This window comes from Furfurilactobacillus milii (assembly GCF_009863985.1).
GTDB classification, from domain to species: Bacteria; Bacillota; Bacilli; order Lactobacillales; family Lactobacillaceae; genus Furfurilactobacillus; species Furfurilactobacillus milii_A.
In genome coordinates this window covers 97648-155318 of the sequence record NZ_WEZT01000004.1, presented here as the reverse complement: position 1 = coordinate 155318, position 57671 = coordinate 97648, and the positions used below count along the sequence as shown (strand labels likewise).

40 protein-coding genes are annotated in these 57671 nt (G+C 43.9%); 12 read left to right on the top strand and 28 right to left on the bottom strand.

Translation table 11 applies throughout. The features are described from left to right. The first annotated feature begins 11 nt into the window (after window positions 1-11). The 3 genes from gntK to GB992_RS02680 all read left to right on the top strand — a co-directional run bounded on the left by gntK (window position 12) and on the right by GB992_RS02680 (window position 5311). Window positions 12-1565: a gluconokinase gene (gene gntK / locus GB992_RS02690; protein ID WP_161001095.1), complete on the top strand. Its 1554-nt coding sequence runs from the start codon at window positions 12-14 to the stop codon at window positions 1563-1565. A gap of 272 nt (window positions 1566-1837) precedes the next feature. Further along, complete coding sequence (locus GB992_RS02685; protein ID WP_161001094.1) at window positions 1838-3205, top strand: gluconate:H+ symporter; 1368 nt, start codon at window positions 1838-1840, stop codon at window positions 3203-3205. Window positions 3206-3952: 747 nt separating this feature from the next. Then, entirely contained in the window at window positions 3953-5311 is a 1359-nt protein-coding gene (locus GB992_RS02680) for a gluconate:H+ symporter (protein ID WP_017262722.1), read from the top strand. A gap of 129 nt (window positions 5312-5440) precedes the next feature. On the opposite strand, the gene GB992_RS02675 is transcribed toward GB992_RS02680, so the two are convergent. After that, on the bottom strand, window positions 5441-7246 hold the full coding sequence (locus tag GB992_RS02675; protein WP_161001093.1) for a DUF2207 domain-containing protein: 1806 nt from the start codon (window positions 7244-7246) through the stop codon (window positions 5441-5443). Window positions 7247-7576: 330 nt separating this feature from the next. Between GB992_RS02675 and GB992_RS02670 the strand changes: the two genes are divergently transcribed. Together GB992_RS02670 and GB992_RS02665 are read left to right on the top strand one after the other, a co-directional pair. Further along, the gene (locus tag GB992_RS02670; protein ID WP_161001122.1) at window positions 7577-7825 is read left to right on the top strand and encodes a helix-turn-helix transcriptional regulator; all 249 of its coding nucleotides are present in this window, start codon (window positions 7577-7579) and stop codon (window positions 7823-7825) included. A 1-nt stretch (window position 7826) separates the two neighbouring features. Then, on the top strand, window positions 7827-8180 hold the full coding sequence (locus GB992_RS02665) for a DUF2178 domain-containing protein (protein ID WP_161001092.1): 354 nt from the start codon (window positions 7827-7829) through the stop codon (window positions 8178-8180). A gap of 102 nt (window positions 8181-8282) precedes the next feature. On the opposite strand, the gene GB992_RS02660 is transcribed toward GB992_RS02665, so the two are convergent. The 15 genes from GB992_RS02660 to GB992_RS02590 form a co-directional block, all read right to left on the bottom strand. Next, window positions 8283-9272 (bottom strand): methylenetetrahydrofolate reductase, encoded by a 990-nt coding sequence (locus GB992_RS02660; protein WP_161001091.1) that lies wholly within the window; start codon window positions 9270-9272, stop codon window positions 8283-8285. A 14-nt stretch (window positions 9273-9286) separates the two neighbouring features. Next, window positions 9287-11593 carry a 5-methyltetrahydropteroyltriglutamate--homocysteine S-methyltransferase gene (gene metE / locus GB992_RS02655; protein ID WP_161001090.1) on the bottom strand — a complete coding sequence of 769 codons (2307 nt, stop codon included), beginning with the start codon at window positions 11591-11593 and terminating at the stop codon, window positions 9287-9289. Between the two features lie 522 nt (window positions 11594-12115). Further along, complete coding sequence (rlmD, locus tag GB992_RS02650; protein WP_161001089.1) at window positions 12116-13483, bottom strand: 23S rRNA (uracil(1939)-C(5))-methyltransferase RlmD; 1368 nt, start codon at window positions 13481-13483, stop codon at window positions 12116-12118. Between the two features lie 171 nt (window positions 13484-13654). After that, complete coding sequence (locus GB992_RS02645; protein ID WP_161001088.1) at window positions 13655-14674, bottom strand: diacylglycerol kinase; 1020 nt, start codon at window positions 14672-14674, stop codon at window positions 13655-13657. Between the two features lie 128 nt (window positions 14675-14802). Beyond that, window positions 14803-16230, bottom strand: a complete 1428-nt coding sequence (gene gatB / locus GB992_RS02640) for an Asp-tRNA(Asn)/Glu-tRNA(Gln) amidotransferase subunit GatB (protein ID WP_161001087.1) — start codon at window positions 16228-16230, stop codon at window positions 14803-14805. Continuing rightward, window positions 16230-17699: an Asp-tRNA(Asn)/Glu-tRNA(Gln) amidotransferase subunit GatA gene (gene gatA / locus GB992_RS02635; protein ID WP_161001086.1), complete on the bottom strand. Its 1470-nt coding sequence runs from the start codon at window positions 17697-17699 to the stop codon at window positions 16230-16232. Before gatA ends, gatB begins: the two co-directional genes overlap by 1 nt. After that, window positions 17699-18010, bottom strand: coding sequence for an Asp-tRNA(Asn)/Glu-tRNA(Gln) amidotransferase subunit GatC (gatC, locus tag GB992_RS02630; protein WP_161001085.1), 312 nt, complete (start codon window positions 18008-18010; stop codon window positions 17699-17701). The genes gatA and gatC overlap by 1 nt, the downstream gene beginning before the upstream one ends. 161 nt (window positions 18011-18171) lie before the next feature. After that, on the bottom strand, window positions 18172-20199 hold the full coding sequence (locus tag GB992_RS02625; RefSeq protein ID WP_161001084.1) for a KUP/HAK/KT family potassium transporter: 2028 nt from the start codon (window positions 20197-20199) through the stop codon (window positions 18172-18174). 376 nt (window positions 20200-20575) lie between these two features. Further along, entirely contained in the window at window positions 20576-21718 is a 1143-nt protein-coding gene (locus GB992_RS02620) for a CamS family sex pheromone protein (protein ID WP_161001083.1), read from the bottom strand. A 58-nt stretch (window positions 21719-21776) separates the two neighbouring features. Next, on the bottom strand, window positions 21777-23813 hold the full coding sequence (ligA, locus tag GB992_RS02615) for an NAD-dependent DNA ligase LigA (RefSeq protein WP_161001082.1): 2037 nt from the start codon (window positions 23811-23813) through the stop codon (window positions 21777-21779). Window positions 23814-23905: 92 nt separating this feature from the next. Further along, entirely contained in the window at window positions 23906-26209 is a 2304-nt protein-coding gene (pcrA, locus tag GB992_RS02610; RefSeq protein ID WP_161001081.1) for a DNA helicase PcrA, read from the bottom strand. Window positions 26210-26715: 506 nt separating this feature from the next. Next, window positions 26716-28248 carry a glutamate--tRNA ligase gene (gltX, locus tag GB992_RS02605; protein ID WP_161001080.1) on the bottom strand — a complete coding sequence of 511 codons (1533 nt, stop codon included), beginning with the start codon at window positions 28246-28248 and terminating at the stop codon, window positions 26716-26718. A 68-nt stretch (window positions 28249-28316) separates the two neighbouring features. Then, on the bottom strand, window positions 28317-29732 hold the full coding sequence (gene gad / locus GB992_RS02600) for a glutamate decarboxylase (protein WP_161001079.1): 1416 nt from the start codon (window positions 29730-29732) through the stop codon (window positions 28317-28319). 54 nt (window positions 29733-29786) lie between these two features. Beyond that, the gene (locus tag GB992_RS02595; protein ID WP_161001078.1) at window positions 29787-31310 is read right to left on the bottom strand and encodes an amino acid permease; all 1524 of its coding nucleotides are present in this window, start codon (window positions 31308-31310) and stop codon (window positions 29787-29789) included. A 164-nt stretch (window positions 31311-31474) separates the two neighbouring features. Continuing rightward, window positions 31475-31615 carry a hypothetical protein gene (locus GB992_RS02590; protein ID WP_161001077.1) on the bottom strand — a complete coding sequence of 47 codons (141 nt, stop codon included), beginning with the start codon at window positions 31613-31615 and terminating at the stop codon, window positions 31475-31477. Window positions 31616-32135: 520 nt separating this feature from the next. Between GB992_RS02590 and GB992_RS11705 the strand changes: the two genes are divergently transcribed. Both GB992_RS11705 and GB992_RS02585 read left to right on the top strand, forming a co-directional pair. Continuing rightward, window positions 32136-33017 (top strand): sulfatase-like hydrolase/transferase, encoded by an 882-nt coding sequence (locus GB992_RS11705; RefSeq protein ID WP_238331026.1) that lies wholly within the window; start codon window positions 32136-32138, stop codon window positions 33015-33017. Beyond that, window positions 32915-33745: a sulfatase-like hydrolase/transferase gene (locus tag GB992_RS02585; protein ID WP_347877365.1), complete on the top strand. Its 831-nt coding sequence runs from the start codon at window positions 32915-32917 to the stop codon at window positions 33743-33745. Before GB992_RS11705 ends, GB992_RS02585 begins: the two co-directional genes overlap by 103 nt. Before the next feature lie 150 nt (window positions 33746-33895). Here the strand turns inward: GB992_RS02585 and GB992_RS02580 are convergent, their stop codons facing one another. From GB992_RS02580 to GB992_RS02570, 3 genes are all read right to left on the bottom strand, one after another. After that, on the bottom strand, window positions 33896-35086 hold the full coding sequence (locus GB992_RS02580) for an ATP-grasp domain-containing protein (RefSeq protein ID WP_161001076.1): 1191 nt from the start codon (window positions 35084-35086) through the stop codon (window positions 33896-33898). Between the two features lie 103 nt (window positions 35087-35189). Next, the gene (locus tag GB992_RS02575; RefSeq protein ID WP_161001075.1) at window positions 35190-35834 is read right to left on the bottom strand and encodes a glycoside hydrolase family 73 protein; all 645 of its coding nucleotides are present in this window, start codon (window positions 35832-35834) and stop codon (window positions 35190-35192) included. Window positions 35835-36049: 215 nt separating this feature from the next. Further along, entirely contained in the window at window positions 36050-36970 is a 921-nt protein-coding gene (locus GB992_RS02570) for a UbiA family prenyltransferase (RefSeq protein WP_161001074.1), read from the bottom strand. A gap of 206 nt (window positions 36971-37176) precedes the next feature. Between GB992_RS02570 and GB992_RS02565 the strand changes: the two genes are divergently transcribed. Both GB992_RS02565 and GB992_RS02560 read left to right on the top strand, forming a co-directional pair. Further along, window positions 37177-38151, top strand: coding sequence for a polyprenyl synthetase family protein (locus GB992_RS02565; RefSeq protein WP_161001073.1), 975 nt, complete (start codon window positions 37177-37179; stop codon window positions 38149-38151). Window positions 38152-38336: 185 nt separating this feature from the next. Then, window positions 38337-40427, top strand: a complete 2091-nt coding sequence (locus GB992_RS02560) for a glycosyltransferase family 39 protein (RefSeq protein WP_161001072.1) — start codon at window positions 38337-38339, stop codon at window positions 40425-40427. A gap of 85 nt (window positions 40428-40512) precedes the next feature. Here GB992_RS02560 and GB992_RS02555 read toward each other — a convergent pair whose 3' ends face one another. The 7 genes from GB992_RS02555 to GB992_RS02525 form a co-directional block, all read right to left on the bottom strand. Then, window positions 40513-40812 (bottom strand): hypothetical protein, encoded by a 300-nt coding sequence (locus tag GB992_RS02555; protein ID WP_161001071.1) that lies wholly within the window; start codon window positions 40810-40812, stop codon window positions 40513-40515. Window positions 40813-40825: 13 nt separating this feature from the next. After that, window positions 40826-42217, bottom strand: coding sequence for a vWA domain-containing protein (locus tag GB992_RS02550; RefSeq protein ID WP_161001070.1), 1392 nt, complete (start codon window positions 42215-42217; stop codon window positions 40826-40828). Continuing rightward, a complete protein-coding gene (locus tag GB992_RS02545) occupies window positions 42214-43386 on the bottom strand; it encodes an ATP-binding protein (RefSeq protein ID WP_161001069.1) in 1173 nt (390 codons plus the stop codon). Before GB992_RS02545 ends, GB992_RS02550 begins: the two co-directional genes overlap by 4 nt. A 282-nt stretch (window positions 43387-43668) precedes the next feature. Beyond that, a complete protein-coding gene (gene cydC / locus GB992_RS02540; RefSeq protein ID WP_161001068.1) occupies window positions 43669-45411 on the bottom strand; it encodes a thiol reductant ABC exporter subunit CydC in 1743 nt (580 codons plus the stop codon). After that, window positions 45408-47150 carry a thiol reductant ABC exporter subunit CydD gene (gene cydD, locus GB992_RS02535; RefSeq protein WP_161001067.1) on the bottom strand — a complete coding sequence of 581 codons (1743 nt, stop codon included), beginning with the start codon at window positions 47148-47150 and terminating at the stop codon, window positions 45408-45410. The genes cydC and cydD overlap by 4 nt, the downstream gene beginning before the upstream one ends. Before the next feature lie 365 nt (window positions 47151-47515). Further along, complete coding sequence (cydB, locus tag GB992_RS02530; protein WP_161001066.1) at window positions 47516-48514, bottom strand: cytochrome d ubiquinol oxidase subunit II; 999 nt, start codon at window positions 48512-48514, stop codon at window positions 47516-47518. Continuing rightward, window positions 48507-49985, bottom strand: coding sequence for a cytochrome ubiquinol oxidase subunit I (locus tag GB992_RS02525; protein ID WP_161001065.1), 1479 nt, complete (start codon window positions 49983-49985; stop codon window positions 48507-48509). The genes cydB and GB992_RS02525 overlap by 8 nt, the downstream gene beginning before the upstream one ends. A gap of 358 nt (window positions 49986-50343) precedes the next feature. Here GB992_RS02525 and GB992_RS02520 point away from each other — a divergent pair, with 358 nt between their 5' ends. Continuing rightward, on the top strand, window positions 50344-51297 hold the full coding sequence (locus GB992_RS02520; RefSeq protein WP_161001064.1) for an NAD(P)-dependent oxidoreductase: 954 nt from the start codon (window positions 50344-50346) through the stop codon (window positions 51295-51297). A gap of 81 nt (window positions 51298-51378) precedes the next feature. Here the strand turns inward: GB992_RS02520 and GB992_RS02515 are convergent, their stop codons facing one another. Beyond that, window positions 51379-52791 (bottom strand): amino acid permease, encoded by a 1413-nt coding sequence (locus GB992_RS02515; RefSeq protein ID WP_162855592.1) that lies wholly within the window; start codon window positions 52789-52791, stop codon window positions 51379-51381. A gap of 153 nt (window positions 52792-52944) precedes the next feature. Between GB992_RS02515 and GB992_RS02510 the strand changes: the two genes are divergently transcribed. Further along, complete coding sequence (locus tag GB992_RS02510; RefSeq protein ID WP_161001063.1) at window positions 52945-53646, top strand: ABC transporter ATP-binding protein; 702 nt, start codon at window positions 52945-52947, stop codon at window positions 53644-53646. Between the two features lie 6 nt (window positions 53647-53652). Then, window positions 53653-56265 (top strand): ABC transporter permease, encoded by a 2613-nt coding sequence (locus GB992_RS02505; RefSeq protein WP_161001062.1) that lies wholly within the window; start codon window positions 53653-53655, stop codon window positions 56263-56265. Between the two features lie 219 nt (window positions 56266-56484). Here GB992_RS02505 and GB992_RS02500 read toward each other — a convergent pair whose 3' ends face one another. Continuing rightward, window positions 56485-57402 (bottom strand): hypothetical protein, encoded by a 918-nt coding sequence (locus GB992_RS02500; RefSeq protein ID WP_161001061.1) that lies wholly within the window; start codon window positions 57400-57402, stop codon window positions 56485-56487. Window positions 57403-57671: the final 269 nt, after the last annotated feature.

The following is a 57671-nucleotide window of genomic DNA, read 5'->3' as shown; positions in this document are numbered from 1 at the left end:
AGTTTATTCATATGGACTATATGGTCGGAATGGACATTGGTACCACGAGTACCAAAGCCGTATTATACGACTTAGACGGTAACGTCTTAGCTTACACGAACAAGCTTTACCCGTTATATCGTGACGCAACGGGGATGGCTGAAGAAGATCCAGAAGAAATTCTTGAAGCTGTTGTGAATGGTTTACAAGAAATTCTACGCAAGGCCGACCTTAAGAATGGCAAGCTTCATAGTGTTTCTTTCTCAAGTGCCAACCAAAGTTTGATTGCACTAGATAAAAACCATAAGCCACTGACGCGTGTCATCACTTGGGCTGATACCCGGGCAACAAAATACGCTGATCAGTTGAAGGCAGACGGCACCGGTAAAACCCTGTATGAGCACACAGGAACACCGATCCACCCAATGTCATTATTATGTAAATTGTTGTGGTTGAAGAATGATCACGCTGACATTTACAAGAAGGCAGCCTATTACTGTGGGATTAAGGAATACATTTTCTATCGTTTATTAAACGTTTGGCAGATGGATATTTCCGTTGCCAGTGGGACTGGGATTTTCAACATTTTCGATCTCGACTGGGATAAAGATGCTTTGGCATTAACTGGTGTTACCACTGATCAATTGCCTAAGATCGTCGACGGCTATGCCCAATCAACGGGCATGCGTGACGAATATGCAAAAGTCATTGGCTATCCAAAGGATGTTCCATTCATCCAAGGTGCATTTGACGGTGCATTATCCAACTTAGGTGTTAACGCAATTGACGAAGGTGTCGTTGCGGTTACGATTGGTACTTCCGGTGCCGTTCGTGTCGTTACTGACCACCCTGTTATTGATCCTAAGGGACGTGTCTTCTGTTACGCTTTGACCAAAGACCTATGGGTTGTCGGCGGACCAGTTAACAATGGTGGTGTTGTCTTCCGTTGGGCCCGGGACAATCTGTTTGACGCTGAAAAGAGTACTGCTGCCCTATTGCAAGAAGACTCTTATGACTTGTTAACAGAAATTGCCAAACGTGTACCAGCTGGCTCAGATGGTCTGTTGTTCCACCCATTCCTTGGTGGCGAACGTGCACCAATCTGGGATGCTGACGCCCGTGGTTCCTTCTTCGGTTTGACACAAATGCACACTCGGGCTCACATGATTCGCGCCGTTTTGGAAGGTATCGTTTACAACTTGTACACGGTGCTGTTGGCCCTTGAAGAAGTTGTCGGTGAACCTAAGTCCATCATGGCCACTGGTGGTTTCGCCCGTTCTGAACTGTGGCGTCAAATGTTGTCCGATATCTTCGAACAGCCCGTCACCATTCCAGAATCATTTGAATCTTCATGTTTAGGTGCTGCCGTCATCGGCATGAAGTCACTAGGCTTAATTGATAACTTAAGCGACGTTAAGAAATTCGTTGGTGAAACTAACACTTACCAACCAAACCCAGAAAACTTCGACGTTTACCGTGAATTAGTACCAATTTACATTCGCCTTAGCCGTCAGCTCCAAACTGAATACACCAACATTGCCAACTTCCAAAAGAAGCATGCGCAACATGGTGAAACACAAGAATAATTGTGTCTACAGAGCAACCTCATTTTGGGGTTGTTTTTTTTGATAGCTTTTTGCTTTTGCACAATTAAGCTTGAAAGCATGAAAAAAATTATCGTTCAATTAATATATTAATATCACCGTGTGCATTAACTTTTTTCAATTAATTTAAAGTGACTTTTTACCGATATTGTAAAAAAATTACAGAAATCAAATGTAATCGCTTTCCTATTTGGCAATTATCTGGTATTGTTTCTTCAGTTCTTATTTTTTCACTTTGAAAGGAGACATTAATCATGTCTGCAGCTTTACCTTTTATAGTGTTGTTCTTGGGAATTGCCCTTTTATTAGTTCTCTTTATTCGCTTTAAGATCAACACTTTCTTAGCCCTAGTTATCACTGCTGTATTGGTTGCACTTGGTCTTGGGATGCCAATGGATAAAATTGCCACATCCATCCAAACCGGTATCGGCAGTCAGTTAGGTGAACTCTCCATCGTCTTCGGTTTTGGGGCCATGCTTGGTCGCCTAGTTGCCGATGCCGGTGGTGCTTACCGAATCGCAACGACTTTAATCAAACGCTTTGGTAAAAAACGTTTGCAACTTGCCGTTGTGTTGGCTTCCTTTATTATCGGGATTGCCCTCTTCTTCGAAGTTGGTTTGGTCCTCTTGATTCCTATCGTCTTCGCCATCGCGGTTGAAGCCGAAGTGCCAATTCTTTACTTAGGAATCTCCATGGCAACAGCATTGTCTGTTACCCACGGATTCTTGCCACCTCACCCAGCCCCAGTTGCCATTTCGGCAGCATTGCATGCCAACGTTGGCCGAGTTCTGTTATTCGGAATTATCTTAGCGATTCCAACGGTTTACATTGCTGGTCCATTATTCACTAAGTTAGCACAACGTTACGCACCCTCTGCGTTTGAACAAAAAGGTAACCTTTCCTCACTTGGTGAAATCAAAGAATTCAAGTTGGAAGATACCCCTAGCTTTGGTTTAGCCGTATTGACCTCCCTGTTCCCAGTTATCTTCATGGCCATTACCACGCTGTACCAGTTGATCTTCACTGGTGGTGAATTACCAAAGAACCCAAGTGCAATGGATCAGTTCATTGCATTCATCGGTAGCCCAAGTATCGCCATGATTTTGTCACTATGTTTCGCCATGTGGTCCATGGGTTGGCACCGTAACCGTGCTACCAAAGACATCATGACTTCCATGGAAAACGCTGTTAAGTCCATCGCTATGTTGCTGTTAGTTATCGGTGGTGGTGGTGCCTTCAAGCAAGTGCTGATCGACGGTGGTGTTGGTAAAGCCGTTGCCACAATGTTCCTTCACACAAACTTCAGTCCACTGTTACTTGGTTGGTTAGTTGCCGTTATCTTGCGGATCGCTTTAGGTTCAGCCACGGTTGCTGCTTTAACAGCCGCAGGGATTGTTGCCCCATTGATGGCACAATCTGGTGTGGACCCTGCCCTGATGGTTATCGCCATTGGTTCTGGTTCATTAGCTGCATCTCATGTTAACGATGCTGGTTTCTGGATGTTCCGTGAATACTTCGACTTAACTGTTAAGCAAACGTTGAGTATATGGACGGTACTGGAGTCGATCATTGCTGTCTGTGGGATTATCGGAGTTATGATTCTAAACGTCATTTTCCACTAAACACTCGTTTTAAAATTTATTAGTCATTATTTCAAACGACACTCATCAAATTTGAGTGTCGTTTTTTTGCGTGAAAATACAGCAGGCCTTGCGTTACACCAGTCAGGAACGCCGTTTCATGGGACCAACTCAAGCCCCAGGACCGGTCTTGAGTTTCGATTCTGAGCCCAAGTTCGGTCTCAGAAGTCGTCCTGCATGACTAAGTGGCCCAACACCGCCCACTAAGTCATGCCTTCACGAAACTCTGTTCCTGACTGGCTTCGCTAACTGTTGATATCTAGCAAAATGACGATTAATTCAAATTGAATACTTGCGATTGAAGAATCGCTCTAAAATTCTTTACTAATTTCTCGTCTATTAGATACTTCAATGTAGCTGAAGGGCGTCATTATAGAAACCGAGTCGTGAAAATGTTGTAAATCAGGCGTTGTCTGTCGGATTTACAACATGGACGGTCGACAAGACTCGAGTTCTCACGAGGCTTGTTGGCGAGGTGAAAGACTCCTGGGGCTTTAGGAGGCTTGAACCGGTCCCACGATGAGCGTTTCTATGCTGACAACCGTAAGCGACAGACAGCTATAAACCACCAGTTAAATTTCACAATGAAATAATCGTTTGATAACTCTGAAAACTATTTACATTTTTTGTCATTATCCTGTTTAAGAATGAGTTTCGGACGAGTACAATGGTTGGAGTTGGTTTTTTTAGTTACCAAAAGTCTTTACATTTGAGAGGAAAGTTTTGATTATGACGCCATTTATTGTTCTAATTCTTGGTATCGCCTTGTTACTGGTATTGATTATCCAGTTCAAGCTCAACACGTTCGTTTCCTTGATTGTGACGTCGATTTTGGTGGCCCTGGGTCTTGGCATGAACCCAGCAGCCATCGCGACGTCCATCAAGAACGGGATTGGTAGCTCACTTGGTGAGTTAGCCATCGTGTTCGGGTTTGGGGCGATGATTGGTCGGCTTGTGTCCGACTCTGGTGGTTCTTACCGAATCGCCAAAACGTTGATTAACGCGTTTGGTAAAAAACGGTTGCAGCTTGCAATCGTGGTTGCTTCCTTCATTATTGGGATGTCCTTATTCTTTGAAGTTGGCCTTGTCCTACTAACACCAATCGTGTTCGCCGTTGCGCTAGAAGCCGAAGTCCCATTCGTTTACTTGGGTATTTCAATGGCTGCTGCTTTGTCAGCAACGCAAGGTTTCTTGCCGCCACAACCCGCTCCAACGGCTGTCTCAACAGCTTTGGGTGCTAATACTGGTAACGTGCTGTTACTCGGTATTATCGTGGCAATTCCCTGTGTGATCATTGCCGGTCCTGTATTTACGCGGATCATGCAACGTTTGGAACCAGGCGTATTCGTTATTAAAAAAGAATTGCCAGCCTTTGGTGAGGTTAAGGAATACAACTTGGATGAAACACCTAGTTTCGGCTTGGCTGCCCTTACCTCATTGTTCCCCGTTATTTTCATGGCTATTTCGACCATTTATACGATGACGGCTTTGCATGGGATTAAACCCGCTCATCCACATGGTCTTGCTTCGATCATGATTATGCTCGGTGACCCCGTCATTGCGATGGTCATCTCGCTATTATTCGCAATCTGGTCAATGGGTTTCTCCCGTGGTCGGACAATGAAGCAGATTAGTGGCACGATTGAAGATGCCATCAAGTCGATTGCCATGTTGTTAATGGTTATTGGTGGTGGTGCCGCCTTCAAGCAAGTTTTGATTGATGGTGGTGTTGGTAAAGCCGTTCAACAAATGATGTCACATTCTAGCCTATCACCGCTAATTCTTGGTTGGCTGATTGCGGTCATTCTGCGTGTTGCCCTTGGGTCTGCCACAGTTGCGGGTATGACCGCAGCCGGTTTAGTTGTTCCGTTGATGCATGCATCTGGTGCTAACCCCGCATTAATGGCATTAGCTATTGGTGCTGGTTCACTAGCTGCCTCACACGTCAACGATGCTGGCTTTTGGATGTTCTCTGAATACTTCGATCTGACGGTTAAGCAAACGTTGAGTATTTGGACCGTGTTGGAAACCATCATCTCTGTGGTCGGTTTACTGATGGTGCTCTTGCTCAGTGTGTTCGTTCACTAAATTAATTTCATTTTGTTAATACCAAAAGATCCACAATATTATGGTCATGTGACCGCGATATTGTGGATCTTTTTGCTTCCAGCTATTTAAAATGTCATCTATCCAAACGTAAATTCACCAGCAGATGCTTTAGAAGGCACCACCACCGGAGCCGCCACCAAAGCCGCCTGAACTCCCACCAGAGAATCCGCCCGAACCACCAGACAGGCTGGAAGATTGAGTATTGCTGGCCGAAATTGATGACGACAAACTGTTACTAAAACCAGTATCAAAACTGCTGTCAAAGCCGCCGAAACCGTAATACAGTGGGAAAATCATCCCCGTCTTCATCAGCACATCACTGCCGAACTCAACAGCTAAGGCCTGCGTCACTTTTTCAGCTAAGCCAAGTGCTGCCGCATATGGTAATATCTGTTCCCAAATCACAATGTCCCCAACCTTAGCCGTGTCAAAGTGGCCAATATCGTTTAACATTCGTTTGAAACCCAGCAATTCATTGTGCAGTTGGTCACCTTCAAGCGTGTAACGACTGATGACGCGTCGTTGCCACAGCGCACAGCCCCAGACCAAAACACTTAAACCAACTGCCGCAATCCACACGCCTAACCGAATTGTCGGCAGGTTTGTCGCAATGAGCGCCGCTAACGCGGATAATGCGCTCGTCACAATAGCGACAGTCAGCCACCATCTTCTTAATGCGACATTATGATCGTCGTAATACTTTCTTGCCTCATCTTCTACCCGATCCTGCCACGAAATAAACCGACCATTCAAACGCCCGCTTTGATCGCGTTGACCAAAAGTTTTTAAATCCTTCAATGAGACAAATTTACCATCGCCTACTTCTGTGATCAGAAAATCGGTCAGTTGCTCAGAAATGTCCTTTTGTTTTGTAATGATGTAGGTCTTGTCTTCCGGTTTAATAGTAATTTCACCGTTGCCAGCTTCGGTCATTAAGGTTCCCGTATACGCCTTAGTCGTCGGCGCTTTGTCTGTAATTAACCGGGCCGCCACGGCTGGCGATACCGTTGGCACTTCATACCAATGATTAACTGGAATTGGAACGGGATGACGATTTACCGGCCGGCGAGTGAAGTAAATCAACGAACCACCGAACAATACAACTAGCATCGCTCCCACAGCACTCAACATTCCGACATTCACTCTTTGCGACTGTTGTCGTTTGCGATTGGTTGCCGCAGCCAGATCACGCTCATGCTTGCGAGCTTGTTCTTTCATTGGTTGATTGACAGTGTTGCTATTTGTGGCCGTCACTGAGGTCGGGAATAATAGGTCCGTTTCAACGAATTGATTGGCTGGAATACTAGGCACTGTGATGTTCACTCTACCAGCCGCCTTCTTAACCGTGGTTTTACCATTTAATGGTCCATGAACCCAAGCTTGTAAGCCGTTCACAGGTTGTGCTGGTAACTTAATTGTAATGTGCACGTTATTCAGTGCCACGTCCCATCCCTGACCAATAACTTTCCAATTTAAGCGGGCGGTGTCCGCATAATTTGTAACTACGCCATGTAAACGATAACGATATGTAAACGTGGCGCTTTTATCACTGATTTTGTGAAAGACCTTAAGTTGCAAATCATCGGAATTCTGGGTCCGCTGAAACGAATTATCGCGTCCATCTGTCTGCTCACTCAACGTTTGATCAGAACCACCCTGGTTTTGAACCGTCACTTGAGGTGCATCAACGCCCTTCAATCCCTTTAGATCCTGTTTTACAAATACGCCATTGAAATGGCCGTCAAAATTGTAAGTAATTCGTTGTGTAAAATCAGCATCCCCGTTCTCTAAAACATTAACGTTTGCAACGTACTTATCGATTGTATATGATCCATCAGCCATACCAGTAATTGGCAATAAAAGAACCCAACCAATTACAATCACCAAACTAAGCCACCAGTGCTTTGCTGTCATGATGCACCCTCCCGCTTTGCTATTAAGCCTAGTTTACCATGAAGCCATTATTGAACGCCGATGAACTGCTTAAATTCATGTCCGCGGTTGCTCTCGTTTATCGGTCAGTTTAATCGTGATCAGGTATATTGACTCAGGAATCAAAATAATGGTTCTCGGTAACTTTACATCGAAATCAATTTCTAAAGCAGACATATTGTATTGCACATTTTCAACAGTTGTAGATAGCATAATGCTGGTTTAAAGGCATTTATAGTTAAAACTCCGATTGGTAATTAAATGTCAATTTTCTCAAAACAATACTTTACTTTTGGTAAAGTATTGTTTACCATGATTATTGAGGTGATCACTATCGCTAGCAAACAAAATTCAGGTCTCACCATCACCAACAAGGTTTACGAATACCGCGTATTAAATCATCTATCTCAAACCGCTTTGGCCAAAGCAGTCGGTGTTAGTAAACAAACAATCTTGGTAATGGAAAAAGGTAATTACTCACCGACATTGAAATTAGCCTTTGAAATTGCAATTTTTTTCAATGTGGATATTACTGATATTTTTGGTTATAAGGAGAACTAATATGCAAATTAAATCATTGTCTGATATTCCAGATGCCTTGTTTTGGCCGTTAAAACAGTGGGCCGAACAAAGTAACTTGGATTTTAACATCTTGGTTGGTACCGGCACACTTCTGTTAATCTTTCTTATGATTGCCGGTTATTTTATGATGCGCAAAATTGGTAAAATTCAAGATGAACGTACAGCAACCATCTATCTGGCAGCTGCTTCAATCATGCTTTCAACAAACCTCATTTGCGACATTATTTTTCCAAGTGACTATCTCATTAATCAATTTCGCATGATTAAATACATTGTTATGATGTTGTCAGGGCTCATCTATCTTGTTGTGACCTATAGAAAAGAAATGCGGTAACACATCAATTAAATAATTCTAGCTTCTGTCCATACTAAAAGAGCTCCCTACCAAAGTGATTCGTTCGCAACCACTTTGGTAAGGAGTTCTTTATTATTCTACTTACCCGTTAACAGCCACATTCTCGCGCTGTCTAATATGTGTTACCAGTTTTGCCGCCATCTTATACCGATTAAACGGTGTAACCACATGAACGCCATCAAATCGATCACAGATTGCATCCGCAATTTCTTCAGCAATTTGCAAGCCAACTTCATGTTCATTGCCGTCGATCTCGGCTTGAGCCATTCGATCTAGTACAGATTGAGGCAAACTCATCCCCGACACGTGCTCGTTTAAGAACTCAGCATTCCGTTTGGACATTAGCGGCTGAACGCCAACAAACACGGGAATCTGTAACCCACATTGTGAGAAAGCATCCGCCAATTCATTAACCCTGGCGATATCAAACACTGGCTGTGTAATGAGATAATCAGCCCCACAGTCGATTTTCCGTTTGATCCCGCGAGTTGCTAAAACACCATTGGTAATTTTAGGACTAAAGGCTGCCGCTACACAGAAATTAGGGCGGTCATCTAAGTCCTTCCCGCTTGGACTAACACCAGTGTTATATTGCTTAATCAGTTTAATGAGGCCTAACGCATTAACGTCCCTGACTGAAGTAGCACCCGGAAAGTCGCCTGCCTTAGCAGGATTGCCAGCAATCGCTAGAATATCGTCAATCCCCAAACTGTGTAACCCCATAATTTCAGACTGAATGCCAATTAGATTATGATCACGGGTCGTAAGGTGCACGATGGGATGAATGCCATATTCCAATTTCAACTTAGCAGCAACGGCCACATTACTCACTCGAACGGCTGCCAACGAATTATCCGCCAGCGTAATTGCGTCCACTCCTGCATCACGTAAACGCTCCGCACCACGATAAAAGCTTGCCGTTTTAAATGTCGTCGGTGGATCCATTTCCACAAGAACGCTCTTATGACCTACGGACGGATGGAGGAAAGGATGTTCCGTTTGTGCTTCACCTGTATGTGTCAATCGCTGCCCATCATCCGTTAACTTTTGGTGCTCTGCGTCAGCCACCATGGCAACGCCCCCTATTACTTTGTCGGTTCCGCTAAACTAGCGCGAACATTATCACGTGCAGCAATCATGTTCTTTAAGGCTGCCAGCGTTTCCGGTTCCTGACGCGTCTTCAAACCACAGTCGGGGTTGATCCAGAATTGATGAACGTCGATAACACGTAACGCCCGCTCAATGTTTGCCTGAATTTCTTCAACAGAAGGTACCCGTGGACTGTGAATGTCGTAAACACCAAGTCCGATTTCTTTATCATAGTGTGTCTTTTCAAATGAACTAATGATTTCACCGTGACTCCGGGATGTTTCAATCGAAATCACATCCGCATCAAGTGCACTAATCGTGTCGATGATGTCTTCAAAGTCTGAATAACACATATGCGTGTGAATCTGGGTGTCATCACGAACACCAGTCGTCGTAATCTTGAATGAGTAAACTGCTTCGTCCAAGTATGGCTTCCAGTTACGTTTCTTTAGTGGCAGACCTTCACGCAACGCAGGTTCGTCAACTTGAATAATCTTGATGCCAGCCTTTTCCAAGTTAATCACTTCTTGACGCAGCGCTAATGCGATTTGGTTTTGAACCTGGGCCTTACTAATGTCATCACGGACAAAGCTCCAGTTAATAATCGTTAATGGTGCCGTGAGCATCCCTTTAACAGGTTTGTCCGTCAAACTTTGTGCGTAGACACTTTCCTTAACTGTAATTGGTTTCGTGTAAGCGACATCACCGAAAATTACTGGTGGCCGTACCCCACGTGAACCGTACGATTGAACCCAGCCATTTTGCGTCGCATAAAAGCCCGTTAATTTCTGACCAAAGTATTCAACCATGTCGGTCCGTTCAAACTCGCCGTGGACCAATACGTCCAGTCCGAGGTCCTCTTGAATACCAATCCAACGCTTAATTTCAGACTTGATGAAGTCTTCATATTCGGCATCCGTAATGTTGCCCTTCCGCCAGGCAGCCCGTTTGGAGCGAACCAATTTGCTTTGCGGAAAACTGCCAATACTTGTCGTTGGCAATAACGGTAATTGCAGCTTCTTGTGTTGCAGTGCAATCCGCGTTGGAAATGCACTGTGCCGTTCAAACGTTTCGTTGGCCAAGTTGGCCTCCGCAGCACGGACCTCAGCGTTGTTCCGGTGTTCAGATTCATTTAACGCCTTGAGTGCGGCAACATTCTTGGCGAATTCTTCGGCAACAGCCTGTTGACCTTCATTAGCGGCCTTAGTCAAAACCGTCAGTTCATGTAGCTTTTCATCAGCAAAGGCTAACCCACCTAATAACACAGGATCGATCTTCGTTTCATTCTTTGTCGTGATTGGTACATGAAGTAATGAGTTAGCAGGTTGTAACCAAAGATGATTGTTGTCAACGACACCCTGCAATTTCTTAATTAAGGCCAGTTTGTCAGCAAAATTACTTGTCCAAATATTGTGACCGTCGATAATACCAGCAGCTAATACCTTGTCGCTTGGAAAACCGTCCTTGAGCACGTGCTGTAAGTTCTCACCGTTGTCGTGCACAAAATCGAGTCCGATTGCCTGAACGGGTAATTTGGTAACAGCTTCATAAGGATCAATGCTGTCAAAGTACGTTTGCAGTTCGATGTTGATTGATGGTGCCGCTTTGCGAAGTGCGTTTAGGGCCGTTTCGTAAGGTTTAACTTCTGCTGCCGTCGCAACCTTAACCAGCGTTGGTTCGTCCACCTGAACCCACTTAACACCGGCCTGAGCCAATTCGGTAAAGACTTGTTCGTAAAGTGGCAATAATTGTGGCAGTAATTCATCAACAGCATCTGCGCCTAGGTAATCACCATTCCGTTTGCCCAGTTTTAACAACGAAATTGGACCAAGGATAACTGGTTTTCCATCAATTCCTAATTCAGTTTTGGCTTCGTTGTAGAAGCGTAACCAACGATTATCCAATAATTCAAAATGAGGTTGGTCATATTCTGGCACGATGTAGTGGTAATTGATGTTGAACCATTTCGTCATTTCTGACGCCACGGCATTTTTTGTTCCACGTGCGATGGCATAATACTCATCCAACGTTAACCGCTTGTGGAAGCTACCGTAGCGTTCTGGCATGATGCCAAAAGCCGCAATCGTGTCCAGCACATGATCATAGTCTGAATTATCGGCAACCGGAATTAAATCCAAACCTGCTGCCTGTTCTTTTTTCAAATTAGCCAAACGCAATGCTTTCGTTTCTGCATGGAATTCCGGTTCATCAATTTTGCCTGCCCAATAGTGTTCCAACGTCTTTTTCCATTCACGTTTTTCCCCTAACCGCGGGTAACCAAGATTGCTACTAATAACTGTCATGTATGACACTCCTTCTTTTTAATTGCATTTGATAATCGACAAAAAACGGTAGCTTCATCCTACAAAAAGGACGAAGCTACCGTTCGCGGTACCACCTTATCTTTATCACAAGCTCACACTTGTAACCTTATCCCGTACATTTCATACGGTAGCAGGATAACGACTGCTGGTCGTTGTCACTTTACCATTAAGGTTCAGCGGCACCGTTTAGAGGCCATTGTTCATCTTTCACCGCGTGACTTGTTCCCACCCTGCAAGCTCTCTATCTCGTTGGTTAAAGATTACTTTTCTCATCGATACGTTTTCAATGACTTGAATTTACACTCGATTTTCATTAAAGTCAAGGCATTTTCTAATGATAACTTAATTAATAGGAAATATTCTCCATAATTCCAAAGAGATTGATTGCGTATTATTCACAGTCAACAAGATTCTAATCATCTATTATTATCGTAATGCAAATGAAAAATGGCAGTGCCCAACAAATTGTTGAACTGCCATTTTTCATTTGTCAGTATTCAATTAGTCCTTCACCAGACTGACAACACATTCAATGCTAGTTGTTTGTGGGAACTGGTCCACTGGCTGAATGTCGCCATCAACGTGATAGCCGTGATCCATGAACACTTGAATATCACGAACCAACGTTGCTGGGTTACAGCTGACGTAGACAACGCGACTCGGTTTAACGGCCGTGGCAGCTTCGATGAATTCTGGTGCCAGGCCCTTACGTGGTGGGTCAACCATAATAACGTCCGCCTTCAAACCGGCCTCTTGCCACCGTGCCATTTGGTTTTCGGCCTTGCCGACAACAAAGTCAACGTTATCGATGTGATTCAAATTAGCATTGGTCTTGGCGTCACTAATGGCCGTTTTAACCATTTCAACACCATACACATGTTTAGCATGCTTAGCCACCGCCAAAGAGATTGTGCCGATACCACAGTAGGCGTCAATGACAGTCTCTTCACCCGTTAACTGTGCCTTGTCGATTGCAAACTGATACAGTTTTTCCGTTTGCTGTGGGTTAACTTGGTAGAATGAGTGAGCTGAAATTTCAAACGTCAACCCCATCAATTGGTCATGAATCACTGGACTACCGAAGTGAATTCGATCCGTGTCACCTAACAATACGTTCGTTTGTTGTGGATTAACATTTTGAATGATGCTCTTCACTTCTGGCAAAGCCTTCGTGATTTCAGCAACTAATTCATTCACCATCGACAATTTATGTGTCCGCGTAACAATGACAATCATCATTTCGTGACTATAATAGCCTCGACGCACCATGATGGTTTTAATCACACCGGTGTTGTTAGTTTCATCATACGCATCCAAATGGAAACGACGTAAGAGATCACGCACGACAATAATGGCTTCGTCAATTTTAGGATCCTGAATATAGAAATCCTCAATTGGCACAACCGTGTGAGAGCCACGTTTGTAAAAACCAGTTTCGATTTGACCATTGATCTCACGAACCGGTACTTGAGCCTTGTTACGATAATGATAAGGTGTCTCCATCCCCACCGTCTTGGCAACATCAATATCCAGGTGTGCCTTCTTTAACAATTCAACCACTTGGTGTTGTTTGAAGGCCAATTGACCTTCGTAACTCAAGTGTTGCAGGGGCGCAATCCCAGTTTGAGTGTAAGTCACATTGACACTATCAACTCGCTGCGGGCTCTTTTCGATAAATTTAACGACTCGACCAAAAGCGTATGTTTTCGCCACTTTGGTTACTGCAAATACAACCTTTTCATTAGGCAATGCGTTCGTAATAAAGATTGGAAAATCTTCTATCTTAGCGACACCCATCCCTTGATAGGTCAGGTCGATAATATCGCCTGTATACTCTTGGTTTTTAGCAACTGGTGCTTTGAATTTCATTAATTATTTCCTTTCGACTTTTGCGACGGTCACTCAACGGAATTTTTCAAACGAACAAAAACAGTCCGCTGTAAAATTTTCGAACCAAACTAGTATAGCATGCCAACTCACTTAAAAGAAGTACAAAACAGCGGATCCGCATTTAAGCAAACCCGCTGCTGAGATACATCACTATTTTTTGTTGTCGTCTGTCTGACCTTCTGGCAACTTGTCAACTTCCTCAACAAACTTCCGGGCATCTTCTTCGATGGCACGGTCCTCACCGGTCAACTGTTCATCAGGAATCGCATCCAAATCAGCAAACATCTCAATGTGCTGTTTGTGATCAATGAACGTCATCGGCGCGTCACCACCGTATTCCCCGTCCAAATTAATCATCATTCGATCGGAGTTAAGTGGCTTGGCAATCACTTTGCTGGTCTTCTTGTAAATGACCAATGGATCATTAATGTGTCGACCACCGTTTAAGACTAATGTCATCAGCCGCAACAGTTGTGGCATGCTGGCCGTTTTGACAATGAGCAAACTGAATTTACCATCATCAAGCGATGCATCAGGCACAATTTGTTCGAACCCACCGATTGAATTCGTCAGTCCCAATAAGAACATCGAAGCTTCGCCCTCGAACTTACCATCGTCGTACTCAATCGACATTTGAATCGGTTTAATTTGCGGCAATAATTCAGCACCCTTAACCAAGTACGCAAGGTAACCAAAAATTGTTTTCATATCGGAAGGAACATCATAAGTCAATTCAGTCAGCAAGCCGCCACCAGCGATGTTGATAAAGTACGTTTCGCCAGCCTGACCGATATCCATCTTAACGGTTTGGTTCTTAAGCACAACTTTAGCGGCATCCAACGGTGCATCACGTGGAATTCGTAACGCGCGAGCGTAGTCATTAGTGGTCCCAGCTGGAATAATCGCCATTTTAGGTCGCTTCTCAAGTCCAGCAATGCCGTTGACGACTTCGTTAATCGTACCGTCACCACCGGCTGCCACCACTAGGTCAAAGCCTTCAAGAGCAGCACGGTGCGCCTCATTTTTAGCTGAATCCGGCTCTGCCGTGGTCGCATACGCACTAGTCTCGTAACCGGCCTGTTCAAAGACGTTCAGTATATCGATTAAATCTCTTTTAAGTGCTTCGCGTCCTGACGTTGGGTTGTAGATGACCCGTGCGCGTTGTCCCATGTTTCATTGCCTCCACTGCAAACTGTCTTAGTCATTCCGTTTAATAATTTTAATGCTATGTACAAACCCCGTTGTAAGGTTCACAACGAGGTTTAATTTTAACCGCTTCTGATTAAAATAACAATCGTTTAACGTGCATTCAATGAAGTCATTAACAACTTGTTAACAATCTTCGGATTGGCCTGCCCGTGTGTTTGCTTCATAATCTGACCAACTAAGAAGCCAACTGCACGATCTTTACCATTCTTAAAGTCTTCAATCGATTGGGCATTAGCATCCAACACGCCATCGATAATCGGCTGCAATTGAGCTGGATCTGACAATTGAACCAGGTTATGTGCTTTGACATAATCATTTGGTTCCTCACCATCCATAATCGCCTTAAAGACCTTCTTAGCCATCTTGGATGAAATCGTACCATCCATTTGCAACTTAATCATGCCGGCCAAGTGGTCTGGCGTCAACTTCGTATCTTGCAGATCCAAATGGTTATCATTCAAATAAGCGTTAACGTCCCCTTGCAGATAGTTTGATGTCAACTTAGCATCTGCACCTTGTGCCACAGCCGCCTCAAAGAAGTCAGACATTTCCTTGGTCTGTGTCAGCACCATGGCGTCATAGTCAGTCAAGCCAAGGTCATCAACATAGCGTTGACGACGACGTTCTGGCATTTCTGGCATTGTTTCCTCGATCTGTTTGATCCAGTCATCCGCAATTTCAACGTTAGGAATATCTGGTTCTGGGAAGTAACGGTAATCATCCGCACCTTCCTTAACACGCATTAGAATAGTTTCGTTAGAAGCTTCATCGTAACGACGTGTTTCCTGTTGAATTTGACCGCCAGACAATAAGACACGTTGCTGACGTTGTTCTTCAAACTGAAGGCCCTTCTTCACATAGTTGAAGGAGTTCAAGTTTTTCAGTTCCGTCTTAGTCCCGAACTTGTCCGTTCCATAAGGGCGAATCGAAATGTTGACGTCGACACGCATGGAACCTTCTTCCATCTTCACGTCAGAAACACCGGTAAACTGAATTCGTTGACGCAAAGTCTCAAGGTAAGCGTAGGCTTCATCAGGTGAAGCAATGTCAGGTTTCGACACAATTTCAATCAGTGGTGTCCCCTGACGGTTTAAATCGACGTAGGAATACCCATTAGGATTATGCGTGTTTTTACCGGCATCTTCCTCAATGTGCATCTCTTCGATTCCGATTTTCTTTTTCTTACCGTCCACGTCAATTTCAATCCAACCATTTTGGGCTAACGGCACATCTGATTGTGAAATTTGGTAAGCCTTTGGGTTATCTGGATAGAAGTAGTTTTTCCGATCAAAGTGCGTATGCTGATTGATCTTGGCATGAAGGGCCAAAGCCGCACGCATACCGTATTCCACTACCCCTTTGTTGGGCGTTGGTAAGACACCAGGATATCCCCAGTCAATCACATTAGTATTGGCATTAGGGTTGTCACCAAACTCAACGGGTGACGGACTAAAAATCTTTGAATTCGTTTTAAGTTCAACGTGGACTTCTAGTCCAATCGTCGTTTGAAAATTCATTAAGCACGCCCTCCTTTGCTCATTGATGGCTTCAATTCGTGGAATGTCGTGTTCTGTTCGAACGCAAATGCTGTGTTCAAAACGCGACTTTCATCAAATGGACGGCCAATGACTTGTAAACCAACCGGTAGACCATCTACCAAGCCAGCAGGCACTGAAACAGCAGGCAGACCAGCCAAGTTAGCAGGAACCGTCAACATGTCGTTCATGTACATCGTCATCGGATCCTTAGTTTCAGCACCGATACCAAAGGCCGGTGTTGGTGCAGTTGGTCCGACAATGACATCGTAATCAGCGAACACTTTCTTAAAGTCTTCAATGATTAGTGTCCGAATCTTAGCAGCCTTCATAAAGAACGCATCAAATGAACCAGCAGATAATGCAAAGGTTCCTAACATGATCCGCCGTTTAACTTCGTCACCAAATCCTTCGGAACGGGTCTTAACGTACAGTTCTTCCAAATTCTTAGCATTTGGTGTGCGGTATCCATAACGAATTCCGTCAAACCGCTGTAAGTTTGACGAAGCTTCAGACGGTCCAAGAATGTAGTAAGCCTGAATCCCGTGGGTACTGTGTGGCAAACTAACTTCATCCACCGTTGCACCCAAGGCTTCAAGTTTCTTAATCGCAGTCTTAATCTGATCACGAACGCCTTCATCGATTCCGTCACCAAGGAATTCCTTAGGCACACCAATCTTTAAGCCCTTGATGTCGCCAGACAGACCAGCAACGTAATCCGGCACTTCTTTACTAGATGAAGTGGCATCACGTTCATCGCGACCCGCAATCACATTCATCATAGCAGCGGCATCCGTCACGTTCTGGGTCATTGGACCAATTTGGTCTAATGATGACGCAAACGCGATCAATCCCCAACGGCTAACACGGCCATACGTTGGCTTCAAACCAACGATTCCGTTGAAAGCAGCCGGCTGGCGAATTGAACCACCAGTGTCAGAACCCAGAGCAGCTAGCACATCGCCGGCAGCTACCGTAGCTGCAGAACCACCCGAAGAACCGCCAGGCACCTTAGTTGTATCCCAAGGATTATGAACGGTCCCGAAGTAAGATGTTTCAGTCGAGCCACCCATGGCAAATTCATCTAGGTTGGTTTTCCCGATTGTAACGGCGCCAGCAGCGCGCAAACGCGTCACAACGTCTGCATCATATACAGGTTTAAAGTTGTACAGAATTTTAGAAGCGGCTGTTGTCAGCAAGCCCTTAGTCGTTAAGTTATCTTTGTATGCAACTGGCACACCAGAAAAGACGTTATCTGCATCAATTCCGCTTTCATCAGCCTGTTTAGCCTGTGCCAATGCTTCATCATCGTTCACCGTCACATAAGCATTTAATGCGTCTTCATGATCATGAATATTAGTTAGCGTTTGTTGCGTTAATTCAGTGGCAGATAAGTCTTTATTAACGAGCGCTTGATGAAGCTCAGTTAAATTATCAAACTGTTGTGTCATTAGGCGTCCTCACTTTCGTCAATAATTGCGGGCACCTTAATAAAACCATCTTCGGTTTCAGGAGCTTCGTTAATTAACGCATCTTTTTGGTGGGCGTTCACTGCAACGTCTTCACGTAAAATTGCAGTCGCGTCGGCCATGTTGGTTGTCGGCTTCACATCATCTGTGTTGACCTCGTTCAAACCATCAATCATGGTAATAATTTCGTCCAGTTGACTAGTAAACTTGCTGGCCTGTTCATCGGTCAACGAAAGTTTTGCCAGTTCGGCAACGTGCTCAACTTCAGCACGTGAAATTGGTTCTTCTGCCATGCCCATCCCTCTTTCTGTAAAAAGTTGTCACTATCTTTAATATTATACGACAAAGCGCGGTAAGTTTGTGTTCTTCTCTAAATAATCGCGACAAAAATAATGGCTTATCCAGCCCCTTAATTGTCATAATTAATTTTTTCAACAAACACATCTTGACTTGGCTACTGTCGATCTGCGCCATCCGTATGTTGTTGTTTGATGCGCCGTAAAAATGGCCGACGCCGGCGTCCGAGAATCAGTGGCACATGCTCGACAACAACATCCGAAAATTCCAGTCCAAACCATGTTGCAGGCGTACTCGTCCAATTTTGAAGGGTCACCCGTGCTTGGATAATAAAGCGGTCAAATGGTTTGACTCGTGTTTCTGGTGACAGTTCTTCTTGAATGACAACAAAACTGAAGTCCCCAACATTGCGACCCTTTTGCATCGTATAAGTTTGCGGTTGGGCCGGCAAATCACCGCTCTCAATTAGCTCGTGAACAATCGCCCGCAGATAAACATTCACTCGTTGTTCACGACGAAACCCAAGGTAAAGTTGAACGTTAATAACATTATTCGTGCCCATCATATCGACATCATATTTAGCTGTGTATGGCTCATCTGTAACGTTAACCGTCACAAACCAATATGCCTGCGCACGTTTCGGACGTTTGTCCAAAATTGAATAGAGCATTTCTTTTTTAATCATATGGCCTGGCTTTACCTTAGCCATGTAAACTAAATTGGTTGCAAACGTTGGGTAATTTTCGTCTTTGCTCAGCGCAACTAACTGGTCTTTATAATCATCTAAATCCACATAACCGGACTCAAACTCATCGCGATCACGAATTTTATTGCCGTAATACCAAATAAACATCACACACAAAATCAAACCGGCCAAAATGGCTGTCACGTAACCACCATGAACAAATTTAACCATCGATGACAGGAAGAACATGGTTTCCAAACTACCAAAGAATAAAACCATCAACCAAGTCAACACAACGTTCACATGCCGTAACCGTAAATACTGGAACAGCAAGAGTGTCGTCATCAACATTGTCACAGTAATGGCTAACCCATACGCGGCTTCCATATGCGCAGAAGTTCTGAAAAAGAAAACTATTCCGACACAAGCAATCCACAAAATGCCGTTCACGGCCGGTACATATATTTGCCCATGCTGAAGCGTTGGGTAATTAATTTTCAATCGTGGTAATAATTTTAACCGGACTGCTTCTGCAACTAAAGTGTACGATCCAGTGATCAGCGCTTGCGATGCAATAATGGCAGCCAAGGTTGCCAGCACAATGCCAACAAAACGCCAGTCGCCAGGTAAAAGTTCAAAGAAGGGATTAAAGTCCACTGCTTGTCCCAAATTGGTCTCGTGTGCGTGTTGAATTACCCAAACGCCCTCGCCAAAATAGTTAAGCATTAAACATACAAAAACATACGGCCAACTTGCATCAATGTTTGCCTTTCCAACATGACCAACATCTGAATACAACGCTTCGGCCCCAGTAGTTGCCAAAAAGACACTCCCAAGAATAAAAATGCCAACCTTATTATCTGGGCTCGTCAGCACGCTAATCGCATAGTAAGGATTTAATGCCTTTAAAATGGCAAGGTCTGGCAACAAATTCACCAAACCAACGACACCAATAAACGTAAACCAAAGGGTCATAATTGGACCGAACGCATGCCCAATCGTTTTGGTCCCAAAGCGCTGAATCACAAATAAAATCGATAAAATCACAACGGTGATAAAAATGACGTCAGCCTGATCTTGAACGGGTTCCCAATGATGAAAAACAATCCCCTTTAGTCCTTCAATTGAGGTTGTCACTGTCACAGCTGGTGTCAGCATCCCGTCGGCAAGCAATGCAGCGCCACCAATCAATGCCGGATAAAGTAACCACTTAGCTTGACGTCTTACCAGTGTATAAAGTGCAAAAATGCCGCCTTCACCATGGTTGGTGGCATTAAGTGCAATAAGGACATACTTCACAGTCGTGAGTAACATCACTGTCCAAAAAATAAGCGAAATACTCCCAATCACTAATTCAGGCGTCGTGGTGGACAGTCCACCATTATCGCCAAGAATCGTTTTCATAACATACAATGGCGAAGTACCAATATCTCCGTAGACGATCCCCAACGTAATAAAAATGCCTGCCCGACTGACCTTAGTTTTTGTGTTCGCATTCATCGTAAAACTACCTCGACTTTTATAATCTGGAACCACCAACTCATTTTAGCCATTTTGATCGGCAAATTACAACTTTAATTCGAACACCGATTGAAAAACTCAATGGCAGTATGATGATCAAGCGTTTTTAATGGTCGATGATTAATTAGGTCTAAGGATAAAGCTCAAAGTAATTCTCCTCACAATGTTAGTATTCGACCACTACCATTGTAAGCAATCACTTTGAGTTTTTTGTTCGAATTAATTATAGAATTTGCCGATCGAAAATAAAATAGCCTAACGCAAACTTAATGATCTTTCTGTCACTTCAATACAAAAACCGCCATAACACAGGATTTGTTCTGTGTTGTGGCGGTTGGTCAATTATTCATTTTTGTTAATAGGATCCAAAAACATGTGTTGAAAACTTAGTTTGCCCAGAATCACGACTCAGGAACGACTGCACGCCATCCGTTGATTGAACCGTGATATCAATTGGTACCCCTGACGGCAAGTATTTCGGCGCTACTTGGGCCAGGTACTGGGTAAAGCTAATAATCTCTGTTTGACTATAAAATTGCGTTGTAATCGTGACATTCATACCAGCTAAATTATCGTCCTGGTATTGTGCCTGAGCGGTCACACCACTGAGGTTTGGGAAGAAGTTTTGAATTTGAGTCTTAAAGTTTTCAAAGTTGCTCTCATCATTACTGGTGCCTGACGTACTGGAGCCGCCAGCAGACGGGAAGACCACGTTACGTTGATTGATGTTCTGCCAGGAACTGATATTGTTCCCGTCATTAACACTATATGAAAAGAACGTGCCACCAACCAAACTGTCATCAGAAGCCTGCTTGTACAAAGCAATCACAATTGGCACATCTTTGCCAACGCCCTTAGTCGCACGCACGCGTTTTAATACTTCTGCTGCAATTGCACGGCCTTGGGTTGTCATTTGCTCATCGGAAATATTTGTCGAGTACTGGGCACCATATTTTTCTTTGGTGTAGTAGTCAACCGAATTTAAACCGATTCCGATAGTCATCCCAGACAAGGATAAATTATCGCCATCCTGGGTCATGTAATCCTGTTCTTCAATAGTCTGTAGATACAGCGGATTCCGTTTATTGGCATCCTTTTGACCGTTATCAACAGGGTTTAATCCCGTAGGATTATCGTTTGACTTACGCTCAACCCACTTTTGAACAGTTGAGGTAGACAAATACTGACCTTCCTGAAAAATATACTTGTTTGGCTTAAATTCCTTCTTAGAGACATTTAATAAGCCACTTTCGAAACTCTTCAGGTTCATGGTGTTATTGTCTTGATCATTAGTGACACCACGGGCGGCACTCGTCAAATAATGCCCATCCTTGATGACACCTTGATAATTATTGCTGTTGGTTTGACCAGTTGTTTGAACCTTCTTTTTACTGGTAGTCGGCGTTGTCGAACTACTTGATGTGCTGTCGAGGTTACCACAGGCTGCCAATAACATCATGGTAGATAACAATGCGGCCACAATACGAAACTTTTTCACCTTAATCCAAATCCTCCCTGCTGGGATCAATACAAACAGGTCAAGCTAGTCTGTACTGTTAATTATCCTCAGCCATCGTTTGTGCGAATCGATCTTCGTTCCAAATTTCAATTTCCAGCTGTGTTGCCTTCGCCAACTTGCTCCCAGCATCATCACCGGCAATAAGTAAGTCTGTATTCTTAGAAACACTGCTAGAAACTTTGGCGCCGTGAGCGGTTAACCATGCAGTCGCATCGGCACGGGTCATCTGTGTTAGCTTACCAGTCAACACTACCCGTTTGCCACCGAAGAATGGATCATCCGCCGCAGCTACTGTATCAGGGCCATCATACGTCATGTTAACGCCGGCAGCGACCAACTCATTGACTAGCTCTTGAGCAGCCTCGGTACTGAAGTATTGTGCTACCGCATCGCCGATAGTCAGCCCCATGCCATCAATCTCCGCAATGTCGTCTGCGGATGCTGTCATAACTGCTGTCATCGTCTTAAAGTGCTCCGCAACTTGCCGAGCAGCCTTAGCGCCAAGATGCCGAATGCCTAGACCAAACAATAACCGCTCCAAAGAATTATTGCGGCTGTTGTCAATCGCTGTCAATAAGTTTGTGGCTGATTTATCACCAAATTTATCTAAAGTTAACAATTCATCATGCTTCAAATGGTAAAGACCAGCTACATCACTAAGCATTTCACGATTGTACAATTGAGCAACTAAAGAGGGTCCTAATCCATCGATATTCATCGCGTCACGAGAAGCAAAATGAGTCAACCCTTCTGTGACCTGAGCTGGACACTTAGGATTGATACAACGCAGTGCAACTTCTTCGTCAATATGAACGAGGTCTTTACCACAAGATGGACATTGCGTTGGAATCGGGTAAGGCACACTATCTGCGGGCCGTTTGTCCATGATGACTTCGCCGACTTCAGGGATAATATCACCGGCCTTATGCAACGTAACTGTATCGCCGACCCGCACCCCTTTTTCATTTAAATAATCAGGATTGTGCAACGAAGCGCGCGCAACTGTTGTTCCAGCCAATTGAACAGGATCCATCACTGCCGTTGGCGTGACAATGCCCGTTCGACCGACTGTCCATTCAATATCACGCACCACGGTTTGTTGTTCATCTGGCGGGAACTTGTAGGCAATTTCCCACCGCGGCACTTTGACAGTATTTCCCAACTCATCTTGTTGGGAGACAGGGTTAACCTTAATGACAATGCCATCAATGCCATAGCTTAACGATTCACGTTGACCAGTGTATTCGTCAATATAAGCTTTAATTTCATCCATATTGTGGCACACGCGAGAATGTGGGTTGATGGTGAAACCGAGTTCCTGATAACGCTTCAGTGCTTCACTTTGGGTGGACGCACCGAGAGCTTCAAAGCTTGATGTGTAATAGATAAACGTGTCTAAATTACGATCTGCCGTCACCTTTCGATCCAGTTGTCTTAATGAACCAGCGGCCGCATTTCGCGGATTGGCAAATGGCGTTTTCCCTTCAGCTTCCTGACGTTCGTTTAGTTTTGCAAACGACGCTTTAGGCATGTAGCATTCGCCCCGAACCTCAATGGAGAGGGGCTCGGTCAATGTCATTGGAATTGACTTAATGGTCTTCAAGTTAGCTGTAATATCCTCGCCAATATTACCATCACCACGCGTGGAACCCTGAACAAACTTACCGTTTTCATAAACTAACGAAATCGCCAACCCATCAATTTTAAGTTCACAATTATATTCCAGTTCATCTTGCCCTAAATTTTGCTTCGTACGGGCATCAAATTCGGCCAGTTCTTCAACCGAGAACACGTCCCCCATCGACAGCATTGGTACCGTATGTGTCACCTTACTAAAACCAGGCAGTGTCACATCGCCAACCTGCTGTGTCGGTGAGTCAGGCGTTACGATCTCAGGAAACGCTGCTTCTAAATCCAACAATCGTTGATAATGCATATCATATGTGTGATCCTCAACCGTTGGTGCATCCTGCACATAGTACTCTTTTCGCCATGAATCCAACTGTTCACGCAGTTGTGTAGCTTCTTGATTAGCCTGTGTGGTTGTTAGTTCCGATACTGGTTGATCTGCCATGCTTTAACACTCCTCTCTCGATTTGCGCGTGTATCTAGACACAGATGCCAAACTCGCTAAAACTTTTGATTAACCATCAACTAAACGGAGAATTAAGCCTTTGTAATTGGGGCAAAAGCCGCCAGCAACCGTTTAATGCCTTGCTCTGGGAAAGCAATGTCTAATTCAGCATCCTCACCCTGGCCGTTAACCTTCACAACGGTGCCTTCGCCCCACTTCTTATGGGTCACCTTATCGCCGGCAGCCCAACTAACTTGGTCAGCCCCCGTTCCCTGTGACCGCTCAACCTTCGTCGACTTGGTGCCAACTGGTTTGCGTTTGTAAGTGGTGGACAAAGCGGATTCTGTGCGTCTATCAAATGGTGTTTTCGGTCCTCCGGCTGTTAAACTGCCAGCACTATGGTTTTCGCTCTGAATCAAATCCGGATTAATTTCTTCTACAAAGCGGGACGCTGGGTTATTTTGAACACGACCATACAATAGGCGTGAAAATGCATTCGTCATGTACAATTTTTGTTTAGCACGCGTAATCCCAACATAAGCCAACCGCCGTTCTTCTTCCAATTCATCCTCATCCATAGCAGAACGAGAAAGCGGGAAGATACCTTCTTCAAGTCCCATCAAAAAGACAACTGGAAATTCAAGTCCTTTGGCAGCATGTAACGTCATTAACGTGACATTTTGATTGTTTTCTTCGTCAACATCGTCCAAGTCCGAAACAAGGGCCAAGTCAGCCAGAAAATCAACAAACTTGTCACCGCTACCTTCAGGTACGGGTTGATCAGCCGCTTCAACGTCAGTCGGCACAGCGGTTGTTGGTTCATAGGAATCATCAAACTGTTTTGTGACTGACAGAAATTCCTGCAAGTTTTCAACACGGGCCTCATCCTCTAGTGAATGAGTCGCTTTAAGTGCTGGTAAATAACCAGTTTTATCTAGCAATTGTTCCGTCAAGTCCGTAACTGAGACAAATTCACGCATTTTGGTCAGTTCAGCCATCATCTGGCCAAACTCATCAAAACTGTTCCGTGCACGACTCGGGACATTGTTTGCCATCGTGACGTTCTGTGCTGCTTCCAGCAAACTCCAATTGTTGAAGTTTGCAAATTCCCGCAATTTTTCAACTGAGCCACTGCCGAGACCACGTTTAGGTTCATTGATAATTCGTTCGAAACTCATGTCATCTTGTGGATTGACAATCAATGTTAAATAGGCCAACACATCGCGAATTTCCTTACGGTCGTAGAATTTATGTCCGCCAACCATGTTATAAGGGATATTGCTTTTAACCAACGCATCTTCAATGGTTCGCGATTGGGCATTAGTCCGATACAGAATAGCAAAGTCACCGTAGTCCCGGTGATTTTCTCGCATTTGTGTCTCGATTTGAGCCACCACAAAATGCGCTTCATCACGTTCGCTTTGTGCGCGGTAATAAGAAATCTTTTCCCCACTACCATTATCCGTCCACAAATTCTTTTTCCGACGAATAACATTATTTTCAATCACTTCATTGGCGGCGTTTAAAATGGTTTGTGTTGAGCGGTAATTTTGTTCCAACATAACGGTTTGCGCCTCTGGATAATCCTTTTCAAAATCCAGAATGTTGTTCATGTTAGCACCACGCCAACCATAAATACTCTGATCAGCATCCCCGACAACACACAGATTGTGCGACTTAGCTGCTAACATGCTGACCAACTTGTACTGGGCATTATTGGTGTCCTGATACTCATCCACATGAATGTATTCAAACCGGCGTTGATAGCCTTCCAGCACATCAGGCACCTTATCAAATAGCTCGATCGTAAGCATAATCAAATCATCAAAGTCGAGGGCCTGGTTGGCCTTGAGTTCACGTTGATAATCTTCGTAAACCGTTGCTGTAATTTGTTCAAACGGTGTATTCGCAGTTTTTACATAATCAGCTGGCGTTTGCAGATCATTTTTAGCGTTCGAAATTGCAGCCAACAGTGAACGCGGATCGTACTTCTTGGGATCAATATTCTGTTCTCGCAAAATTCGTTTAACCAACGTCCGTTGCTCACTAGTGTCAGTGATGGTAAATGCGCGGTTAAACCCAATTCGGTCAATGTTACGACGCAATACTCGGACACACAGAGCATGGAACGTGGAAACCCAAACATCTTCTCCACTTTCGCCTAAAAGCTTAGCCACTCGTTCACGCATTTCGCGAGCAGCTTTGTTGGTAAACGTAATCGCCAGCACATGCCACGGCTTAACGGCTTTTTCTTCGATCAAATAAGCAACACGATGTGTCAGCACTCGGGTTTTCCCTGATCCAGCACCAGCCATGATCAGTAATGGCCCCTCTGTTGTCTGAACAGCTTCCTGCTGCTTGTCGTTTAGTCCTGCTAATAATGTGGTTGCGCTCACGAAAATGTGCCTTCCTCTCGTAAAAATTCAGTAGTTCAAGTATACCAAAATCAACAGCATCGCACCATCATATCGAACGTATGTTTTAGATACAAAATTAAATTTTAATGATATCATGACCATTAATAAATTTACATAAAAGGGTAACTAAGCGTGTTAGTTAGTAACTGTTACAAACAATTAGCTACTAATATAGTGCTTTATACGTTTAGTTTATAGGAGAAGCAAATGATACCATCAACTAATAAAAAGACGAAACTTTATTTTATACTTGGCATTATTGCTGAAATCATCTTACTTCTTCTCGTTCAGGCATGGCAAGTTATGAGCCCGCTGAGAGCGGTAAAGTGGCTTTTTTTGAACTTGAATTTACACTTTAAGTGCAACACTAATTAAATAAAGAATGGCCCATGGCCAAATTTCTGTAAAATGATGTTTGCGAAAACAATCATGAAAGGAAAACAAATGAATAATCGTCCCCGTAAATGTCTCGGATGGAAAACGCCTTATGAAATATTCTTTAATGTAGTGTTGCACTTAATTTGACAATTCAAGTGCTTAATTGTATTAAATGAATACAATTGTAAAATTTCATCAATTTGAGGAGCAGATTGAAAACCAGTAAAAACAACATTCAGCGGCATATATAGAGCTCGTCCAGATACACCCATAGTTAATCTTACCTTTTTTATCAATTCGTTATAATCAATTTCTGCAGGCATCGAAGATGTTGAAGTCAATTTGTCTAATTCGAAACTAAATCCCTTAAGAACTTTTTCAACTTCTTCCTTATCAAAAGCATTCAATTGAGTGTAATCAATACTTTCATTTTGAATATTAGCATAAAAGTAGACCTTGCTAAGCAACTCTGTTAATTTATGCAAATCATGTTGATATATTTTACCAACTTGTTTCACGAATTCCTTTAGATTTGGCAATGCAAGAGATTGAACTTTTTTAGCAATTTCACTTTGCCCTTCGCTAATTAACGACATTGATCTATTAGCCAAATCTTCGATGCTAAGGGCTTTAATATATTCTGCATTCATCCAATCTAATTTTTGTTGATCAAAATAAGCGGGAGATTTAGACATTCTTGTTGGATCATATAATTTAATCAGCTCTTCTTTACTAAAAATTTCTTTCTCTCCAACTGGGGACCAACCGAGAAATGTTATGAAGTTAAAAATTGCTTCACTCAAGTATCCTTCATTTTTATATTGGCTAATAAACTGTAGCGTTTCTTTGTCACGCTTACTCAACTTTTTACGTGTCTTAGGATTGTAAATCAAAGTAATATGACCAAAGTTTGGATGTTCAATTCCTAAAGCTTCGTAAACGGCAATTTGCTTAGGCGTATTAGCAATGTGATCGTCGCCGCGCAGGACATCAGTGATGTCCATTAAATAGTCATCAATAACAACGGCAAAATTATACGTCGGTATGCCATTGCTTTTTTCAATGATAAAGTCACCACCCATGTTGTCTGAATTAAATTCAACATGGCCTTTAACGATATCTTCCCACTCATAAACATGATTAGCTGGCAGATGTAATCTAATCGCCGGCTTTAACCCCTTGGCTTCAGCCTCTTTTTGATCCTCAACGCTGCGATTGTACCATCGACCGTCATAATGTGGTGCAATATTATGTGCCCGTTGATCATCGCGAAGAGTCGTTAACTCTTCTTCAGTTGTGTAATCCTTATATGCTGCCCCAGATTTTAACAGCTGTTCTATATATTTATGGTACAAATCGATACGTTCCGTTTGGTGGTATGGCGCATATTTTGGATTGGGCTTATCCGGTCCTTCATCCCAATCAATTCCCAGCCAGTGTAAGTTGTCGATTTGACTGTCTTCACCGTGTGGAACATTCCTTTTTACATCAGTATCCTCAATCCGTAGTACCATCGTCCCATTAAAGTGACGCGCATAAAGAAAGTTGAATAAGGCAGATTGCGCATTCCCAATGTGCAAAAATCCAGTAGGACTCGGTGCATATCTCACTCTGACATTTCTATGTGTTTCTTTTGGCATATTAAAGCCCCTTTCCTCATTTATGTATTGGGCCTCTCAGTTAGAGAGGTCGCTATTTAATTAGGTAATTAATGTGACGCCACTGTATCGTTTGTCTTAGCTGTTTCTGGATCAGAATGAACCAATTTGGCTTTGTTAAGATTGTTGATAGCCAATTTCAAATCATCGATAAAATCATCCGCGATTGTCATGGTCATGGAAGGACGGACAACAATTCGGCTAATGATAACATCATCACGGTCCTTAGGAAGTGGATATGCCGGCACTTGCCAACCGTACTTAGCCAATGCGTCTTCCAAATCGTATAAGTCCCAATTTTGATCTAAGCCATCCTTTAACTTCCAACAATTGATTGGTAATTGGGAACCATCATTTAAAATTTCAAAAATTCCAAACTTTTTCAGTTCGTCAGTCAGCTTTAGGGAAACCTTGCGAACATTGTTCATGATTGCCTTGTATCCGGTTAGACCAAACCGAATGAAATTATAGTATTGACCGGTAATATGTGCGCCACTATGTGAGAAGTTGATTGCAATCGAGTCGACTTTATCACCTAAATATGCAACTTCAAATCGCATTTCTTTAGGCAAAACATCAGTGGTGTTTTCACGCCATACGACCCAACCAATACCAGGATAAACCATGCCATACTTGTGTCCTGAGACATTGATTGAGACAACATTCTTCAAACGAAAATCCCATGGTTTAAATCCATCAACGAATGGTGCGAACAAGCCCCCAAAAGCGGCGTCAACGTGAATTCGAACTGGAAGTGTAGCCGTTTTATTATATTCAGTAACCAATTGGTCCAACTTTTCAATGTCATCAACGGCCCCTGTGTACGTGATGCCTTGTATTCCGATAATTCCAATTGTGTTGTCATCAACGTAATCCATAACGTGATCTCTATCTAGTGACATGTGGTGTTGATCAATCGGTACTTGACGCATATCAACATTCCAGTAGGTACAGAACTTTTCCCAAACAACTTGATAGCCAGACATAATAACCAAGTTAGGCTTGTGAACATGCAAATCTTCAATATCAAAGCCAGCAGCCTTGGCACGATTTTTCCATGACATCAGTAAAGCCAATCCACCAAGCATGCATCCTTCTGAGGAACCAACGGTTGATGTACCAATAAAGTCTTTATACATCTTCTTGCCTTCACCGACATGCCATAAATGTGCAATCATGCTAACACAGTAACTTTCCATAGCCGCTGTCTTAGGATATTCAGATTTGTCAATTGCATTAGTATTGAGTGCATCAGTCATCAGTCTGTCTGCTTGTGATTCCATCTGTGTAGTACAAAAGGTCGCCAAGTTTTGATTAGCCTTTGCTTCGTTCAAACGATAATGTTGGACCAATTGTTCGGCAATATCTGCATCCATCGGTTCTTCAGGTAACGTATCCGTTGGCAATGACTTTCCTGCTTCAACGCTACCTAAAAAGGATTCTTCAAGTTCAATGTTTTTATCCATAATTTGTCACCGTCATATCTATTCAAGATATGATTTTCTCCTTTTCTTTTAAATCTAGTTGTTATGTTGTTCTGAAGTACCTGCGTGTTCGGTTTCCGTTGCTGTTGTCTTTACGGATTGATTTTCAATATCAATACCAAGCTCTGATGCCCATCGTTTGTGATAAGCGTATAAAATGAATGGAATAAAGAACACAACGACAAATGCGCTTAGCAGCAACACCATGTACGTATGTTTCGAAGCCGCAGATAATGCTGCTGGTGGAAAGAACGTAACGACAAAACCAAATGCTGAAAGGACAAATCCTAAAGTTCCATAAATAAGGCGTAATGTCTTACTTCTAGAGGCAAAGAACGTTCGGTGTAAGTCATCATGCTTGAGCTGTAAGACGATGTAGCTGACAAACATTAACATATACATCAACGTATAGAGTGCAACTGTGAGACTCATAGCAGTTTGAAATGACAGGTTAGCTTTGTTGCCACCAGCACCAAATGTCAACAAGGCTCCCATGATTGAAACAATGACTCCCTGTAAAATCATGACATTGGTTTCGATACCATATTTGTTAGCTTTTGAAAAACGCGGTGGTAGGAAGCCAGCTTTTGCGGCTTCAAACATCCCTGCATTGGGACCAACAACCCAACTACTAATTTCTCCAGTTACCCCTATGGCTAGTAGCAAACCGGTTAGCTTTTCAATAAATACAACACCAAAGCCGAAGCGTTTAACCAGTGCACCATAGGCGTAAACAATACCTGTACTTAATTGAATTTGCTTATTCGGAATGGTGCCCGCAATCGCCATAGATCCGATAATATCTGAAAGAATGGCTGCAAATGCTAAGGCAAGCATTACCTTGGGGTACACTTTTGGCTTATTTAGATCCTTAACATGCGGTGCAGAGCCTTCAGCACCAGCGAAGGCCAAAATAAATGGCACAAATCCAACTAATACGCTACCTGTCCAACTCTTAGGAAAAATGGTAGAAAAATTAATCCGAATCAGCATTGGGTTCCCTTGCGCCAAATAAGTTACAAAGAGAATCAACAGGAAGAATACTGGAATGATAACTCCCAAGGAAAAACACCATTGCGCAATTTTCCCAGTCACCTTTGTACCCCTTTGTTGCAATAGAATAAGGCCCCAAAGTAAAATCATCATTAAAATAAATTTAACTGCTGGATTATTGTTGATAATCGGTAAATCTAAGGTTATCGATAAACATCCAATGATAAAGTACATCATGGTGTTCATACCAACAGTGATATGAATCCATTGATAAAATAAAGCGGCCCAGCCTGTCTTCTCGCCCAACATTGTTCGAGACCAAGTAAAGATTCCTCCTTTACTCCATCCATCAATTGATGCCATTTCTCCGGCAGCTCTTGTAACTGGTAAAAACCACAAAATACCGGCAAGAAACAGGAAGAACAATGCTGTCGGCCCTTGCTTAGCGAAGGCCGCAAAACCGTAGACGGTCATAACCATCGACGTTGTCATCGAGAAAAGTTGAAAACCAGTTATTTGATTTGCTTTAGCAGTATCAACTGGCGTAACCTTTTCCTTACTTTCCACTTTAAGAACATCCTTTCTGTGTTTGTTTAAATATCCGGATAAATGTTGCTCCTCATCAACTTCCGAATATTTCAAAAGCACGTTTGATTGATTTCGTGCTCTTATTACACAGTGAGCATATTTCTGAAAGCGAATTCATAACATAGACATATACGCACTTATGACTAACATCCAGACACTTTGTCGGATTTGTCTACACATTGACTATCACGTAACAGAATTTCCAATTGTTCTTCTGTAAAATTGGCCGCACCATCTATCAATAGCGTCGGATTTTCCCGAAGCCCATCTCTAAACCAATTCATGATGACACCCTGAAGTCCATATTCTAATACTGATAAGTCCTTCCCTGATCCAAAAGAATCTGCGCCATTAACAGATACTTTTCTCGTCATTCCCTGTACGATTAAGTTAATACAATCTAGGACAAAATCTGAAAGTTGAGAATATCCTGACGAAACTTCAACATGTCTACAAAAATTATGATTAACGGTAGATTGTAAAATTAATCCGAACGCTGTTCGGACAAAAAAGATCAGCTTCCTTTAAAATGGTGTTTACCACAAACCCATCTTTTAGGAGCTGGCAGAACAAATGAATAATCGTCCCCGTAAATGTCTCGGATGGAAAACGCCTTATGAAATATTCTTTAATGTAGTGTTGCACTTAATTTGACAATTCAAGAACAAAAAAGTTGCACTAGCAACCTTCATTTTCTTATCTTTTTTCCTTTTGTCGTTATGGTCAATTATTGGCCGCTTTTGGACGGCTAATACACTATTTTTAATCTCTGTTCTTCTCTTTGGCTTTATAAATCATGAAAAGATGATTTACCGCCAAGAACCATTTTTGCCGAGTGATATCGCACTGGCAACAAATGCAGGCGAAGTTACAAACATGATTTCTATCTGGTTAGTAATTTTAATTGTCGTATGCATTTTGATGCTAATTTCTTTCACAATCTGGTTAGAGAGAAAACATCCAATTAAATTTTCAAATAGCTTGTTAGTCTTGGGTGTCCGACTACTAAGTGTCATTTGCATGGTCTTTATCGTCACTGGATTCTTCCAAATTAATTCACAAAATACATTAGCCAATAAAATTTCAAGAGCCTTTGATATTGATCCGGACTTTTGGGATCCGGTTACCGGTGCGAAAAGAAATGGGCCAATTATGTTGTTCGCTAGTAACCTGCAAGTCACAGTTATGGATAAACCAAATGATTATAGTGAAGCAAAAATTAAATCAATAGTTCAACGATACAAGAAAGAATCAAAAAAAATAAATATTCATAGAAAAAATAAAAATATTAACAAGCAAACTTTAATTTATATCTTGAGTGAAAGCTTTTCTAACCCTTCTCGGGTGCCTAACATGAGTGTTAACAAGAATCCAATACAAAACATTCTTACAACGAAACAATCAAGTACGTCCGGATTAATGCTCAGTTCTGGGTATGGAGGTGGCACTGCCAATATGGAATATATGACCGACACCAGCCTTAACTTACCGTTCTTTGCCTCTAGCTTAACAGTCCCCTTCACACAGCTAGTTCCCAACCAAGACTACGTTCCGTCGTCGACCTTTTTCAACGTAGGAACGCAATTCACAGTTATACAGGTAGTTTTTACAGACGGACACAGGTTTATAAAAAATTTGGTTTTCAAACGTTCAAAAATACTGAGGGCACAGGAAAAAATAAACTAACCTACAATAAAAAAATCCAAAAAAGTGATTTAATCGGAGATGATCAAGCCTATGATCAAGTTATGTCACAATTAAATGCTCAACAAAGTGGTCAATTTATTAGTCTTGTTACGATGCAGAATCACCTTCCCTTCACCGATAAGTATTATCATTACAACTACAGAGCAAACGGCAAGGCCGCTAAATATAATAAGACAGAGATCAACCACTATATCGAAGGTATCCACTTGACCGATGAGTTTACAAAGACTTTTTTAGACAAACTAGATAAAATAAATCGACCTATTACCGTTTTGTGGTATGGCGACCATTTAGCTGGTTTGTATTCTGGTGATGATATAAATAAATACTACATTCCACTTCACGAAACTGACTATTTCATTTACAGCAATAAATATGCGCGAGAACACGGGTACAGCTATGGCAAGCAAACAAAACATACACAAGTCATCAGTCCAAATGTATTTACCGCTTTAGCGCTGAGACAAATGAATCAAAAAGTTTCGCCCTATTATGCCTTAATCACGAATGTTGCTGATAAGCTGCCTGCAACTGCAATGGATAATGAAGAATCAGCAGACGGCTTGATGGTAAATAAGAATAGTCAACGTGTCAGTTCTTCAAAATTAACTGCTTCTCAAAAGCGTTTGCTCAACGACTATAAACTCATTCAGTATGACCTAGTCGCTGGAAAACAATATGTCAAAGATCTTCACTTCATGAAATAAATAAAATTTTCATGGAGTTCCTAAAAATCCAGAACCTAAATTTAATGTTTCGTTGGACCTTAGAATACGGGAAAAGCATCAATAATCTGAAACCAAACTTCAGATTATTGATGCTTTTTGATATAGACTAGCGGTTCTGGCCTGTTTTTTCTATTTATTTTTGTCTAATCGACTCGGTGCTGGCGCCACTGGCCGTGCAGGATCCCAAATCGTTGTTGCCGACAACTGATTCAAAGCATCTTGAACTGTTGAAGCTTGAATCAACACATGCCCCGCGGCAGGGGAAATCAACCGACCACTTTTATGGTAGAACACAAATTCCCAATTAGATTTGATAATCCACTGTGTGCGAATGGCATTGAGCTGTTCATCGTCAAAAGATGCCAAAACCGTGGCCATGTACTGCTTCGGAATGGCCAATGGTAAGCCGGCGATTGCATGCAAATGCGCTTCAAACATCGTGATGTTAGCCGCCTTATCAAATACTAAGCCGGACCGATCCATCGCCGGCGTCAAATCACGGAGAAAGAGGTTGCCGGTGTCCGTAATCATAAAGCTTAACTGAAACACACCATAGTAATCGACATTGTGAGCGACCGTTTGCGTAATCCGTTTAATTTCATCATTAATATCATCTGAAATTCGTGCTGGCGCAATTGCGCGCATCAAACGTCCTTGTTGATAATTGGTTTCAATAATTGGAAACAGCCGGATCTGATCAGCCAGTTCATTTTCTTGTGGATAGCCCTTGACCACCAACACAGAAATTTCCTGAGCATTGGGAATTGTAGCCTCCAAAATATGCGGGCCATGCTGCAACATATCTGCGGCCAATGGCACATCAGCCTGTGAACGAATGGTTAACTGCTGTTCTTGTTCAATTCCCTTTTGCATTGGCTTCAACACGGCTGGATAACCGATTGAGGCTGCCGAAGCGTAAATGTCATCCAGTTCAATAATCGTGGCATATGGTGGGATATTGATGTTGAGCCCTTCAAAAAAGGCGCGTTCTAATGAACGATCCTGCATCATCGCCAAGGTGTCAGATCCCTGTGGCACTTTTGTAAACTGGGCAATAAACGCAATCACCTCACTGGGCACATGTTCAGACTCGTAAGTGACCACATCACAATTTTCTGCAAACGCCTGTAAACGTTGCTTGTTGTCAAACGCGCCGGTAAACACTGCGTCGGCTAGACTTGCAATTTCACTGTTGGTTTCTGAGGTGTAGGCGGCCACATTGAGCCCTACACGGCGGGCTGCATTTACTAATAATGGTCCGTTTGAACTATTTCCAATAATGCCCAGCGTATCACCAGGGTATAAAACATTTCCCGTCACGGCACAGTCTCCTCTGTATCTAATTCAAATTTTTGATTATTAATGCACTTAGTGTAGGTGAACCGGCCCAGAATGACAAGTTGTTCGCCTGATAAGTGCACAATCAATTAGATTGATCAAAACGATTTAAATGATATTTTTCAATAATTGTAACTATTTTGCTAGTATATCCTGGATCGGTTGCGTACCCGTCCTTTTGCAAGGCTGCGGCGCCCGAGCGATAATCTGTAGCAGCAAGAACGTCGCTATACTTGTTTGGATTCCAATCGACACCATTAACAAACAGCTGCGCGTGCGCTGCAAATGACGCTTGCCAGTTCGGATACGTTCTAAACCGGGCATTAACTGTTTCATAGTGGTCATTAACATACTCTAATGTACTTAAGACAACCCCCGGTTCATCCTGTCCTGCCTTAACACCAAAATAATTGTGATATTGGCTGGCTAACGTCGATTCGCCCCAATCAGATTCAAGGATTGCTTGGGCAATTTGTAAACTGGCCAGCACATGTGTCCGTTGTTGCAGTTGTTGTGCGTATGGCGCCACTTGATTAATGAATTGCCGATGCTGTTTTGTCGTTTCGTCAATCTGTGAAGATTGTCCAGCAGGCACTAACACCCGTTTGCCAACGCCACCAAACGCAAGCGCAATAATCAAAATCGTCAGTGCCGTTAACAGCGTGTTGAACCAACGCAAATGACCGCGATAGACAAAAAAGCCCTTTAGTGCTCGCCTAAAGCGCTTCATTCGACGACGCCAATTAATTTTTCGTCGCTTTTTTGACACACCAACCGTCCTTTACTCTGTTAATTGCGTTTAATTGTCATTAAATCACAAAGTTGATGATCCGTGCTAACTTTAGCGATGTGGCTAAGAAAAAATTAATGACTTTCAGTTTGTACGGCCGACAAGTCACCCCCTACGCACTTATTTGTCTCAATACTAAAGCTTCAATCATTCAATTATAGATGAAAGATAATGCCAATCCCCATCGCTAAAGCAAACGAAATGGTGATGAGAATACAATTCTTAACCGCTAATACAAAACTTTTCGATTTAACCATCACAGCGCCAAACTGCCGGTTGTTTTTGATGACGACTGGCACAATTAATAACGCTAATAGTGTCAGTTTAGGTAGCGTACCAACTAGCACAGCAGCAACCATGCAAACATATCCCAACGCATAGCCAATATTCCATGCCCACAACATAACACGCTGCCCCAGCAAAACCACAATTGTCCGCCGCTCATTTAGTTTATCTTCTCCGTAATCACACAGATTGTTGGCCAACATTAAATTACCAATGGCAAACACAGCCAGTCCTGAGGCCAGTAAAACGTTGCCAGCAAGGGACCATGACAATTGCTGAGCTGGCGCTAAATTAACATAAACAGCTGCCAACATGATCACATATCCCATGGTGACGCCCGAAAACAGCTCGCCAAATGGCGTATTCGAAATTGGGAGCGGTCCACCAGCGTAAAAATAGCCAACGAGGAAGCCAATGATCCCCATCCCCAAGAAAATCCAACTACTTGAGCCCCACGTCAATTTCAGCAGGCCAAAACCAATAATCGCGGCGCTAGCAGACAAGCTCACAATAACCGTGATCGCCAGCCGAAGTGAAATGTGATAGTGACCCACGACGTTTGTTAGTTGTTTAAACGTTTTCTCGTCCTTTGCGTGCACGAAATCCTGAGTATTGTCATTGGCATTTACGGCCATGTGCATCAGCTCGATCACAATAAAAAAGAGCACACTATGTAAGAGATTAAAGGCATGGTAGTTGTACCAAACGTACAGTAGCCCTAACGTAAATGGCAACACACTGGCAACTAATGATTGAAATTCAACAAATTCAAGAAATACTTTTGGTTTCATTTTGACCCCTCAAAACATTTTAGTATGGCGCAAAGCCTTTCGTTGACAAGTTTTCATCGATTCTGTAGCATGAAAAATAGTTAGTTCGATACTTTCATTATGCCCACGTCAGGGCATGTTGCCAAGTTCATTTCACCAATTCTAACTAAACTAATTTACATAATGCGGTTTAATGACCGTTTTACACAGAGAGGATGTTCACCAATATGGTGCACGCACTTTGGCAACAATTTCCGACCATCAATAGAAAACTAAATGATCTGACACAGTACCTCGCAACAACGGTTCATTCTGGAAATGCCGAAATTGATCAGCAAGTCACTGGCTTACTCACCAGTGGCGGCAAACTGTTGCGACCTGGGTTATTTTACATGTTCGCACAGTTGGGGCCTGTTCAGGATGCCAAACGACAGCGAGCAGCGGCGGCAGCCATCGAACTGTTACACGTAGCAACTTTGATTCACGATGACGTGCTGGATGATGCTGAGCTACGTCATGGTCAGCCAACTTTACAAGTTCGCCATGGCAATAAAACCGCCATCTACACAGGTGATTTTCTGTTTACCAGTTACTTCGATGAAATTTTGAAAGCTACAGATAGTCATGCGGAAATTCAGTCGGCTAATGATATTATGCGGTTTATTTTAGCCGGTGAGCTCAACCAGCTCGCTTTAAACTTTGATCCGCAACCAACAGTGACTGATTATTTAACAGAGATCGAGGGGAAAACAGCCCGTTTATTCGGTTTCGCGATGAAATTCGGCGTTGCCATCAGCAAAGGAACGTCAAGTGAGGCCAAAGTGGCTCAGCAAATTGGGATTGCGCTGGGGATGGCCTATCAAATTAGGGATGACATTTTAGATTATGTCGCTAATCCGTCAACAGCGACAAAACCAGTTCGCCATGATTTACGGGAAGGCGTGTTCACCCTGCCACTTATTCTCGCAAGCCAAAACGAACCAGACTGGTTTGCACAACGCCTTCAAGATCAGCAACACCTTAGTGATGACGCTATCCAAACAATCACTCAACGCGTCATCGACTCAAACGGCCCGAAGCGTGCGGAACAATTGGCGCAACAATACACAGAAAAAGCGCGATCACTTATTGCTACCTTGCCCGAACCATTGGCAACTCAATTGACTGCTCTTGTCTCACAACTTTTAGTTCGGCACGCTTAAAAAATAACAAGAATGTCATAAACACCGCCTAATAACACTAAACAGTGCTATTAGGCGGTGTTTTAATAAATAAATGCTCATATTTGGCTGACCTTTGTATAGCATTCATTTGTCAGGATGGGTAGAATATATTTAACTGGAATCATTGGGAGGTTACCATCATTCAAATTGCATTACGCCGCACAGTGGCCGCCATCACCGCCATCATTTTTGGCGTTATTTTTTTCACGGCCTTAGCTCGTCAATCAGGCGACTTTGGTCAGGCCCTGTGGCTTCAACCTTCAAGTTTATTTTTCATGTCACTCACCATCGGGGTTTTCATGGTCGTGATTAATATGTGGCTGGGTCGTGCTTCCGCAAAAGTGGCCAATTGGGTCAGCACGGTGGTACTCGTCATTGCTGTGGCTGTTCAGGTGTATTTAGCCTTTCACTTCGTCGGCATCGGCAATACAGACCCTGCATTAATGCGTTTGCAAGCGTTAAATTTAGCCAATGGTTCACATCATTGGTTTAGCTATTTCGCTTGGTATCCACATAATGTTAACCTGACGATTTTCCTCACCTGGATCATTGAGTTGTTTCATGTTCATTCAGCCGTCGCCACAGGCTATGTGCTGAACGTTCTGAATTTCATCTTGATCGACTTTACTTTGATCATGAGTTGGCGCTTAATTCGTCGTTATGTGGCTGCCAGTTCAGCAGCGATGTTTGCCATTCTTGCTGCCAGTTTTGCACCTTTTTACTGGTTTGCGCTCAACTTCTACGTTGATTCGGTTGCAGTTGTTATTCCGCTGATGATGGTCGTTTTTCTTAATCGTTACTTTTCACGACAACAACCGCTGTCTAAAGCCGGGTACGCTGCATTACTAGGTGTAACTTTCACAATCGGTTATTTAATCAAACCTAACCTACTTATTGTGCCAATTGCCATTTTGATTTATTGGCTATTAGCCGCTCGGATTAATCGAACATCTGTTGTCCGCGGCTTGATTGGCCTAGTTGTGTTTGCCGCAATTTGGTTGGCCGGCGTTGGCGTCAGTCATGCTGTTCAGTCACACTATGGTTACCACGTCAACCAAACCAAAACCCTACCGACCTCCGCTTGGACGGCCATGGGGTTGAATCAGGACAGCGAAGGCCGCTTCAACGAGCATGACGCTCAAGCAATGAGTGGTCACGGTCGCAAAGAAAATATTAAAGCGACACACAAAATTCTGTCCGACCGACTTCAAGACGCTGGCGTTTGGGGAATCATCAAGCAAAGTTACCAAAAGACCATGACGATGTGGTCCACCGGTAACTTAGGGATGTTCCAATCACCAAATCAGTTTTTCAAACAGCCAAGTTTCTATCAGGAACACAAAAACAAATTACAATTCTTACTAGTCAATTTAACGCAAATCGTTTATATCACTGTTTTAGGCGCCATGCTGATCGGGTCTGTGTTTGAAATGTTATCTCCTCGTCGTAATCAAGTATTGTTTTATGAATTAATCGTCCTAGGGATTTATGGGATGCACATGCTGTTCTGGACAGTTGATGCTCATTACGCATACGTTACCTTTCCCTTCCTGTTCATGATGGCGGCCACCGGATTGCATGATATCAGCGATCTGTTGCAGCAGTTCTTCGCTCATCCCGCGTATGGTGAACGTGGCCGGACATGGACTGGAATTGTCACTTTGCTCATTTTTGCCATCGGTTTAGGTTATGCCGATCATCACAATCGCCAGCCGTTGGTCGCCACTCCTGTGGTCCAAACACAAACGGTCTCCTCACAGATGGTGTCCAACTACGCACAGCATGACGCGATTAAACTAACGCCACATCACTCGCTTTCTGAGAAGATTGTTGCCAAACGACCATTTAGTCAGTTGAATTTACCTGATGTGGCCAGTCAATCGGAAAACTTCTCGGTTGGATTGCGCATGAATCGGCAAACCGTTTACCAGTGGTCGTCATTGGACGTCGATGCCGGAACAGCAAACACGCTACAAGATCCCGGCACTTACACGTTACGGATCACGAACCGGACCAACCAACCGTTGTACATTCCGGCTACTGCTAGTCCGTACTTACCGCTGTCAACTCACGCAATCAGCGGACATCCCCACCGTTACCTGCTCTACCACGTATTAAATGTGTTTAATACGCCGATTATTTCTAGCAAACAATATCAACTGTTATTCATTAGTTTTGCGATTCTAGCCATCATCAGCTCGCTTGGTCTCGAATACTGGCCAAACCCTGACTGGAAAGAACCTAAACTGGACTAACATGAAGCTTTATATCCAAAAAATAACCGCCAACGATTTTTTACAATTCGTTGGCGGTTATTTTAGTTCAAATCCTGCTTACCCCTTAATCCTCCCGCTTCAGCCAGGTATTACTATCAGGCGTCAAGTAGCGGGCGTAGTGCCGACGAAACTGCTGACGATGCGCGTACGTATCAAGTGGCCATTCAACGTTTGGTTGTACCTCGTTAACAGCAAGTCGGTTAGCATAAACCAAATCAGCAATGCTTATCATGGAAATGAACAGTGGATTATCCACCAATACCGATTGCCATTGATCTGTCAACAAACTCACTGCGCGGATGGCGCGCGGGGTTTTGTTTAAATAGTCTTGCCAATCTGCATCCGTCATTGTAACTGCGGCCATGAACTTGTTCTCCTTACTCGTTAATATTTGCCACCCAACCTGGCGGCGTTTGCACACTCAATCCTTGTTGACCAACTAACACCCATAAAACGCGACGATAACCGTGTGCATCGATACTTGTTTCACCCTCACCATCCGTCAGTATGACAATGAGTGACGTCGATGTCTGCGAACGATCAGCCTTCAAATAATCGAAAACACTCTGGAAACTTGTGCCCCCGCCAACGTGGCGGGCATGTAGTTTTTCGGCAACCTGTGAGGGCGATGACAGTCTGATGGGATCATGAACCGCGGCATCAAACGGAAAGACGGTGAGTGCCAATTCGTATGCACGCGTTAGGCCGGTCAATTCATTGATGAACTGCACGGTCGTTTGCGTTGAAATCGATGCTGATTCATCAATAAAGACTGTAATGGTGACCCGTCTTCTCGCTATTTGCCCAGGCAGTGCCATGCGCTGTGGTTGACGACGATTGAACCGTGCGCGGCTATCCTGTTTGCCATGTGGTACAGTGCCGATTAATTTGCCTAATATTGCGGTCCACGGCAAGTGCGCTCGGTGTTGTGCAAAACTAGCCAACTTTGCCTGAACAGTACTCGGTAATTTACCGCGTTGAGCAGGTGTGGTTCGCGCTAACGCCTGATTAAGTCGTTGACGTAAGTTAGCACGAGCTAACTCATCGTTTACCGACGAACTGGCCCAACCATCGTGACTGTCAGCGAGCTGCGGTTCATTGCGCTTTAGTTCATTAAGTTGACCATCCTGTTGTTGACCGACGTCACCAGCGTAACGGGACTGCGAATTATCTGTTACTGATTCTTGTGATGACCTCGTCAGTTCTTCACTGGTCGTATGATCATGATCTGTGGCACCCACAGCGACTTGGTTCAAAGCGGCTAAATAAACGGCGGAATCAGCGTTACTCGGTAATTGGCGTTGTAAACGTTGGTTCAACCACCCAAGTGTCCAAGTACCCGGAATCTGGGTGGTCATCACTTGATTGATTGCAACATCAGTAGCGATATCGACTTTTTGACCTGATTCATGTAAGTAACGCAACGGATGTTGCCACAACAGATGCAAGGCCTCATGAACTAATAACGCCAGCAACACCCCTTCATTTTGCGCTTGTTGCCAGTGACAATCATTAACTCGCAATATGAGTGTTGATTGTGACCAGGCCAAGCCGAATAATGGCGCAAACGCGCGCTGTTCATCCCTTAATTCTTCTGAAGGCGTCGTTACGTGTTGACGTGGTAACTGAGCGATTAGCTGTCCGTAAACAGGTTGCTGCTGTAGCAAATGCATAATAGCCGCCTGTAAGACCTGCTCACTGTCGTTTCGGTTCACCTTCGTTTGTTGATGAAATTGTTGCAGTGCTTGATTGATGTTAATGCCACTCATGCATTAAAGGCCTGGCCGTTCATAATATTCAACACCATTTTAGCTAGTGCCTTTGAAGCTTCGTCAGTAGCTTGTTGCAGTGCAATCAGCCAACCATTTTGCTGGCCCAACGAATTGACCACCGCAAACTGGCCGTCAGCGGGAAGTTGTTGCAGCAAAGTCAGCCACCTAGCAGCATAAATACCTGTCGTTAACGGCATCTCAGTCAATTTTCCTGCCGCAATCAGCAACGACTGCTGTTCGCCAACTGATAAGGCAGTGAAAGCAGCATTAACTTGTTCGTCAGGAGTAGCATCCGTATCCGCATGTTTAAACAAATCAGTGACGGTGAGCCCCTGAGTCAAAAATTGATTAAATTTAGCACCTACTGTTTCGCCTAAATCACCTGTGATGATGTCAAACTGAAGTGCTTGTCGAACTTCCTTAGGCGTGTCATCTAATTGCGATAAATTAGTTGACACGCGTTGCCATGCCCGTGGTGTTGGATAAACATCCTCATCGTGTTGCAGTGGTCGCAAATCATTTGGCTGTTGCGTCAAATAATCGCGCACAGGCTGAATAATATTGGGATTCCCTTTACCATCAGTTTGCTGTGCCCACGCTAACCAATCTGGTGTACTGGCGCTCATCACTAGCCGGGTGGTGCGGTCCTTAATGGCATCATCACCGGCCGTAACACCGTACAGCGAATCAGCAAAGCCTTGCATTTGTGAATCCGGATTTTCGGCCAATATGAGTTTAACCTGCTGTGGTAGCACCAAATCATTAATCTGTCGTTGTAACACTAGGTTCATGAGCTCGCTTTGAACAGCCTGGGTGCCACGGTTAAATTCATCGAGGAACCAAATAATCGGCCCTTCCGGATGCTGTTCCGCATATTGAATGATGGCCACCAACGTATGCGCATAACCATACTGAACATCGGCCAAACGTCCATACTGGTCCGTTTGAATGAAGCTATCTGCCGTTAATGGCGGCACTGGGATGGCCAAATCGCCCTTTTCAGACAGACTGACAACCGTCGTAAAGAGCTGCGCGTTCATCTTTTGCGCAACAGCTGCCACTAAAGCTGACTTACCAATCCCAGCCTCGCCAACAATATTAGGCACATTGCCAGCCTTAATGACAACCGGTACTGCGTCCATCAATGCGTTAAATGAAAGAGCCACACAATCCCTCCTCTGCTAAAACTCATAATTTTATAAAAAGACCGCTACGTTTAGGTCATATTATACGCGATTTATTTAAAATGAATCACTATCCATTATCAGTAAGCTTATTAAACACTTGGTCGTTTGCTCTGAGTCTCAAAAGCACTGCACACTAAAAACACCTTATTCCGTCATCCAGAATAAGGTGTTTTTAACCATGCAACTTATTTTCGAAACAACCGTGGATCACGACTTTTGCCATTAACAACACAATCTTAACGTACTGTTTTAAATTATGTTTTAGCGACCTTTATCGAGATCATAAAGGCTTCTAAACCGGTCACTTGTCTGATACAACTCATGCGGTTTGCCAATCATTTCAAACTGACCATGTTCAAGAAAACGAACCGAATCAACATGTGTGATTCCTTCCAAATGATGAGTGACCCAAATGATTGTTTTATCTCTCAATAAATCAAAGATTGTATTTAACAACTCATGTTCAGTGATAGGATCCAGTGAAACAGTTGGTTCGTCCAAGATAATAATCGGCGCATCCTGCAATAAAATTCTAGCAAGCGCAAAACGCTGACGCTCTCCACCAGAGAACCGCGCACCGGCCTCTTCAACGAGCGTATTGTAGCCGTTTGGCAATTTCTCGATCAACTGATCCAGTTCAACCGCTTTAATGGCTGCCTTAACCTGGTCATCGGTTGCAGAGAGATTGCCCAAACGCACATTATTCATAATTGTTGTATTAAACAAGTATGGTTGTTGATCTAACACACCAAACAGTTTGCCACGATCATCTTGAAGTTTATCAACTGTGATGCCATTCAGTTTGACTGTCCCCTGGGTTGGCTGTTCATCCCCCAACATTAACTTCAGCAAAGTTGATTTTCCTGTGCCTGAAGGCCCGAGTAATGCCACTTTGTCACCACGATTAATGGTCCAATCAATGTCGGACAACACGGCCTGCTGACCATCTGCATACTTGAAATCAACATGATCGATGGTCAGTGACTTAAAATCTTCGGCAGCAAGGTGTGTTTGAGCAACTGGCGCCACAATGTTTTGGTCCAGCTGGTTAACACGTTTGATTGAATCTTGATAAACCGGCCATTCTGAAACACCTTGGGGGATCGAAGCAAAGGCATCCGTGGCTGGGAAAATAGCCAACACAAACGCTGCAATCCAGTTCAGTGCCAGATGACTAGTCTGAAAATAACTACCAGCCCAATAAATCATGACAACCGCAATGACGCCAATCATTAACTGAACAACTAAATCTCGCCACCACTGAAACTTGTTGTCAGCCGTTTGCAAGTTGCGCATATCTGTCAGTGGACCCGTTTGATGATCCATAAAATCTTTTTCGCGACCAGAAATCATCCAGTCACTGACTCCCAACACAGCATCCGTCATAGACGTATACAAACTTTGCTGCGTTTGCTTCTGATGAAACTCGCGAGCACCGTTTAAGGCGACGGACACCAACGGCATCAAAATCACGATCACGCCCACCAACAAGGCCATTAATGCAGCAAACGGCCAACTAAAAGTCCCCAGTGCAATGACAACGAAGAGATACAGCAGCCAACCTACAATAAGCGGAAAGACCGTTCGTAAGTACAAATTCTCAATATGGGCAATATCTTCAGCTAATAGTCCAAGAATATCCCCCGTTTGATGACGTTGACGAATCGCTACCGCATCACGCTCCACAGATTGATAAAGTTTCTTTCGAAAATCAGACACAATCCGGAGCACCCAATTATGACTGGTTAAACGCTCAGCATACTTAAAGGATGGTCGGGCAATCCCAAACGCCCGGACCAGAACAATAGTTGCATAAATCAACATGATATTGAAGGGATGTTGCGCCGCGCGACTGATTAGATACCCAGAGGTAAACATCAGCGCCGACCCTGTAAACGTGGTCAAGAAGCCCAACAGCAACACCAAAATCAGCAAAAAGCGATACTTGCGAAGGTAAGGCATTACCCATGAATCGTGTTTAAAAGTGTCAAAGAATCCCTTCACAATGCATCACCTCCCATTTCACGACGAAGCGCCGTATAGGCCCCGTTCTGCTTAGCCAGCGCTTCCGGCGTGCCCTGTTCCACAATTCGCCCGTGCTCAATCACCAGCAAATAATCCATTTCATTGAGCCAGTGTAAACGGTGAGTGGCAAAGAAGACCAAGTGATTAGCAAACACCGGTTTGATTGTTTCTTTGAGGCCAACTTCCGTTTCAATATCCAAGTGGGCAGTTGGTTCATCAAACAATAGAATGCGACGGCTCTGATCCAAAAAGGCCCGGGCTAAAGCAATTCTTTGTGCCTGCCCGCCGGAAACACCACGGGCACCTTCACCAATTTCCGTTTGCAAACCCTCCGGCAACGTAGCGACCCAGTCCGTCAACCCAGCGCTGGCAATTGCTTGCGAAACCGCCGCATCGTCAGCGTCTGGTGTATAAAACTTAATGTTATCCGCTAACGTGGCATGGAATAAATATGGTGCCTGGGGAATGTACAGGAACTGTCGTTGCCAGGCCTGCTGACTTAGATGCGGCACTGTGACACCATTTACTGAAATGTGACCCGTATCTTGATTATTCGGCGTTAAAAAACCACCAAGCAAATTAATCAAAGTTGATTTTCCGGATCCAGAAGGTCCGATAATACCAATCTTTTGATAGCCGTTCGCCGTAAAACTAATGTCGGTTAAGGCCGTCTCATCCGGATTATCATAGCCAAAGTTAACATGTTCCAAACGTAATTGACTGTCGGGTGTCCATGCTGCCTGCTGATCAGTCAATAAATTACGATCCGTTGGCACTGGTGTATTCAACACTTCAAGAACGGCAGTCAACGCATTTTTACCGTTTAGCGTCGCATGATAATCATTGGCAAAGTTCCGAATTGGCAAGAAATACTCTGGTGCCAAAATGAGAATGGTTAATGCTGGGAACAATGCAATGTGGCCTGCTACTAAGCCAAGTCCTAGAAAAACGGCGACAACGGCGATTGATAACGTCGTGAAAAAGTCGAGCGCAAACGTTGACAGAATGGCGATTGTTAGCGTCCCCATCACCCGCTTACGGTGGTCCTCAGACACGGCGTAAATATTGTCAGCATAGGCTTCACTCAATCCCAATTGTTTTAATGTCGGCAACCCTCGTAAGGCATCCACGAAATTATTCGATAACTGCGTATAACTGGCAAATTCACGGTTAGCCTTATCACGGGCTGCATAACCCAAGATAATCATGAATAAAATAATGACCGGAAAAATAACTAACAAGAACAGTGCTTCCTGCCAACGTAAAAAGAATAAGTAAACCAACAATACTGTCGGAATAATCATCATGTCAAAAATCTTAAGAACAACCAACATCAAGTAAGTGTTGACTTGGTTCATCCCATCCAGTGCCATGGTCACAACTTTACCAGTTCCCTGTTTGGCAACAATGCTGGGACCAATGGCCACGAGTTTCTGTAGCAGCTGTTGACGTAGATCAAACACCGTTTGGTCCGCCCACGGCTGCATTACCCGATTCTTCAGCATCACTAAGATCTGTCTTAACGCAAAAAAGCCCGCAAACAATAATACGGGCCATAAAATGCGCGTTTCAGCTTCCCGATTCCATAAATCTGTCAGCGTCCGCGATAAGAACACACCTTGGAAGAGAATGCTAAACGCTTGCAGTAATACTAACCCTGCCAGAACGATTAACATCTTCGTGATGCCGGGCAAGCGAAAGATACGTCGATCAATCATTCAATCCTACACTCCTAACTTTTCCCAACATCTCGGTCAGTTTCTACAATGTTTCATCGATTACTTTAGTTTGGTTTGGATAAGATTACGCTCAGGTGATGGTACTGCCGTTTCGCTGGTGAGGGACGCCGTTTCATGGGACCGGTCTCAGCCTCCGAAAACCACGGAGTCTTCTACCTCGACTTCGAGCCCCCAAACCAGGTCTCGAAGGTCGTCCCGCAATAATAAGTGGCCTTCGCCACCTATTATTGCTCTCACGAAACTCTGTCCCTCACCCGCTACACTTCACCACGGTTCCCGCTAAATAAGCAGTCGCCTCAACCGTAAACTAAACAATAAATGCTTTATTCAAAGCTTGCCTAAAACTAATTTGCCTTAATTCGTTTGTAAAAGACCCAGTAGCTCCAAATCTGGTAAGCCAAGACAAATGGCAAAATGCATAATGCAATCCACGTCATCAAGTTCAATGTGTATGCTGAACTTGATGCGTTTTTGATCAGAATGCTGTTAGCTGCATTGTTGGCTACCATGACGCGTGGGAACAAGCCCACGAATAGCAACATGACAACAGCCGGCAGCGTCAAACCACCGCTGATGAAGGACGTTACTTCCCAATCCTTCAACGTGGCCACGTAAGCCAAAACACTCAACAATACAATGGCGGCTAAAATCAATAACGTTGAAATTGGCTTCTTCGTGAAGAAATCTGTATAGACGTAAACCAAAATTGCAAAGACAACTTCGCCGGCAAATAGAACAGGATATAAAACCTTGCCCCGTGCACGCGCCCGCTCACGTAACGTTCCTTCAGTCTTCAAACGAACAAAGTTTAATCCATGAAGGTAGCAGAGCAAGGCAACAGCAACGCCACCCACGATAGAGAACCAGTTGACGTAATCAGTGAAGTGACCAATGACATCACCCTGTGCATCGATTGGCATCCCCTTTACCATATCAGTAAAGATCATGCCAAGTAAGAACGGTGCAGCAAGTGATGAAATCGTCAGTGACCACTCCCAGAACCGTCGCCAGAAATCGGTGCGCATTTCGTTTCGGAATTCAAATGAAACACCACGCATGATTAACGCGACCAGCACCAGCAAAAACATCACGTAGAAACCGGAAAATAAGGAAGCGTACCAAGCGCCAAAGGATGCAAACATCGCACCACCAGCGGTGATCAGGTAAACTTCATTTCCGTCCCAATGTGGTCCGATGGAACGGACTAATGCATTACGTTCGCTCTCATTGTTTGCCAAGGTGTTCACCGACATACCAACCCCGAAGTCAAACCCTTCAAGGAAGAAGAAGATGGCGAACAGCAGGCCAATGAGCAAGAACCAAACAAATTGTAAGCTACTCATGGTTGAAGGCCCCCTTTGCGTACGGATCAACACTCTCATCCGTATCCTGTTTGTCTTCGTCATTGACACCATAACCACTTTGCAAATCAGCATCTGGTCCAGCGACTAGAACACGATGGCTCAGAACAATCATGACCGCGCCCATGCCGGCAAACAGCAAGAAGTAAATGATATTACTGAAGAGTAACGAGCCAACCGTAACGTGTGGCGATACCGCATCGGCAATGGTCAATAATCCATAAACAACCCATGGATAACGACCCAACTCGGTGACAAACCAACCAGCCGTGTTAGCAATGAATGGTAGCCATAGAGATAAGCCTAAAATGTACAAGAACCAACGATACCGCACAATTTGGTCGGACTTCTTGCGGTTCCAATACAATCCTAAGATGGCTAACAGAGCAAAGACCCCTGCAGAAATGGCCATGATCCGGAAGCTGTAAAACAATGTATGCATCGGAACAAAGTAATTCATGTTCTTGCCAAATTTCTTGTCATACTGTTTGTGCAACTGCTTATTCAGCGGATTAGCACCAGTAACGGCACCGCTTGGCTTGTGATAGGACAACATACTCAGAACATAAGGAATCTCAATGCTCCAGGTAACCTTATGATCTTTGTTGTCCATACCTTCAACAATGGCCCATGAAGCGTGGTCACCCGTGGTTTTGTACAAACCTTCGGTAGCCGCAAACTTCATTGGTTGGTTCTTAATGATGTATTGCGTTTGCTGATCCCCAACGGCAGTAACGCCGATAGCAGCAACCAAACCAACAATCAAGCTGATCTTGATACTTTTGCGCCAGAATTCGATATTTTTGCCCTTTAAGATCCGCCAAGCTGATGACCCGGCAATGACAAAGGCAGCCGTTAAAAACGCACCAAACAGCACGTGAGGCAATTCTAGCCATAGTTGTGGGTTCTTAACAACATCAGCAAAACTAACCATGACCGCCTTAGTGTTACCATTAACCGTCTTTAATGCATATCCGACAGGATCCTGCATGAATGAGTTGGCTGCCAAGATCCAAACTGCTGATAGCATCGATCCAATGGACGTCAGCCAAATAAACAGACAGTGCCAAACTGGCTTAAACCGATCCCAGGTAAACATCCACAGTCCAATGAATGTCGATTCCAGGAAGAATGCGGCCAGCGCTTCAATGGCCAGTGGTGCACCAAAAATATCGCCCATGAAGCGTGAGTACTGTGACCAGTTCATCCCGAATTGAAATTCTTGAATGATCCCGGTCACTACTCCAACTGCGAAGGACAGTAAGAAAATTTTCCCCCAAAACTGGGTCATTTTCTTATAAATGTCCTTCTTTTGAATAACATAGTTCGTTTCCATAATGGCAACCACGAATCCTAAACCGATTGAAAACGGTACGAAGAAAAAGTGGAAGACGGTTGTCATCGCGAATTGAAAGCGAGCTAGCGAAAGAATGCTAAGACCTAATATTGACATCGCACTTCGCCCCTTTATGAAGAATAATTGCGAGTAACTTCACAAAATAAACTGAGCAAACGTCCTGGTGGACTATCCAGAACCCCGACAGCATTATCATGTGGCGGTCAATTCAATTGCAAACAAGACATTATGTAAAAATAACATTGAATGAAACCGCTCTCTACTACAAATTATATCGACTGATAAATGAGTTTTCAAATTTAAGGACGATTTACTTTCATTTTCACATCTAATTTTCAGCATTTAAACGACGATACTGTTAAGTAACTTAACGAGCGCTTTAACTAACTTATCTTTGCTCAGTCACGTTATAATAAATTCGTATGAACTGTAGATCAGGAGGAGGACGGCATCGATGGAACAATTATTAGCAATAATGCCATTATCAGAAGAACAACGCTCAACGGTTAGAAACATGGGTGTCAATATTGTCACTGCAGATGACATCGCCCGTAAACAAGTGTCACCGGACGATATCACCATTATGTACGGTTGGAATGCCGAAATCAGTTTGCCTGTTTTAGAAGCACCGCACAGCCATTTGAAGTGGATTCAAACGTTTTCTGCTGGTGTCGACTACTTGCCACTGTCAGAAATTGCGCAACATCACATCGTAGTGACTAACGCCAGTGGAATTCATGGTCCAGCAATTGCCCAGGCCATCTTGGGATATATCTTCTATTTCACCCGTGGTCTCTGGACGGCGGAGCAACGACGGCCACAACGTTTCTGGGAACAATCTGCAGACGACCTGCTAGTAGCTGACGAAACCTCGGCCATTATTTTCAGCACTGGCCACATTGCCGTCGAAACTGCACGTTTGCTACACCAAATGAATGTTCATGTCGCCGGTGTCAACCGAACTGGCCATCCAGCGGATAATTTTGACGAAACGTATGCGATTGATGACTATCAAAAAGGTTTGGCAAAAGCTGACATCATCATCAACGTGATGCCCGGAACAACAGCCACAACCGGCTTCTTTAACCAGCAGTTCTTTGATCAGCTAGACCATAAGCTGTTGTTTATCAACGTTGGTCGAGAGTCTTCTGTCGTCAACGAAGCTTTGCTGAATGCCCTAAAACAGTCTCGCGTTAAGTACGCCGCGCTGGATGTTGTGGACCCAGAACCGTTGCCAAAGGATTCACCGCTATGGGCTAATGACCACATTCTGCTCACGCCGCACGTATCCGGTGTTGTTGATCACCTTGATACGCGTCTCTTCCCGATTTTGTACGACAACCTCAAAACGTTTGTCAGCACCGGACTGGTCAGTCGCAACCAAGTCGACCTGTCAGCTGGTTATTAATTAAATCGTTGGTAACAAAAATGAGCATATGTAAAATACATAGGCTCATTTTTTGAGTTTAAGATTCTTATTCAGACAAAATCACTTATATAATCGTTGCCGCGCTAAACTATGACGGTATCCATAAATCGCATAAATCGTTAACCCTACTGCCTGCCAGATGACAAATGCAACCCACGTAAAGACTTGTAACATGAGCATTAAGCCGATGCAGAGAATGAATGACAAAATCGGCAAGTATGGATAAAACGGCACATGGAAAGCTGCCTTAACATGTGCAAAATCAGGATTGCGCCGCAGGAACACGACCCCTAATGAAACCAGTGCAAAAGCGAACAATGTCCCAATATTAACCAACTCTGAGACTAAGCTGATGGGAATAAAAGCAGCAAATACGGCAGCAAACAAGCCAAATAGAATGGTGTTTGATACTGGCACATGTGTTTTCGGGCTCAGCTTGTGCAATCGTTGTGGTAACAGACCATCACGAGAAATCGCAAAGATCAGTCGTGTACCACCGTAGGACATGACTAGCAATACCGTCGTCATCCCCACAATCGCACCCAGTGAAATAATGCCAGACAAGTTTGTTAAGTGAAGGTATTGTAAAGCGAAAGCGACGGGATCAGCCACATTCAGTTTGGTATACTTCACGATGCCGACCAATACCGTTGCCAACGCAATGTACAAAATAGACGCAATTACCAATGACATGCTAATGCCGATGGGCATGTCGCGTTGCGGACGCTTAACTTCTTCGGCGGCCGACGACACGGCGTCAAAGCCAACGTACGCGTAAAAGGCTAACGCTGCCCCCTTAAAGACCCCGCCAACGCCGAACGGCATGAAGGGATGATAGTTTGCTGGCTTCACATAGAAGACTGCAACACCAATAAAAAGCAAGATAACCGCAATTTTCAGTACGACCATCGCCGTGTTGACACGCGCTGATTCATGCACACCACCAAGTAACAACACAGAAATAATCATGACAATTAAAAAGGCAATTAAATCAAAACGCCCACCTGGTACGCTGGCCGTTCCTGGGGCAGCCCGCAAGAAAACTGGGAGCCGCCAGCCAAACCCAGCAAGAATATTTTGAAAGTACGCTGACCAGCTCGTGGCCACTGAGGAAACAGAAAACATATATTCTGATACCAGTGACCAACCTAGTACCCACGCAACCAGCTCGCCAAACACTGTGTAAACATAGGTATAGGCGCTACCGGCCAATGGAATCGTTGAGGAGAATTCCGAATAACACAGCGCTGCTGAGGCACAGACAAACGCTGCTAACACAAATGACAGCATCCCCGCTGGTCCAGCGTGAAGCGATGCGATAACTCCGGGTGTAATAAAAATTCCAGCCCCAACAATGGCGCCCACTCCCATGGTCGTGAGGTTAAAAGCCGATAACGTTTTTTCCAAACCAGATTGTTTTAAAATATCATTGCTCGTATCTTTTTTGACGAACAAATCACGAATCTGTGCCATTATTAGCGCCCCCTCTCATGAGTCACTGTAATAAACTCATTAGTAAAATGCAATTAGTAAAGTGTATCAATTTAAACAAACAATGGCAAAGCTTATTCTTGTCTCTATTTTATGACATCGGCATAATAAAGGTAATCGTTACAGGAGGCACTTATGGCATATATTGATGTAAGACACGAATTCAAAACCTATCAAATGGGCGAAACGACCATTGATGCCAATCATGACTTGAGTTTCACTTGTGAACAAGGCCAACTTACTGTGATTCTAGGCCCAAGTGGTGCTGGCAAATCAACAGTTCTCAATATTCTTGGTGGCATGGATTCCCCGACCTCAGGTGAAGTCTTCATTGATGGTGCGGATATTGCTGGCTACACCGATCAGCAATTAACGCAATATCGACGCGACCAAGTTGGCTTTGTGTTTCAGTTTTATAACCTTGTACCTAATCTTACGACTAAAGAAAATGTAGAGTTAGCTAATTCCATCGTCCCTGATGCGCTAGATGCTGAGGCTACCCTCCAGAAGGTTGGCTTGGGCAAACGTTTGGACAATTTTCCTGCGCAGCTCTCCGGTGGTGAACAACAACGTGTTGCCATTGCTCGCGCATTAGCCAAAAATCCTAAACTCTTATTATGTGACGAACCAACCGGTGCACTAGATTTTCAAACTGGTAAACAGGTGTTACAGCTTCTACAAGACGCTTCTCGCCGTGACAATAAAACGGTCCTGATTATTACCCATAATGCAGCCATCGCCGCCATGGCCGACCGTGTCATCCACATTAACGATGCCCGTGTGCGCGAAGTAATTAACAATCCTGACCCGACACCAATTGCTGAGATTGAGTGGTGAGAAACGATGAAACCGCTGACTAAAAACCTATTTCGTGAAATAAAGGCCTCGCGTGGTCGTTTTATCGCTATCATCTTAATCATCCTGCTAGGCAGTCTTATCTTTGTTGGCGTTCGTGCTACCGGTCCCGTATTAAACGAGTCGATGACCACCACAGTGCAGCGCAGCCATTTAAGCGACGTGCAACTACTATCTAATACTGGTTTTACAAACGATGACGTGCGCGCTGCCAACAGTGTGTCTGACGCAACGGCTGAGGCCACCAAGTTCACATACGCTACTGGTGGTTCCAACGCAGTTGCCGTTGCGCTATACGGCTATTCCACTAAGACAAGCCTAAATCGCCTTGTGTTACGCACCGGCCATCTGCCAAAACGAGCCAACCAAATTGTGCTTGATAACAAGGCCAAGACGGATTATGGCTATCGCCCCGGTCAACACTTTACTTTCAGCAAAAACAAAGTTCTCCAGCACCGGACATTCACCATTGTTGGGTTCGTCGACTCACCTCAATATATTGATAATGGCCTTCGCGGCGTCACCAATGTCGGTGATGGAACGGTCCGTTTTTTTGCAGCCGTGCCAAGTAACCAGTTAAAAATGCCGGCCAGTCTACTATCCGTCCGGTTTAAATCCTTACAAGGCACGGACACTTATTCAAACCATTACGTCACTGCTCGTAACCGCAAGTTGAAGCAACTCAAAACAGTTTTAAATCCGCGAGCCGATCAACGAAGTCGTGCACTCTATGTTACTGCAACGAAACAGCTTAATGACCAATTAAATAAGCTCACAGCGGCCAAAGTCCGTTTGCAAGCCGCTCAACAAGAAGTGACACGAACAAGTGGTGGCACGATGACCTCAACTCCTGAGTTAACCAATCAACTAGCTTCGATTAATGCGGCTCAGAGCAAACTGACAAGCGCTCGAAATAAAATCAAGCAGCAAACGAAAACGCACTATACCTGGCAGGACCGCTCAGATTTGCCGGGGTTCTCGTCGTATGGCGAATCCAGTGAGCGGATCTCGGCCATCGCTAATGTCTTTCCCGTTTTCTTCTTTTTAATCGCAGCCCTCATTACTTTTACGACCATCACGCGCATGGTTGAAGAAGCGCGTGCCCAGATTGGCACCTTTAAAGCGCTGGGGTACAGCAAGTGGGCCATTGCACGGAATTATCTCGCTTATGCTTTAATGGCCGGCACAATTGGCGGTGTCATCGGTTCCCTACTGGGAAATGAAACGATTCCACGCTTCGTGCTGGCATTGTACAGTTCAACCATCCCCATGTCCGCTACGGTCCGTTTGGAATGGTCTTCGATTATTTTAGCCCTGTGTTTCTCCCTGATCGCCACGGTTGGTGCAGCCGGTTTTGTTGTTTGGCGTGAACTGCAAGAGGGACCTGCCGCTTTGATGTTGCCCAGGCCGCCTAAGTCTGCCAAACGGATTTTACTTGAGCGCATTACACCACTGTGGCGACGGCTAAACTTTAATCAAAAAGTGTCCTATCGCAATTTATTCCGCTATAAAAGTCGCATGGTAATGTCAATCGTGGGCATTGCGGGCGGGTGCGCGCTGATTCTATGTGGCTTTGGCATTCGCGACTCAATCACAACTGCGGGCACCCGCCAATATCGTGATATCGTGCGTTACCAGGCTGTCGTATCACTTCATGGCGCAGATACTGACATTAATAAGACACAACACCTGCTACAACAAAGTGAATCCTACCAAAAGAGCACCCCCATCGCCACTACTACTGCTAAAGTTTGCCACGGAAATGAGAGTGTCTCCTCGGTCAATGTCTTCATCCCTCAAACAACGGACTTCGCGAATTATGTTCGCCTCACGACACCAGGAGGCAGTAACATCGTGCTGCCTCAACGTGGCGCCGTATTATCACAGAAAACGGCGACACTGCTTGGAGCTCACGTAGGCGACAGTATCAACGTAAACCTCACGTCAGCTACCAATCGGTCAATAAAGGTGGCAGCCATTACAAAGAATTATATTGGCGACTACCTTTATCTGAGCCCCGCTGCCTATCAACATGTCTGGCACAAGGCCAGCAACAGCAACGCGCTTCTTGTCAAACTGAATGCACAGTCGAGCAAACAACGAAATCGCCTTGCGCACCAACTGTTACAATCTGGTGCGGTTCGTGGCACAAGTTTTGTCGCGGATCAAAGAACCACAATTGATAACATGTCAGCCACGCTAGACCCTGTGGTCGTCATTTTCATTGTGATGTCGGGACTATTATCGTTTGTCGTGATGTATAACCTAACAAACATTAATGTTTCAGAACGAATTCGTGAGTTATCAACAGTAAAAGTTTTAGGCTTTTATGATCGAGAGGTCACGATGTACGTTGCCCGTGAAAATATTGTCCTCACGGTTGTGGGTGTCATTTTAGGCTACGGCATCGGAAATGCCCTAACTTGGTATATTTTAAAGCAGGCAACGACGGCCCAGGTGATGTTCCCACTAGTCATCCATTGGCCTGGCTATATCATTGCTGCCATTCTAATGGCGCTTTTCACAGCAATCGTCATCTGGTTCACCCACCGACGTCTGAAGCGTGTGGATATGGTGTCGGCGTTGAAGGCTACGGACTGATTGCTAAACATTTAAACTTTAGAGATTGCATTGAGTCTATTCTGATTACAGCAAAGGGAACTTGCCAAATCGGCAAATTCCCTTTTTGTTTGTAAATATGCAGTTCAAAACTGATTTAGGAAAGAATGAAGTAAAATTCTTTTGTTCAAGAAAGAAGATCGAAACATAACCATGTTAAGTGGCCCATTCATTTAACGGTGACGTAAAAACGTGTCATCATCAGTTTTCTTTTTCTTCTGCCTGCAACATTTGAGTCCAACTCTTTAACTCTTTCAAAGCATCCTTTCGATTTACCATTGCCCAAGTGTATGGGAAATATTCCTTCCACACCCCGGCATTAAATGCCTGTTGATACCTCTCTAATTGCGGCGTAACGGTGCGATTTGGTCTCAATATGTCTGCCATCAACTCTAAACCTACTGTTGAAAATAAGGTTATGGTGACATTTTGAGTGTCCGATGTAGTCGTGTCTGTACCCAAAAAAGAAAATACATCTGTCTCAATTTCATGTAAGGCTCTTCTTTGTTTCATAACATATAACTGCCACTCATTTTGAGAAGGCAAATAAAGTGAGAAATAGTAATCTTGTAAAAACTTCGGGAACGTTCCAGCGTAATCAATTGCCTGATAATAACTTTCATTTCCCGGCCGCGAATAAATAGACGTTTCAGTGATTCTATCTCGCAACAGAGGAAATGGATTAGGATCTTTTGTAAAAAGCGACAAATATTCCATCTGCCGTCTATATTTTTCAATCGCGTCGTTTCTAGTGACAGATTTTACCGTGGTCAAATCTAGAGATCTATCAACCTTATCTATAAATCGTACTCGACGGTTTGGAACCTGCCCACTTAGCCGAAGACTATTCACTTCGCTCTCAAATTGCTTAAATAACTGCTTTCTTGTTTTTATTTCTGGCAATATATTCCTAGGGTATCGATGAGAGTAGACAAACATTTCTCCTATGTCTTCATTCCAGGGGAGGCGTACACGACAGTATTCACGTATGGCATCCTCAGCAGACTTTGGATAACGTACTTCAGTCTGGTTCTTTTGTTCGAGCGATCCGGTCCTCTCAATACCCTGATAGACAAAAAGATAATAACCGATACCGGCAGCTAAAATTAATCCGTACATTTGTACCTCCTCCTTCTCTTAGAATTTAAAATAGAGTATCCATGCCTAAAACCACAGCACTCATTTAATACTAATCTATATAGTAATACTTAAACATAAGAAAGCCAGATCTTTACCATCCGGCTTTCTCTATGCTGTATTAAAGGCTTGACAGCCCCTTGTCAATTAATTGCTTGAATTTACACTTTAAGTGCAACACTAATTAAATAAAGAATGGCCCATGGCCAAATTTCTGTAAAATGATGTTTGCGAAAACAATCATGAAAGGA

Coding starts and splice junctions, on each gene's coding strand:
- GB992_RS02665 (WP_161001092.1), top strand. CDS start 7,827: ATGCAAATTAAATCATTGTCTGATATTCCAGATGCCTTGTTTTGGCCG.
- GB992_RS02570 (WP_161001074.1), bottom strand. CDS start 36,970: ATGAAACCAAAAGTATTTCTTGAATTTGTTGAATTTCAATCATTAGTT.
- GB992_RS11705 (WP_238331026.1), top strand. CDS start 32,136: ATGATTTACCGCCAAGAACCATTTTTGCCGAGTGATATCGCACTGGCA.
- gad (WP_161001079.1), bottom strand. CDS start 29,732: ATGGATAAAAACATTGAACTTGAAGAATCCTTTTTAGGTAGCGTTGAA.
- GB992_RS02685 (WP_161001094.1), top strand. CDS start 1,838: ATGTCTGCAGCTTTACCTTTTATAGTGTTGTTCTTGGGAATTGCCCTT.
- GB992_RS02505 (WP_161001062.1), top strand. CDS start 53,653: ATGAAACCGCTGACTAAAAACCTATTTCGTGAAATAAAGGCCTCGCGT.
- GB992_RS02500 (WP_161001061.1), bottom strand. CDS start 57,402: ATGTACGGATTAATTTTAGCTGCCGGTATCGGTTATTATCTTTTTGTC.
- GB992_RS02515 (WP_162855592.1), bottom strand. CDS start 52,791: ATGGCACAGATTCGTGATTTGTTCGTCAAAAAAGATACGAGCAATGAT.
- GB992_RS02680 (WP_017262722.1), top strand. CDS start 3,953: ATGACGCCATTTATTGTTCTAATTCTTGGTATCGCCTTGTTACTGGTA.
- GB992_RS02625 (WP_161001084.1), bottom strand. CDS start 20,199: ATGAATGCGAACACAAAAACTAAGGTCAGTCGGGCAGGCATTTTTATT.
- gltX (WP_161001080.1), bottom strand. CDS start 28,248: ATGCCAAAAGAAACACATAGAAATGTCAGAGTGAGATATGCACCGAGT.
- GB992_RS02525 (WP_161001065.1), bottom strand. CDS start 49,985: ATGTCAATATTAGGTCTTAGCATTCTTTCGCTAGCTCGCTTTCAATTC.
- GB992_RS02550 (WP_161001070.1), bottom strand. CDS start 42,217: ATGAGTGGCATTAACATCAATCAAGCACTGCAACAATTTCATCAACAA.
- GB992_RS02675 (WP_161001093.1), bottom strand. CDS start 7,246: ATGACAGCAAAGCACTGGTGGCTTAGTTTGGTGATTGTAATTGGTTGG.
- gatB (WP_161001087.1), bottom strand. CDS start 16,230: ATGAATTTTCAAACGACGATTGGACTAGAAGTCCACGTTGAACTTAAA.
- cydD (WP_161001067.1), bottom strand. CDS start 47,150: ATGATTGATCGACGTATCTTTCGCTTGCCCGGCATCACGAAGATGTTA.
- GB992_RS02555 (WP_161001071.1), bottom strand. CDS start 40,812: ATGGCCGCAGTTACAATGACGGATGCAGATTGGCAAGACTATTTAAAC.
- GB992_RS02670 (WP_161001122.1), top strand. CDS start 7,577: ATGATTATTGAGGTGATCACTATCGCTAGCAAACAAAATTCAGGTCTC.
- GB992_RS02575 (WP_161001075.1), bottom strand. CDS start 35,834: ATGAAGCGCTTTAGGCGAGCACTAAAGGGCTTTTTTGTCTATCGCGGT.
- GB992_RS02520 (WP_161001064.1), top strand. CDS start 50,344: ATGGAACAATTATTAGCAATAATGCCATTATCAGAAGAACAACGCTCA.
- GB992_RS02590 (WP_161001077.1), bottom strand. CDS start 31,615: ATGAATTGGTTTAGAGATGGGCTTCGGGAAAATCCGACGCTATTGATA.
- cydB (WP_161001066.1), bottom strand. CDS start 48,514: ATGAGTAGCTTACAATTTGTTTGGTTCTTGCTCATTGGCCTGCTGTTC.
- gatA (WP_161001086.1), bottom strand. CDS start 17,699: ATGACACAACAGTTTGATAATTTAACTGAGCTTCATCAAGCGCTCGTT.
- gntK (WP_161001095.1), top strand. CDS start 12: ATGGACTATATGGTCGGAATGGACATTGGTACCACGAGTACCAAAGCC.
- GB992_RS02645 (WP_161001088.1), bottom strand. CDS start 14,674: ATGGGACAACGCGCACGGGTCATCTACAACCCAACGTCAGGACGCGAA.
- ligA (WP_161001082.1), bottom strand. CDS start 23,813: ATGGCAGATCAACCAGTATCGGAACTAACAACCACACAGGCTAATCAA.
- rlmD (WP_161001089.1), bottom strand. CDS start 13,483: ATGAAATTCAAAGCACCAGTTGCTAAAAACCAAGAGTATACAGGCGAT.
- GB992_RS02660 (WP_161001091.1), bottom strand. CDS start 9,272: ATGGTGGCTGACGCAGAGCACCAAAAGTTAACGGATGATGGGCAGCGA.
- metE (WP_161001090.1), bottom strand. CDS start 11,593: ATGACAGTTATTAGTAGCAATCTTGGTTACCCGCGGTTAGGGGAAAAA.
- gatC (WP_161001085.1), bottom strand. CDS start 18,010: ATGGCAGAAGAACCAATTTCACGTGCTGAAGTTGAGCACGTTGCCGAA.
- GB992_RS02565 (WP_161001073.1), top strand. CDS start 37,177: ATGGTGCACGCACTTTGGCAACAATTTCCGACCATCAATAGAAAACTA.
- GB992_RS02510 (WP_161001063.1), top strand. CDS start 52,945: ATGGCATATATTGATGTAAGACACGAATTCAAAACCTATCAAATGGGC.